Below are 54,356 nucleotides of genomic sequence, written 5' to 3'. Positions count from 1 at the left end.
CGCGCGTCGACCCGTGGTCGGTCATGAAGCTCGCGTTCCTGCTGTCGGTCGCCGTCGCCATCATGACGGTGGTGGCCACCGCGGTGTTCTGGTCGGTCCTGAACAGCCTCGAGGTGTTCGTGACGATCCAGGAGTTCGTGGGTGAGGTGGTCGGGACCCAGAGCAACGTCAACCTGACGCAGTTCGTCGAGTTCGACCGTGTGGTCTCGCTCGCGACGCTCATCGCGATCTGCAACATCGTGCTGATGACCGCGATCGCGACGATCATGGCCTTCCTCTACAACATTGTGGCGGCCCTCGTCGGCGGCGTGCACATGACCCTGACCGACGACTGACATATCCTCGACGTGCGCCCGGTCCGCCGGGCGCACGTCACACCGCTGCACGATCATTTCGGTTTGGGGGAGACCCCCGACCTGCGGTAAGGTCTCGTGCGGCGCAAGCACAACATGCTGGCGTGACGGGGCTATAGCTCAGACGGTTAGAGCGCTTCCCTGATAAGGAAGAGGTCGGAGGTTCAAGTCCTCCTAGCCCCACTCCCCGGACCCGATCGGGTACACCAGGAGGAACTCGTGAAGAAGCTGTTCATCTTGCTCCTGGCGGCTGGCGCCGGGTATGTCTTGTGGCGCAAGCTCAACGAGGACGCCCAAGGGCGGGACCTGTGGTCCGAGGTCACTGACACCCTGGACTGAACCTGAGACATCCCGCAGGGGGCCATGGCGCAATTGGTAGCGCACCTGCTTTGCAAGCAGGGGGTTAGGGGTTCGAGTCCCCTTGGCTCCACCACCTCCCACCAGGACCGATGCATTCGGCTCTCGGTGGGATTCGTCGTTCAGCGGGTCCCTGGCACCGCAGTCGCAGCGTGACACGAGAGCCCCCGGCCGGAAGGCCGGGGGCTCTCGTGGTCAGCGACCAGCTCCACAGGTTGTCAGGCCTTGTCCTTGGGCGCCGCGTCCTGGTCCTTCTCCGCGGCGCGGGCCGCGGCCTCCGCGATCTCGCGAGCCTTCGCGGCTGCGGAGTCGGGCGCCTTGGTTGCGGGTGCGGCTTCTGCCGCAGCCTTCCCCGACTCCTCGGGGGCAGGCGAGGTCGAGGCACTGGACGTGGTCGTGGCCGTCGTGGTGCCCGTCGACCCCGAGGTGGTGGTCCCCGCGGCCTGCGCGGTTGCGGGGATCGTCGGCGTGCCGACCTCGTCGGTGCTCTTGCGGGTTGTGGTCCGCGCCTTCGACGCCGCCTTGGTAGCGGCGGCCTTGGCGGCCTCCGACGCCTTGCCGGCCGCCTCGGTCGCGCGCGTCCGTGCCGCCTCGGCCGCCTGTGCCGCCTTGGCGCTCAGGTCCTCCGCGGCGTGCGCGGCCTTGTCTGCCGCCTCGCGGCCCCTCGCGACGGCGGTGCCTGCCGCCTCGCCGACGGTCTCGGCGGCCTGCGCCACCACGTGCTTGGCGTCGCGCGCCGCACCGGAGTAGTCCGGCTTGGTGGCCTGCTCCCACGGCTCCGCCCACGGGTCGTTCTGCGGCTGGGCCCGTCGCCAGAACACGTATCCCACGGCCGCCGCCCCCAGGCCGAGCAGCGCCCACAGCCAGCCGCGCTTCTTGCCTGAGGCGTTCTCGGCCGACGCTGCCACCTTGTCGGCGACGGACTTCGCGGAGACCGCGGCCGCCGTCGCACCTCCCGCTGCGCGGACCTGGGCAGACTCGGCCGCCTGGGCCGCCGCGGCGTTGAACGCCGCGACCATCTTGGGCAGGATCTCGTCGACGAGCTTGTCGTGGGCGGTGTCGATGACCGGAGCGGCCTTCTCGGCGACCTTCTCGACCCGCGGTGCCGCTGCCTGCACGCCGTCCTGCCAGGCCTTCTCGGCGCGCGGCGTGAGCCAGGCGACGAACTCGGACACCTTGGGCTCGGCCCAGCCCTTGGCCTGCGTGGCCCTCTCCTTGGCCTGGCCGGCGAGCACGCCGGCCTGCACTGCTGCGCGTGAACCTGCGTCAGCCAGGACCGCGGCTGCGGTTGCCGCGGACTCCTTGAGCTTCTCCGCATCGATCTGCTCGAACTTGCTGGTGTCGACGTGGTCGGTCAGCTTCTTGCGCGACATGGAAATACCTCCGGGACGCCGGTCCTGGGTCGGATGAACAGTACGTTTCCCTCGTGTCCCCACTCTGCCACCGGTGTGCGGACGAAGCGAGGGAAGTCCGTGCGGAGTCCTGCCCCGATCCCGGCGGACTGCCAGCGAACGGGTGCCTCGTCGTGGGAGGATTGAGCCATGTTCGCAACCCTGCACACCACCTCCGGTGACATCCGCATCGAGCTTCTGCCGAACCACGCGCCCAAGACCGTGGCGAACTTCGTCGGGCTCGCGACCGGCACCAAGGTCTGGACGGACCCGCGCACCGGTGAGGAGCGCAAGGACCCGTTCTACGACGGGCTGATCTTCCACCGCGTGATCCAGGACTTCATGATCCAGGGCGGCTGCCCGCTGGGCACGGGCACGGGCGGGCCCGGCTACACGTTCGAGGACGAGATCCACCCGGAGCTCTCCTTCGACCAGAAGTACCTCCTCGCCATGGCGAACGCGGGTAAGCGCCGCAACCCGGTCACCGGTGAGACCGAGGGCACCAACGGGTCCCAGTTCTTCATCACCACCACCCTGACGCCGTGGCTGAACGGCAAGCACACGATCTTCGGCCGGGTGGCCGACGACGAGTCGCGGGCCGTCGTCGACGCGATCGACCAGGCGCGCACCCGTCCTGGTGACCGCCCCGTCGAGGACATCGCCATCACGTCGGTCACCATCGAGGACTGACCATCAGCGCTGAGCACGGCGGCGGGCCGGCCGGCCCGGGCCCCGCCGACCCCGGCGCGGCCGGACCGCCGGTCTGTCCGCGGCACCCGGACCGCCTGTCGTACGTGCGGTGCCAGCGCTGCGGCCGTCCCACCTGTCCCGAGTGCCAGCGCCCCGCTGCGGTGGGTATCCAGTGCGTCGACTGTGTGCGAGACGCTGCCCGGGCCGCACCACGGGTCCGGACAGCGCTCGGTGGAGCGGTCACGACGGGCCGACCGGTGGTGACGATCTCGATCGTCGCGGTGTGCGTGGTGAGCTGGCTCCTACAGCTGGTGACCGGCGGACAATGGACGGACCTGTGGCAGTTCTGGCCGGGGGCCGGCGTCGACGGGGAGCCCTGGCGGTTCCTCACGGCGGCGTTCCTCCACGCGACGAGCCCGCTGCACATCCTGTTCAACATGTACGCGCTGTGGATCACGGGCTCGTTCCTCGAGCCGATCCTGGGCCGCGCGCGGTTCGTCGTGCTCTGCGTGCTCGCCGCTGTGGGCGGTTCGGTGGGGGTGCTCGTGCTCTCTCCCGGTCCGGTGCTCACGTCCGCGGGGTACCTGTGGGGTCCCGCGGTGGTGGGGGCCTCCGGCATGGTGTTCGGGCTCTTCGGCGCGATGCTGCCCGTGCTGAACCGGCTCGGCCGGAGCGGTGGGCAGGTGCTGGTGCTGCTCGCCGTGAACTTCGCGATCGGCTTCATGGTGCAGGGGATCGCCTGGCAGGCGCACCTCGGCGGACTCATCACCGGTGCCGCCGTCGCCGCCGCCTTCGCCTACGCGCCGCGCTCCGCGCGTACTGCCATGGCGTGGCTGGTGCCGGTGGTGGGCATGGTGGTGCTGATCGCGGCGTCGGCCTGGAAGTACACCTCGGTCGGGGTCCTGTAGGTGCCGGCTACGGCGCCGACCTCAGGACCCCGACCGGGCGAAGGTCTCTTTTCCCCAGCTTTACCCACAGCTGTGGGTATCTTCGACCTCCCGCACAGCGGCTGTGGAAAATCAGCGCCAGCGGGTCGTCAGGGCGAAGCCGGCCACGATCAGGCCGAAGCCGACAGCGAGGTTCCACCGGCCGATCTGCGGGATCGGGAGGCCGAGGCCGGAGCTCGTGAGGTAGAACGTCACGACCCAGGCCAGGCCCAGGATCATGAGACCCAGCATGACCGGAGCGAGCCAGCGAGGGCTCACCTGCGGCTGCGCTGCGGCCGCGGGCTTGTCCACGTCCGGCGCGGTCTTCTTCTTGCGGGACTTCGACTCGGGCACGAGGCGGGCTCCTGTCCTGGAGGTGACGGCCGGCCCCAGGTGGTCGGCCGACGACGGCTTTCGTGGACTAGCGTAGTGGTCACCATGACGCATGAGTGACACAGGACGTGTCGTGAGGCCCTCGGGTTTTGCCGGCAGGCGACCAGGGCAGCAGGAAACCACCCAGGATGCGTGACGAAGGGGGCCTGGTGATGGCCGGACCGAGCACGGGACCGCAGGGTCCCTCGCTGCGCGTGCAGCTGCGTTCGTCGATGACCGTGGGCGCGGTCCTCGCCGCGGCAGGCCTTCTCTTCGCCTCCAGCGCCCAGCTCGCCGACACGGCTGACGGCCGCCATGCTCAGGACCTCGCCACGCTGGCCGACGCCGAGGCCCGCCGGGTCTCGGAGCTGGCCTCGCGTGCTGACGCCCTCGACGCGGAGGTCCGCGCACTGGACCAGCAGGTGGCGGCCGACGTGCCCCGGACGGACCCGGCCCTTGCCGCACGTCAGGGCGTGGCGGCCGGGACGCTCCCCGTCACCGGGCCGGGGCTCACGGTGTCGCTCGACGACGCACCGCCGTCGTCGTGGTCCGTCTCGGGGGTCACGGCCGACGACCTCGTGGTCCACCAGCAGGACCTGCAGGACGTCATCAACGCGCTCTGGGCCGGTGGTGCGGAGGCGATGACCCTGCAGGGCGAGCGCGTCACTGCGACCTCCGCGTTCCGGTGCTCGGGTAACATCCTCCTGCTGCACGGCAAGGTGTTCTCGCCGCCGTACATCGTGACGGTGGTGGGTGACCCGGTCCAGCTCGAGGCGGCGCTCGACCGGTCGGAGGGCGTGCAGACCTACCTCGACTGGGTGAGCGCGGTGAACCTCGGCTGGGCGGTCCAGCGCCACGAGGCTGTCGAGCTCCCGGCCTACTCCGCAGGCAGCGGCCTGCGCCATGCCCAGGTTCCCGAAGGAACGGACGTCTTCTCGTGACCTACGCGCCGGACACGCGCCCGCGTGTCACCCGGTGGTGGGAGCCCTCCCCCGTGGCCAGGCACTACGCCCCCCCGCCTCAGGACCGACGTCGGTCGAGCGACGCGGGCGGCGTCGTCGCCTCTGCGGTCGGCGTGGTGGGCGAGCTCCTCGTCACAGCGGGCGTGATCCTCGGACTGTTCGTGGTGTGGCAGCTCTGGTGGACGGACGTCGAGGGCGACCGGGCGCAGGCGGAGATCATCGAGGGCCTCGACTGGACTCCCCCGCCGGCACAGGCTGCTGGTCCGGCCGTGGCCACGCAGCACCGGGCGCCGGAGACGCCGCCCGTGGCCACGCCGCCCGTGGCCGGCGAGGTCTTCGGGCAGCTGTACGTGCCGCGCTGGGGCGCCGACTACGTGAAGCCGATCGCCGAGGGGGTGGAGAAGGCGACAGTCCTCGACACGATCGGGATCGGCCACTACCCGGACACCGCCATGCCCGGCGACCTCGGCAACTTCTCCACCGCCGCGCACAGGACCACCTACGGCAAGCCCTTCCACCTGATCGCCGACCTGCAGGCCGGTGATCCCGTGGTGGTGCGCACGGAGGACACCTGGTACGTCTACCGGGTCACGGAGTCGAAGATCGTGACGCCCTGGCAGACGGAGGTGGTGGCACCCGTTCCCGGCCTCAAGGCGGGCGACCCGCTGCCCGAGCTGACCCAGCGGTTCATCACGCTGACGTCGTGCCACCCGATGTACTCCGCGAGGGAACGTTTCATCGTGCACGGCGAGCTGGACTACTGGGCACCGGTGAGCGAGGGCACACCGCAGGAGCTCCTCGACGCCGGGATCTCGTTCGATGCCGACGGAGGACTGTGATGTACGGCCTGATCTGGCGCCTGCTGCCGGGCCCCGTGTGGTTGCGGGTGATCCTGGCGCTGCTGCTCGCGGCACTGGTCGTGGCGGCGTGCTTCGAGTGGCTCTTCCCCTGGCTCGCGGAGTACATGCCGTTCAACGAGACGACCGTCGGCGCCTCCGGGCCCTGAGCAGGTTGCCTGCGTCGGCGGTGCACCGAGTATTCTCGGCGGGACACTGCTGACGGAAGGTGAGGACGATGACCCGCATCCTCGTCGTGGACAACTACGACTCGTTCGTCTACACGATCGTCGGCTACCTCGACCAGCTCGGCGCGAGCACCGTCGTGGTGCGCAACGACGCGGTCCCTGAGCCGGACGCCGAGGGACGGTTCCACGACACCGACGGAACGGTGTTCGACGGCGTCCTGGTCTCACCCGGTCCCGGCACGCCGCACGAGGCGGGGAGCAGCGAGGACGTGATCCGGTCGTGCGCCCGGTCGCGCACCCCGATGCTCGGCGTCTGCCTCGGGCACCAAGCCCTCGCGGAGGTGTACGGCGCGAAGGTGACGCATGCTCCTGAGCTGATGCACGGCAAGACGAGCCTCGTGGAGCACCACGGGACCGGGGTGCTGGCCGGGCTGGGCTCGCCGTTCACCGCCACGCGGTACCACTCGCTCGCCGCGACCCCGGACTCGATCCCGGACGACCTCACGGTCACCTGCACCACCGAGAGCGGCGTGGTCATGGGGCTGCAGCACCGTGAGCTGCCGCTGCACGGCGTCCAGTTCCACCCCGAGTCTGTGCTGACGGAGGGCGGGCACCGCCTCCTCGCGAACTGGCTCGAGATGTGCGGCCTCGCCGGGGCGGTCGAGCGGTCGGCAGGCATGGCTCCGCTCGTCCACACCGACTGAGGTTCCCGGCCCTGCCCGACCCCGAGAACGACGAAGCGGGCGTCCCCCCGAGGGGACGCCCGCTTCGTCGTCGTCAGGCCGGCTCTACGGCAGGATCCCGCCGCCGTTACCGCCTCCGTTGCCACTACCGGACGGCGTCGGGGAAGGCGAAGGCTCGTCGCCGTCCGGGCCGAGCGAGACGACCAGGTCGACCGTCGAGCCCTCGTCGACCTCAGTACCCGGCGCCGGGTTCTGGCGCAGGACCGTGTTGACCGGCTTGGTGCTCTCCTCGTAGGTGATCGCGCCCGGGTTCAGCGCGTTCTGGTTCAAGGTCTCCTGGGCCCTGTCCACCTTCATGTCGACCAGGTTGGGCACGCTGGTGGTCTCGACCTCGCGCTCCTTCGCCACGACGATCGTGACGGAGGACCGCTGAGCCACGTCACCGGACTCCGGCTCCTGCCGGATCACCGTGCCGGGCTCCTCGTCGCTCTCCTCGGTCTCGACGCGGAAGTTGAGGCCCAGGCCCGTGAGGGTCTGCTCCGCCTCCGCCTGTGACTTGCCGACCAGGTCGGGCAGGGTGACCCGGCCGGACGACACCACGAGCTGCACGGGCGTGTCCGTCGAGACCGTGGCCCCCTTCTCGGGGTCGGTCCGGACCACGAGGTCCTTGGCGATCGCCGCGTGGTTCTCGGCGGTGACGGTGGAGGCGACCGTGAACCCGAGCTCCTGCAGCGCGGCTCGCGCCTGCTCCTGGGTCTGGCCCTCGAGGTTCGGGATGGTCTGCTGACCGGCCTGGCCCACCGTGTAGACGGTGACGATGCTGCTGGGCAGGGCGGCGGTACCGGCGGGCGGATCGGTCTCGCCGGTCGTCTGACCCACCTCCCCGGTAGCCTCCGGATCGACCTCGGACGCGAACTCGAAGCCCGCATCCTCGACGATCTTCTGCGCCTCCTCGACGCTGAGCCCGGCGGCCACCGCGGGGACCTGCACCCTGTCGCCGCCGTCCCGGTTGAGCAGCCAGAAGATCAGGATCGCGACGAGCGCAGTAGCCGCCACCGCCACCAGCGTCCACAGGAGCGTCTTCTTGTTGTCGGTCTCCGGGCGCTGAGGCTCCCGGCGCCCCGGGCCGCCGGGGCCCGGGAAGCCGCTCCCAGGCGTCGTCGGACCGACCGGGGCTCCCCACGCCGCCGGGGCGGCGCCCTGCTGTCCCATGGGGGCCATGACCTGCGTGGCGGCCGCGCCGCCGTAAGGCGGGAACTGGCCCGCCGGGCCACCCATCATGACGGTGGTGGCCGCACCGGCGGCACCCGCTCCGAGCATCGGCGCGACGACGTGCCCACCACGCATCGCAGCCTCCAGGTCGCTGCGGAACTCCGCCGCGGAGGAGTAGCGGTGGTCGCGGTCCTTGGTGAGCGCCTGGAGCGTGATCCGGTCGAGCACGTCGGGGACGTCGGTAGCGATCTCCGACGGGCGCTGCGGCGCCTGGCCCACGTGCTGGTACGCCACCGCGACCGGCGAGTCGCCCTGGAAGGGCGGGCGGCCGGTGAGCAGCTCGAAGAGCAGGCAGCCGGTCGAGTACAGGTCGGAGCGGGCGTCGACCTGCTCCCCGCGGGCCTGCTCGGGCGACAGGTACTGCGCCGTCCCGATCACCGCGTGCGTCTGGGTCATGGTGGCCGCGGAGTCGGCGACGGCCCGGGCGATGCCGAAGTCCATCACCTTGACGGCGCCCGTGGGCGTGATCATCACGTTCGCAGGCTTGATGTCGCGGTGGACGATGCCGGCGTGGTGCGAGTACTCGAGGGCCGTGAGCACGCCCACGGTGATCTCGACCGCCTCCTCGATGGGCACGGCCGCGCCGTCATGGAGGATGTCGCGGACCGTGTGGCCCTCGACGTACTCCATGACGATGAACGGGACGTGGACCTCCCCGCCCTGCGAGTCCGTGTGGATGTCCTCGCCCGTGTCGTAGACCGCGACGATCGCCGGGTGGTTGAGCGAGGCGGCCGCCTGCGCCTCCCGCCGGAACCGCGCGAGGAAGGACGGATCGCGAGCGAGGTCCGATCGCAGGACCTTGATCGCGACCGTACGGCCGAGCCGTGTGTCATGGCCGATGTGTACCTCGGCCATTCCGCCACGACCGATGAGCTCGCCGACCTCGTATCGGCCGGCGAGTACCCGGGGCGTGTTGTCCACCACTCAGACGTCCTTCGGTGTCGTGGCCGCAAGATCGACGTCTCGCGGCTCGTTAGGGAGCATCATCCCAGAGACGGCGACGTCAGAGGCCGTTCTGGACGCCAGGAAATCAGCCGGTGTTCGAGAGTGAACCATGAGAGCACCCAGACCTCGGTCGTCCGACGTGTCGTCCCTGGTGCCGTTGGCCACCAGGGTCGCCACGAGGACCACCACGAGGAGTCCCACGAGGGCGACGAGCGGCCACGAGAGGCCGAGCGCGCCGAGCCGCCGGCCGATCTCGGACGAGGCCGGCCGCCGACCACCCGACGAGGAGCGGTTCCGGCTGCCGCCGCCGGCCCCGGCCGGCTCGACCCGCCGGATGTCGGACCGGGTCGTCGCGCGCACGTCGCGGCGCGAGGGGTAGGCCCGCGGCGGGCTGGTCGCCGCCAGGGCGCTCGGGACGTAGCCGGTGCCGGTGTCCGTGAGGTCGAAGTCGGCGGGCGGGGCCGCGGGGTGGGCTCCGCCGTCGTGCACCGGGGGCCGGCGTGGGGCGAAGGTGGGCGCGTGGTGACTGGCGCGGGACGCGTGGGCCGGTGCTGCGTGCGGCGGACGCTCCTGCGGGGCGCTGGCCGGGGGAGCCGTGGGCCCGGGAAGGGCCGGCTGCGGCGAGGCGACGGCGACCGGTGCCGCCTCGCGGCGAGCCCGCCGCGAGGTGAAGCGTGCGGTCCCGAACGGGTCGGCGGCGATCTCCGCGGCCAGCGCGTCCAGGATGCGCGCGAGCTCCTCGGCGGACGGGAAGCGGTGCGCGGGGTCCTTCTCCAGCATGCGGAGAATGAGCTCCGACAGGCCCGGGTGCACGGACGACGGGAGTGGCGGCACGGGGGAGTTCACGTGCGCGATCGCGATGTCGACCGGCGTGCGGCCGGTGAAGGGTCGCCGTCCGGCTGTCGCCTCGTAGGCGACCACGCCGAGGGCGTAGATGTCGGAGGCGCCGGTGGCCTGCTGGCCGACCGCCTGCTCGGGTGAGAGGTACTGGGCCGTGCCCATGACCATGCCCGTCGCGGTCATCGGCACCTGGTTCTTGGCCACGGAGACGCCGAAGTCGGTGATCTTCACGGTGCCGGAGTGCTCCAGCAGGATGTTGCCCGGCTTCACGTCCCGGTGCACCACCTGGGCCAGGTGCGCGGCGTGCAGCCCGCGGGCCGTCTGGGACAGGATCGGCAGCAGGCGGGCCGGGGCGAGGACGGGCTCGCGCTCGAGCAGGTCGGCCAGCGGCTCGCCCAGGACCAGCTCCATGACGAGGTAGCCGGCACCCCGCTCCTCGCCGTAGTCGTACATCTGGGCGATGTTGCGGTGCACGAGCGCGGAGCTGTTGCGGGCCTCGGTCCGGAGACGACGCAGGAAGTCCTCGTTGCCCGTGTACTCCTCGCGGAGAACCTTGACGGCGACCTCACGGCGGAGCGTGTCGTCGACCGCCACCCAGACCTCGCCCATGCCGCCGATGGCCAGTCGCCGCACGAGACGGTAGCGCTCGCCGAGCCGCAGACCCTCGACCGGCCTCATGGCGCGAGCACCGCCTCGATGACCTGCCGGGCGATCGGCGCGGCCATCTGGCCCCCGGTCGTCTCGTCGGTGGACTGGCCCTCGCTCTCGAGGACCACGGCCACGGCGACCTGCGGGGCCTCCGCAGGCGCAAAAGCGGTGAACCAGAGCGTGGGCTGGCGCGGGTAGTCCTCAGCGGTGCCGGTCTTGCCCGCGACCTGGACGCCCGAGATGCGGGCCGCCTTGCCGGAGCCGTCGTTGACGACCGCGAGCATCATGTCGGTCAGGGCCTGTGCCGTGCCGGGCGAGACCGACGTCTTGAGCCTCCGCGGCGTCGCCTCCTCGATGACGGCCGTGTCGCTGTCGCGCACCCGGTCGACCAGGTACGGCTCCATGAGCTCGCCCTTGTTCGCGATCGCGGCGGACACCATGGCGATCTGGAGCGGTGTGGCACGAACGCTCTGCTGGCCGATCGCTGACTTCGCCAGGTCGGCGTCGGAGAGGTCCTGCGGGAAGTCGCTCTCCGCGGTGGCCAGCGGCACCTCGAGGTCGGTGTTGAAGCCGAAGGCCTCCGCCTGCTCGCGGATGGCATCCTGCCCCAGTGCGACGCCCAGCTCGGCGAACGCGGTGTTGCAGCTGATCCGCATGGCGTCGAGGAGCGTCATCTCCTGGCTGCGCGAGCAGCTCGTGCCACCGAAGTTCTCCATGGTCGCTGTGCTGCCCGGGTAGGCGTAGGAGTCCTTGGCCGGGATCATCGTGCCGGCCTGGTAGCCGCCGTTCTCGATCGCGGCCGCGGCGGTGATGAGCTTGAACGTGGACCCGGGCGGGTAGACGGCCTCGGTGGCGCGGTTGGTCAGGACGCCGTACGCGCTGTTCCGCGCCTCGCCGTCGAGGGTGCCCACCGGGACCGGCTGGTTGAGGAGCGCGGTGTAGGCGGTGCTCACCTCGGCCGACGAGTGCACAGCCAGCGGGTTCGGGTCGAACGACGGCTTCGAGACCATCGCGAGGATCCGGCCGGTGGACGGTTCGATCGCCACGACAGCGCCACGCCGGTCGCCCAGAGCATCCCACGCGGCCTGCTGAGCGGCGCGGTTGATGGTCAGCTCGACCGTCGACCCCTGCACCTCGGTCCCGGTGATGAGGTTCTGCAGCCGGTCCAGCCAGAGCGAGTCCGCCTGGCCCGACAGGAACGAGTCCTCCGTGCGCTCCAGCCCGGCCATCTGACCGTTGATCGCGTAGAAGCCGGTCAGCGGCGCATACATCGCCGCGACGTTCGGGTCCCCGCCGGCGTAGACGCGCTGGTAGCCGCAGGCCGCGTCGACCGGGGACGACGCGACGACCGGCTCGCCCTCCACCACGATCGGGCCCCGTGCGTTGCAGTACTGGTCGTAGATCTTGCGGACGTTCCGGCCGTCGGTGTTGAGGTTCTCGGCCTGGACGAACTGGATCCACGTGGTGGACACCATCAGGGCGAGGAACATGGCCATGACCACTGTGGACATGCGGCGCAGCGTCGTGTTCACCGGGCACCTGCCTCTCGCGCCGGACCGTCGTTCGTGGGGGTCGCCCCGCTGTGGGCGCTGCCGGAGGCGCCGGGCGCCGGGATCACGGTCGTCACCTCGCTGGAGCCGACGGCGGGGGTCGGGTCGGACGACGGCCCCGGTACGGGCACGACGCCGCCGGAGACGGGCAGCGCGCTGGTCGTGGGGTTGGCTCCGGTCGCGGCCTCCTGGGGGCCGACGGTCACGGGCGCAGGTCCGGCGAGCTGGCCGCGCATCGGCAGGGCCGAGGGCCGCCGGGCGGCGTCGGACATCCGGAGCAGGAGCGCCACGACGATCCAGTTCGCGAGGAAGGACGAACCGCCCTGCGCCAGGAACGGCATGGTGAGACCGGTCAGCGGGATGATACGCGTGATACCGCCCACCACGACGAACAGCTGGAGCGCCATGACGAACGCGAGACCACCGGCCAGGAGCTTGCCGAAGCCGTCGCGGACGCCGAGCGCCGCGCGGAGGCCCCGCTCCACGATCAGCAGGTACACGAGCAGGATGCCGAGCAGGCCCGTGAGGCCGATCTGCTCGCCGAGCGACGCGTAGATGTAGTCGGAGAAGGCGTACGGGATGAGGCGCGGCATGCCCTCGCCCCAGCCCGCGCCGAAGAGCCCGCCGTTGGCCAGGCCGAAGAGGCCCTGGACCACCTGGAAGGAGCCGCCCGGGTCGCGGTCGTAGATCTCCTTCTCGAACGGCGTGAGCCAGATGTCCACGCGCGCCTGGACGTGGCCGAAGGTGGACCACGCCAGCACCGCCCCGGCGGCGAACATGCCCAGACCGAGGATCACCCACGCCCCGCGCTCGGTGGCGAGGTACAGCATGCCGACGAACAGGCCGAAGAACAGCAGCGAGGTACCGAGGTCGCGCTGGAAGACGAGCACGGCGAGCGACACGGCCCAGACGATGAGGATGGGCCCCAGGTCGCGGGCACGGGGCAGCTGGAGACCGAGCACCTTGCGGCCGGCGAGCGCGAGCGTGTCGCGGTTCGTCACCAGGTAGCCGGCGAAGAACACGGCGAACGCGATCTTGGCGAACTCGGCGGGCTGCAGCGAGAAGCCGAACAGGTTGATCCAGATGCGGGCGCCGTTGATCTCGATGCCGATGGGGTCGGGCATCAGCGGCAGGAGGACGAGCACGATGCCCACGATCATGGCCGTGTACGTGTACCGCCGCAGGTTCCGGTGGTCGTTGACGACCCACAGGACGGCGAGCGCGACGACCATGCTCAGGCACATCCACATGAAGTGGCGTCCCGGGTCGGCATCCCTCATGGCGCGGGAGCCGGTGAGGTTCAGGGACAGGATCGTCGCGAGGCCGATCCCGTTGAGCAGCACGACGGCGGGCAGGATCACCTGGTCCGCGTAGGGCGCACGGAACCGCAGCACGAGGTGCGCGCCGACCGACAGCCCGGCGAGGCCGAGGCTGTACCCCCAGAACCCGGGAGGCAGCTCGTCCACCATGGTGATCCCCACCATGGCCAGCGCTCCGGCCGACAGCGCGATCGCGACGACCAGCAGCATCGCCTCCGCGGCACGGCCGGGCCGGCGCTCGTCCGTCTGCAGCAGGCCCGGGGCGGTACCCATGGTCACGGCGCTCATCCGGTCGGCCCCGGAGCACTCGGGGAGACCTCGGGCGCGGGCGACGCGGCAGGGCTCGCGGCGTCGGACGGGGTCGGGCTGCTGGACGGTTCCGTCACCGGTTCCTCCTGGCTCGCGACGAGCTGCTCGACCCGGCTGCGTGCGTCCTCGTGGGACGACGCACGGATGGTGTTGTCGACGCTGTTGGCGATGAACGCGGGGAGGTCGGAGACCTGGGTGCCCGTCAGCTCGATCGGCGTGGAGAGCGAGACCGGTCCCACCGTTGCCGGGATGCCCCGGAAGATGGCGACCTGCCCGTCGTGCTCGCCGATGTAGTACTGGCCCTGCGTCCACCGGTAGCCCGCCCAGCCGGCCACGCCCAGGCCCCCGACCAGCAGGAGCACGCCGAGCACGGTCAGCCACGGGCGCTTCTTGGGTGCGGGCCGCGCGTCGTCGTCGTCCGCCTCCGGCTCGGCTGCGGACTCCCCCTCCACGTCGGCCTGGAGGTCGTTCGCGTCCTCGCGCTCGGCGACGGCGACGGCCACGCCGCCGCCCAGGGCTTCGGCCTCGGTGCCCTCCGCGGCAGCGGGGGCTCCCGCGGGGGTCACGCCGCCACCGTTGGGGTCGATGCTTGTGCCGTGTCCCACGCCGGCGAGAGCCGCGGAGCCCACCACGAGGGGCGTGCGGCCGGCCTCGGCGGCGACGGCTCCCTCGGGGTCGTCGACGACGTCGGCGACGACCACGGTGATGTTGTCGGTGCTGCCGGAGCGCATGGCGAGCGACACGAGCCGCTCCACGGCGTCGGACGGCTCGGGAGTGGTCGTGAGGATCTCGGTGATCTGCTCCAGCGGGACGAAGCCCGAGAGGCCGTCCGAGCAGAGCATCCACCGGTCGCCCGGGCGAGCCTCCCGGACGGACATGTCCGGCGTGAGATCCAGGTCGAAGTCGCCGAGGACCCGCATCACGACGTTGCGCTGGGGGTGGTGCTCGGCCTCGTCGGGTGAGATGCGCCCGGTGTCGACCAGGTGCTGCACGAACGTGTGGTCGACGGTGACCTGGGTCAGGAGGCCGTCGCGCATCAGGTACGCCCGGGAGTCACCCAGGTGGGCCATCGCGAGCGTGTTGCCGGTGCGGAGGAGGGCCGTGACCGTGGTGCCCATCCCGGCGAGGTCCGGGCTGGCCACGGTGGCGCGGACGAGGTCCTGCCGCGCCCGGTCGACCGTCTGTTCCAGGTCGGTCAGCGCCTGCTCGGGCCCGTGGTCGGGCCGGTCGAGCGGCGCGAGCGCGGCCACGGTCAGCGCGGAGGCGACGTCGCCTCCCGCGTGACCACCCATACCGTCCGCGACGACGAGGAGGTTGGGTCCGGCGTACGCCGAGTCCTGGTTGTTGGAGCGGACGAGTCCGACGTCGGAGCGCGCGGCGAAGCGCAGGGTCACGGTCACGAGATGGTCATCCCTGGAGCTCGACGACGGACTGGCCGATCTGCACGCCGACCCCAGGTGCGAGGGGAACGACACCGTGGATCGGCTGCTCTCCGATGAATGTCCCGTTCGTGGACCCGAGGTCCTCGACGTACCACTGGCCGCCCTGCGGGAAGATGCGGGCGTGGCGCGACGACGAGTAGTCGTCGTCGAGCACCAGCGTGCAGCTGGGAGCGCGACCGATGAGGATCGCCGACGAGGTCAGCGGGATCGTGGTGCCGGTCAGCGGGCCCGCGACCACGACGAGGCGGCTGGGGCCGCTGCGCTGTGCGGGACGCGCCGGCGCGGCGGCCGGGGCGGGCATGCCGACCGGCGCCGGACCCGGCACGTCGGCACGCTGCCGTCGGCGGGGGGTGGCCGGCGCCCGGGGACCGGAGAGGTCACGCCGGAGGACGGCCACCGCCGAGAGCACGAACACCCACAGCAGCACCAGGTAACCCAGCCGCAGCAGGGTGAGCGTGAGCTCGTTCATGGGGGTGGATCACCACTCCTCGTTCTCGGCGCCTGCCGACTGGCCAGTCCAGAACATGATCCTGGTGCGTCCGATGGTGAGCGTGTTGCCGTCGAGCAGCGTCGCGGCGGGGACCTGGTGCCCCTCCACGTACAAGCCGTTGGTGGAGCCGAGGTCCGTGGCGATCACGCCGTCCGGGGTGACCCGGATCTCGAGGTGACGACGGGAGACCCCCGGGTCGTCCACGACGATGTCGGCCTCCGCGTCCCGGCCGATCACCGTCACGGGACCCGTGAGGAGATAGCGCTGGCCGTCGATGTCGATCAGCGGGTGGCGGACGCTCGGACTCGCCGACGTGGCCGGCGCGACATTCCCTTGCACGCTGCGGGAGCGTACCTGGAATCGGCCGGGCACCAGCTCGTACTTCTCGTCGAACGTCACGCTCACGGGGCCCACGAAGGCGTAGTGCTGCGTGGCCGCGTACGCGGTGAGGTTCTGCGCGAGCTCGTCCGCCAGGGTCTGTGCACCCCAGGCCTCGATCTGCGCGAAGTCGTCCGGGGACAGCTCGATCGTGTACTCGTTGGGCGCGACCGTGCGGTCCCTCCCCACGACGGCGGCACGGTCGTCCAGCTCCTTGCGGAGCCGGCTCGCCAGCTCGACGGGCTTCACCTCGCCACGGCCTACCTTGGCGAACGCGTTGTTCATCATGCGCTCCACGCTCTTCTCGAAGCGATCCAGGGCGCCCATGCCACCTCCTTTCTGTGGTCTGCAGTCGCATGGCAGACTACCTAGATCGTATAGATCGGCGGGGCTCGACAGGCCTTGATCCTGTGGATGTCCTGCAGATCTTCTCGAATCCTCCGGGTGGCGACAGTGGGCGGACTCGCACGGTACCGTGCCACGCCACGCCGCAGAACCACCTGCCCGCGGGAGAACTCCCCACCGGGGGTGAACCTACCGAGCCGGTGTGTGCTCCGCGTCTCGGGATACCGATTCGGGATCGGGCCCGTGACCGTGCTAGTCTCCTTCAGCAGCGCGCGAGTGGCGGAATAGGCAGACGCGCACGGTTCAGGTCCGTGTGCCCGAAAGGGCGTGGGGGTTCAACTCCCCCCTCGCGCACCAGCAGGTAGTTCCCCGCCAGGGCTACCAGCAGACAAGACCCCCGACCGGGTGATCCGGCCGGGGGTCTTGTCGTTCCCGGGTCGGGCGGGCCTGACAGGGATGGGCCCAACAGGCCTGTCATCGGTTGGTCCCGGTATACGTCACAATCTCCTGCATGCTCGACGTCTCGCTCGCCCCACCTCCGGCGCCGGACGCGCCGTTCGAGGATCACATCGCCTGGGCCCGCACCGCACCGGTGACCCCCGCGACCCCTGCCACGCTCTTCCCCGACGGGCTGGAGGCGACCCCCGTCGCCGGCCGGCTGACCGAGGACCCGTCGCCGTGGGACTACGCGTCCCTGGCCCGTGACCTCGTCACCGGTGCGGGCGGTCCTGTGCTCGACGTCGGCACGGGCGACGGCGAGCTGTTCGCCGGGCTGGCGCCGCTGCCGGCCGGCTCCGCCGCGACGGAGAGCGGCCACACCTTCCTGGCGGCCCGCCGCCGGCTCGAGCCGCTCGGCGTGGACGTGCGACAGGTCCAGGCCTCCGCCGGCGAGGTGCTGCTGCCCTTCTTCGACGCCCGCTACTCCGTGGTGCTCAGCCGGTTCGGTGCGTTCGACCCCGTCGAGGTGGCTCGCGTCCTCGCACCGGGCGGCACCTTCTGCACCGAGCAGATCGACAGCAGGGACGGCATCGGCGTGGCCAAGGCGCTGGGCCTCCCGCTGCCGTGGGACCCGGACGACGTGACGGTGGACGTGATCGCGGACAGCCTCGTCGACTCCGGCCTCGAGATCGTCGAGGCGAAGGAGCACGCCGGAGCCCGGACCTTCAAGGACCTCGCGACGGTGCTCTGGTACCTGCGGGTCGCCCCGTGGCTGGTCCCGGGCCTGGCGCACCTCACCCCGGCCGCCGTCGCCCGGTACGAGGCCGGTCTGCGGGCACTGCATCTCCGGTTTGCGGCGGGGCACGAGCTGGCCGACGAGGCGCCGCGCATCCTGGTGACGGCCCGCAAGCCGGCCTAGCGGCCGGCAAACGGCTCGCAAGCCGGCCTAGCCGGCCACCACGCCAGCCACGAACGCGGCCAGGACGGGCCCGAGGACGGCGGGGTCGGCGTCGCGCCCCTGGCCTGGCAGGGTGACCCGGTGCGCCCGGGGGAGGACCGCGGCGAGCGACGCCGCGGCCGCGCCCAGCACGGCGGGGCTCGCGCCGCCGTCCGCCACGAGGACGGGCTGGGTGATCTCCGACCAGCGGGCGGCGAGCGGGCGCGGGCCCGCGGTGATCGCGGCCAGGACCCGGCCGTCGTAGCCGATGGTGGGGGCGATGGCCTCGAGCCGTCCCCAGCTCGGTGACCGGCGCATGCCCGCGACGTACCGGCGCGGCATTCCCAGGAGGTCGAGGAAGACCTCGACGGCGCCCCCGGGGTCGCCGGCGGCGACGCGTTCCTCCACGTCGCAGACGTGCCGCAGCTCCGCCGGAGCCAGGTCGGCCACGTCGTGGGGCGGTGCGTACGCGACGACGGCCCGGACGAGGCGCGGTCCCAGGTCCGCGGCCGCACGCAGGGCGAGGAACGCGCCTGACGAGAGGCCGAGCAGCACCGCTCCCCCCGGGGCGGTGGCTGCCAGGACCGCGTGGACGTCCTCGACCTCGCGCTCGACGGCGTACGGCGGGGTGTCGGAGCTGGCGCCCCGGCCCCGCCGGTCGTAGCGGACCACCTGCAACCCGTCGGCGAGCCCCGCGAGCGCGAGCATGCCCGGGAGCCGGTGGCACAGCTCGCCGTCGACCACCACGACTCCCGTTCCCGTGCCGGTGACGTCGTACGCGATGGTGGTGCCGTCGGCCGAGCGGGTGGTCGCGTCGGTGGTCGTGGGCATGGGCTCTCCTCGGATCGGGTCCGCTCGTCTACCGGGTGGACCCGAGGAGCGCCGCGGAGTCATCGGTTCGCCCTCGGAAAAAGACCTTGGCGGCCCGCGTCGACGCGCGTAGGTTCGGTGGCACATGAGAAGGGAGGTGATCGAAGACATGAAGGTTCTTCGGACCCATGAGGTGGTCGCGCGCTGACCATCGCGCGACGCGTAGGCGTTGAACGCCCTGCACAGGGCGGACGGGACGGGTAGCGAGTACCTCGCGACCACCGGAGCCCGCGGGTGCCGTGCCTTGTCCAGCACGGCGGGAGGTGCACCTCCGCCCCGCGGGCTCTTCCGCGCCCGCCGGGCCGCCCGACGTCGCCGGGCCTAGCGTGGGGTCATGGAGGCAAGCTCGGCGGACCGCCTGGTCGTCGTCACCGGAGCCGGTGGCCGGCTCGGCACGCGCCTTGCCTTCCGTCTGGCCGCCGAGGGCGCGCAGCAGCGGCTGATCCTGCACGACGTGCGCCGTACGCCGCACCTGACCGACGGCAGCCCGCTGCCCCGGACGTCCGTGGTGGTCCGCCCCGAGGGCGCTCCCCCTGAGGTTCTGACGGCGGCGTTCGCCGGCGCGGACACCCTGTTCCTGGTCCCGGCACGGACGGACCCCGTTCGCCCGCTCCAGGCGGCGATCGCCGCGGGCGTGCGGCGCGTGGTCCTCGTCTCCGAGGTGGGCGCGTCACCGGACGCGGTCTCGCGCACGGCCCGCGACGCGTGGCGCGCCGAGGAGCGGCTCCGCTCCTCGGGTCTGACGTGGACCGTCCTGCGCGCGTCCGTCCCGCACCGTCGCCTCACGGAAGCGGTGCACGACGGCGTGCTGCGTACGCCCACCGGCAGCGGCCGGGTGGCGGCGGTCTCCCACGACGACCTCGCGGACGCAGCCACCGCGGTGCTCCTCGACGAGCGGGTCCACGCGCACGACCGGGCCGTCTACGAGCTCACCGGCCCGGAGGCGCTCTCGGGGGACGACGTCGCCCGCGTGCTCACCGAGGCGGTGGGCCGTCCCGTCTCCTACGACCCGGAGCCCGCCCCGGCGGACGAGACCGGCGATGCCTGGGCGTCCTGCTGCGCTGCGGTGGCCTCGGGCGTGTTCGAGAGGGTCAGCCCCACCGTGGAGTGGCTCGCCGCGCGCCCGGCGCGGTCCCTCGCCACCTGGCTCGACGACTACCCCGCAGAGTGGGCACGCCTCCGTGGATGACCCACCGGCAGCCTCGGCAGGGGATAGTTTCGGCCCCATGCGCAGTCGTCCCGCCCCAGTCCCGCCGGGAGCGGAGCCCCTCGTCGCCACGAGCGACGCGAACGGTGACGCACCTGGCCACGCGCCCGCCGGCCCACCCGTACCCGGTCCCGTCCTGGAGCCCGGCGCACCCGAGCAGGCCCCCGAGCCGGAGGAGGGCTGGGTCCCGGACTTCCTCCCCGGCTACGAGCAGCTCGCCCTGCGGCTCGAGCCGGACGCGGAGGGCGAGGTGGTCGCCACCCTGGTCCGTCCCGTCCGCAAGCCCCCGCCCGACGACGCCGCGGAGGACCCGGGTGCGCCGTCACCCTCGGCTCCGGCCCGGTTCTGGCGAGCGCTCCGCGAGTCCCTGGGCCTCGCGGAGGCAGCCCCGCCGCCGTCGGACACCGAGGAGGTGCCCGACGCAGGAGTGGACCTGCTCTACGTCCACGGCTGGCAGGACTACTTCTTCCAGACGCACACCGCCGACTTCTGGGAGGGGCTGGGCGTGCGGTTCCACGCGCTGGACCTCCGCAAGTACGGGCGGAGCCTCCGCGAGCACCAGACGCCGGGTTATGTCACCGACCTCGGCACGTACGACGAGGACATCGAGGCGGCGCTCGCGGCCATCGGGCACGGTGAGGGGGAGCGGACCGACCGCAGGCTGCTCCTGATGGGGCACTCGACCGGCGGGCTGACCCTCAGCCTGTGGACGGCGCGGAACCAGGACCGGGTGGCCGGGCTCGTGCTCAACTCGCCCTGGCTGGAGTTCCAGACGCGGGAGGTGGGGCGGCGGGTGCTCGAGCCCGGCATCGGCGCGCAGGCGGCGCTGGCGCCCCGCAGCGGCGTGCTGTTCCTCGACCGCGGGTTCTACGTCCGCACCATCTCGGACAAGCTGGACGGGGAGTGGAACCTGGACGTGCGGTGGCGCTCCGACACGGCGAGCTGGCGGCCCACCTCCGGCTGGGTGGCCGCGATCTTCCGCGGGCACCAGCAGGTCGCGCGCGGTCTCGGGATCGAGGTGCCGGTGCTGGTGCTGCTGTCAGCGCGCAGCACGCCGCCGATCCGGTGGAGCGAGGAGATGCGGCGCAGCGACACGGTGCTCGACGTGGCGGGCATCGCCCGTCGCGTCCCGAACCTCGGGTCGGTCACCACGCTCGTGCGGGTCGACGGCGCGCTGCACGACGTCACGCTGTCCGCCGCCCCCGTGCGCGAGGTCGTCTGGCGGGAGCTCGAGCGCTGGTACCGGGGCTACCTGGGCTGACCTGGTCACCAGACCTTCCACCAGGGCTTCTTCGCGTCCGTGCCCGACGACGCCCGGGGTGCCTTCCGCACGGGAGCCGCGCCGCGGGCGTCGGGCCGGGTCCGGGCGGCCTCCTGGCGGGCAGTGCGTCGCTCCCGCCAGCGGACGACCTCCTGCTCCACGTCGCGCGTCGGGGTGACCACCGGCGGGCCGCCCATGAGCTGACGGCGTGCGTCGACGACGCGGGCGTTGAACTCGCGGACCAGCTCGCGGACCCGGTCCTCCGTGACCTCGCGGTCGAGGGTGTCGTCGAGCTCGGCGTCGTCCTTGCGGAGCTGGCCCGTGGGCAGGATGCCGGTGATCTGCTCGCGCTCCACGAGGTTCTTGAGCCACCAGTCGGGGTCGTGCGCGCCGCTCTTGAGGCTGGGGATCGGCTTGCCCTGCAGCGGCAGGTTGTCGAACTCCCCGCGGCGGATCGCCTGGTCGATCACGGTGTCGACGAAGCGCGCCCGGTCGTCCATCCGCGGGCGGGGCGGCGGTTCCTCCTCGGCGCCTGGCGCGTCACCGTCGGCGCGGTCGTCGGCTGCCTCGCGGTCCACGCGGTACTGCGCGGCGCGGCGGGCGGGGTCGTCGTCGGGTCCGGGACGTCGGTCCATGTGGTGACGCTACCGCGAGCCGCGGCGGGCATGATGGGCGCATGAAGGTCTCGCGCCGGTCCCACGTCCCGCCGTTCGCCGCCATGGAGGTGCTCGCGGCCGCCAACGCCCGTCGTGCGGCGGGCGAGGACGTCCTCAACCTCTGCGTGGGGGAGCCCTCGACGGGCGCCTCGGACGTGGTGCGCGAGCGGGCCGCTGAGCTGCTGCGCACCGCTGACCTGGGCTACACGGAGGCGCTCGGCGTGCCCGCCCTCCGCGCGGAGATCGCGGCCCACTACACACGCTGGTACGGGATCGAGGTGGACCCCGCGCGGATCGCCGTGACCACCGGTTCGAGCGGCGGCTTCCTGCTCGCCTTCCTCGCCGCCTTCGACGTGGGTGACCGCGTGGCTCTCGCTCGGCCCGGCTACCCCGCCTACAAGAACATCCTCGCCGCGCTCGGTTGCGAGGTCGTGGAGCTCGACTGCGGGCCTGAGACCCGCTACCAGCCCACGGTGTCCCAGCTGCAGGAGGCGTACTACGGCGGCGGGCTCGACGGCCTCGTGGTCGCGAGCCCCGCCAACCCGACGGGCACCATGATCACGCCCGCCGAGCTCGCCGCGGTCGCGGCCTGGTGCGCCGACCACGACGTGCGGCTGATCAGCGACGAGATCTACCACGGCATCGCCTACTCGGACGAGGTGGCTCAGGCCACGGCCGTCGCCTACTCGGACGAGGGCGCCGTGGTGGTCAACTCGTTCTCCAAGTACTGGGCGATGACCGGCTGGCGGCTCGGCTGGCTGGTGCTGCCCGCCGAGCTGGTGGGCCCGGTGGGCGCGCTCGCGGGCAACGTGGCTCTCTCGCCTCCGGCGCTCGCCCAGCACGCGGGGATCGCCGCGTTCACCGTGGAGGGCTACGCCGCCGCGGCGGCGAACGTGCAGCGGTACGCGGCGTCGCGCACAGCCCTCCTGGACCGGCTTCCCGACCTGGGCTGGTCGCCGGTGGCGCCCGCCGACGGCGCGTTCTACCTCTACGGCAACGTCAGCCGGACGGGCCTGGACTCGGTGACCTACTGCGAGCGGCTGCTCGCGGAGGCGAACGTGGCCATCACCCCGGGCACCGACTTCGACAGCGTGGGCGGCCGGGACTGGGTGCGGCTCTCGTTCGCCGCCGCGTCCGACGTGGTCGCACGCGCCACCGAGCGCATCATCGCCTGGCACAAGACCCTCTGAGGTCCGTTGCCGCCGCCGGATCAGGCGCGGCGGCGGATCACCTCCGGGAGCGCCACCCACAGCACCAGGAGGGCGACGAGGACGCAGCCGCCGACGACCAGGCCCTCGGTGCGGCCCACCACCACGTCGAAGATCAGCACCGCCGTGCCCGTCACGGCCAGCGCCAGGACGAACAGCGCGAACCGCGTGATCCGGTCGGCCGCGTCGACGATGCTCTTCTTGAGCTGCTTGCGGAAGAGCGCGCGGTGCACGCTGACAGGGCCGACGATCAGCGCGGTGGCGGCCACCGACGTCAGGACGAGGGCGAGGTACACCCCGCGCTGGTAGTCGTCCAGCTCGGCGAACCGTGGCTGGAAGGGCAGGGTGAGCAGAAAGCCGGTAAGGATCTGCACACCGGTCTGCATGACCCGCAGCTCCTGGAGGAGCTCGTTCCAGTTGCGGTCGGCCCGCTGGGCCGGTGACTCCTCCCGGCCGTCGTGCTGCAGGGCCCGCCCCGTCGTGTTCTCGTCAGCCATCGCCACCTCCGTGATGTCCGCCACCGCGCTGATCGTCGACCCGGAGAAACCCGCCTAGAAGACGGGCTTGCCGCCCGTGACGCCCAGCACGGTACCGGACACGTACGACGCGGTGACCTGCGACGCGAGGAAGACGAACGCCGGGGCGAGCTCCGCCGGCTGGCCCGCACGCCCCAGCGGGGTGTCGGATCCGAACGACGCCACCTTCTCCTCCACCTGGGTGGCGGGCTGCAGCGGCGTCCAGATGGGCCCGGGCGCCACGGCGTTCACGCGGATGCCGCGCTGGCCCACCTCTGCCGCGAGGTTCACCGTGAAGTTGTTGATCGCGGCCTTCGTCGCCGCGTAGTCGAGGAGCGTCGTCGACGGCTCGAACGCCTGGATCGACGAGTTGTTGATGATGGCGCCGCCCTCGCCGAGGTGCTCCAGCGCGGTCTGGGTGACCCAGAACAGCGCGTAGAGGTTCGTCTTGAACGTCCGGTCGAGGTCCTCGGACGTGACGTCCGCGAACGACTCCCGGCGGGCCATCTGGTAGCCGGCGTTGTTGACGAGGACGTCGAGACCGCCGAGGTCCTCGACGGCGGTCCGCACCGTCTGCCGGGCGGTCTGCTCGTCGCGCAGGTCACCGGGGAGGAGCGCGCACCGGCGGCCCGCCTTGCGCACCCACTCGGCGGTCTCCTGGGCGTCGGACTCCTCCTCGGGCAGGTACGAGATCGCCACGTCGGCGCCCTCGCGGGCGAACGCGATGGCGACGGCCCGCCCGATCCCCGAGTCGCCGCCCGTGACGAGCGCCTTCTTGTCGGTGAGCTTGTGGCTGCCCTCGTAGCTGGTCTCGCCATGGTCGGGCCGCGGGTTCATCTTCTCCGTCGAGCCCGGCGGTTCCTGCTGCTGCGGGGGGAAGTTCTGGTCCTGGCTCATGCCGTCCTCCTCCGTCTCGGTGACGTGGTGATTCGACCTGTCGGCCTGTCCTCGACCTGCTCCCACGGTAGGCCGGTTCCGGCCGCGGGTCTTGGTGAAGGGGCTTCACGACCTGCTTTTCCTCACCCGGTCAAGTAGGGTCGAGGAGCACCGGTCCTTGGCCCAACCGCTGCGTGGGCCGTTGATACGAAGGGGTCCAGAAACCGGCCCCTCCTGTGCACAGACGAGGGAGACCAATGTGACCTCCAGCGCCCGCCTCAGTGCGGTCCCCCCTCCGGACGAGAACCTCGAGGCCGCACTCGCCGCCGGTGATCGTCCTCCGGTCGGTCGGTATCGCCTCGATCTGGCGACCGGGAACTGGTCCTGGTCCGACGAGGTCTACGCCATGCACGGCTTCCAGCCGGGCGAGATCGTTCCCACGACCGAGCTGATGCTGTCCCACAAGCACCCCGCCGACCGAGCCCGGGTCGATGGGGTGCTCCGCCATGCGGCGGCGACAGGCGAGCCCTTCAGCTCGGTCCACCGCATCTACGACGCCCGCGGGAAGATCCGCACGCTCGCCGTGACGGGTCAGGGCCGGCGTGATCCCGCCACGGGCGAGGTGGTCGAGCTCATCGGCTACTTCATCGACGTGACCGAGGCGCAGCGCGAGGCGGCGCAGCGCGAGGCCACGGCCTCGATCCAGGCGTCCGCCAAGCGGCGAGCGGTCATCGAGCAGGCGAAGGGGGTGCTCATGGTCGTGTACGGGATCGACGCCGACGAGGCCTTCGACCGGCTCCGCCTCGCGTCCAACGCGGCCAACGTCCCCGTGCGGGACCTCGCCGACTGGCTCGTGCAATGGTTCTCGCGGCCGGGGATCACGGTGTTCCCCGCCGGCCAGGAGATCACCGACTTCCTGTCCGCGCCCATGGCGCCCGAGGAGAACGCGACGGCCCCGCCCGCCGCACCCCCGGTCGCTGCCGCAGGCTGAGCCGGGGCCGTCGCCGGCTGAATCCCAGCTCATCCGGCACCGGCCCCCTCACCAGGCTCGCCCCCGGCCCGGAACCGCAGACCGTAGTGGTCCACGGTGACGGGCAGCTTCTCCCGGGCGAGATAGACGGAACGGTCGAACGACAGGTCGCCCGCCACCAGGCGGGTGACCCAACGCGACGCGACCAGCAGGACCAGGTCACGCCCGGCGCACACTGCCGGCCCACCGCTGAACGGCACGATCCCCCAGTCGTCGGCGGCACGGCCGTCCAGCCATGCGCCGGGCGTGAACGCGTCCGCGAAGTCCAGGCGCTCGCGGTCCCGGTGGAAGAACGTGCTCGCCACCGCAAAGCCGGTCCCGGCAGGCAGCTCGCGCTCGCCCCAGGTGGTGGGCTCCGTGGACTCCCGCAGCACCACGAGGGTGGTGGGCCAGAGCCGCACGGCCTCCAGCACGCACGCGCGCGCGAAGGGCAGCGTGGTGTCGGACGCCGGGTCGGCCCCCTCCGCGAGAACCCGCGCCCGGTCCTCGGGCCGGGACAGCAGCACGGCGAGCGCACGGAACACCGTGATGCCCGCCGCGTCGAACGCGAAGAGCCAGTGCCCCACCTGGCCGGCGGGGTCGGCCACCGGCGTCGTCCCGTCCGCCTCCGCCCGGGCGACCGCCCGGCCCAGCAGGGTCCGCGGAGGGGCGCCCCGGGCGTAGAGGTGCAGCCGGTTCTCGAAGGCCTGCCGCAGCCGACGACGTCGCGGGTGCAGGTACGACCAGTTGGCGGCGCGGCGCAGCGCAGCCAGGTCGTCCGTCAGCCCCACGTCGTCCCGGGCGGCCGGGCCGAGCGTGATCTCCCGGACGGACCGCTGGAACCCCTCGGTGAACGTGCGCCAGTCGAGTGCCCCGCGCTCGCGGGCGGCGGCGAGGACGCGGTCTGCCTCACGGTCCACCACCGTGCCGATGACCTCCCCGTCCCCGTGCACCGGCCGGCCCGTGTCGAGGGCGGCCTCGTTGACCGGTCGCCGCAGCTCCCTGTCCGAGGCCGAGGACACCAGCACCCCGTGCGGCACGAACTGGCTCAGCGCTCCCCTCTTCTCGCGCGTGGCCGCCGAGAACGGGGCGGGCGTGCCCTGGAGGAGCCGCGCGACGTCGTCGGGCCGCGTGACCAGGACGATGCGCCGCGGGCCCAGGCGGACCACGAGGGGCGCGCCGTCGTGGCGCCGCCGCAGGTCGGCGAGGGTGCGGATCAGGCTGCGGTCCGACTGGCGGCGCTCGGCCCAGGCCGTCACCGCCGGCCGCCGCACGATGGCGCCCTGCGCCACCAGCGGCCCGAGCACGTCCCTCAGGACGCGAAGACGCTCGGCGGCCGACAGGTCGACGGGGGTCATGGCGCTCCCTGGGTCGGGTGTTGTCCGGTCCGAACCACCGTGGGTGACGGGTCGACCACTCGCACGCCAGGACGACGAGAGGCGGACGACGGCCGCGCGAGCGCTTCCGATTCGTCCTACGTTGGGGGTGGTCGTCTCAAGCCACGGGGCGCCCACGGCTGCTGCTGAGGAGGCGTCATGAGCGAAGCACAGGCTGACGAGATCGAGTCCCGCCCCCCGTTCCACCGGGCATATTCCTTCGGGCTCGTGACGGGCGCGTTCTTCCTGTTCTCCTGGGTGGGCCAGTTCGTCTTCCAGGCCATCCGGTTCGGGAACGAAGCCTCCGACCACGGTGAGTCCTTCTCGTGGGCCGAGTACTGGCCCGACTTCCTGGCCTCCACGTTCGAGAACTGGCAGTCCGAGTTCCTGCAGCTCGTGTGGCAGGCCGCCGGGCTCGCGCTGCTCTACTTCTGGGGCTCGTCGCAGTCGCGCGAGGGCGAGACGCGGGTCGAGGCCAAGCTGGACGCGCTGCTCGAGAAGAACGGCCTGGACCCCACAAAGTTCGACCGTGAGGCCCGCGAGGTCGCCGCCGGGACGAGGTGACGCATGTCCGTCACCTCCAGCTGGTACGCGAACGCCGTCATCTATCAGGCTGACCCGCGCCTCTTCTACGACTCCGACGGCGACGGGTGCGGCGACCTCCGCGGCCTCACCGACCGTCTCGACTACCTCCGCGGTCTGGGCGCCACGGCGCTCTGGATCCTCCCGTTCTACGAGTCCCCGTTCCGGGACGGTGGCTACGACGTGTCCGACCACCTCGCCGTCGACCCACGGCTGGGCGACCTCGCCGACATGGCCCGGCTCATGGAGACCGCCGACGACCTCGGGATCCATGTGATCACGGAGCTGATCGCCCAGCACACGTCGGACCAGCACGTCTGGTTCCAGGAGGCACGGTCGAGCCGGAAGAGCACGTACCGCGACTACTACGTCTGGTCCGACGAGCCGGTCAAGACGGGCGTGGAGCAGGTCTTCCCCGACGCGGAGGACGACGTCTGGACGTGGGACGAGGAGGCGCAGCAGTTCTACCGGCACACCTTCTACTCCTTCGAGCCGGACCTGGCGCTCGACAACCCGCGCGTCCGCGACGAGCTGGAGCGGATCATGACGTTCTGGCTCCGGCTGGGTGTCTCCGGGTTCCGCGTGGACGCCGTGCCGTTCATGGTCGAGCGCGCCCGCGCGGCCGACCCGACGGACGACGGCCTGTGGCTCGTGCGCGACATGCGCGACCTCATCACCTCGCAGCACCCCGGCGCGGTCCTGCTGGGCGAGGCGGACGTGGAGCCCAAGGCGTACGCCGACTACTTCGGCGGCGGTGACGGCCTGACGATGCTGCTCGACTTCTGGGCCAACAACCACATCTTCCTGTCCCTGGCGAGGCAGGACGCCCGTCCGATCCGGTACGCGCTGGCCGAGCAGCCCGACCCGCCGGTGCACGCCCAGTACGCGCAGTGGCTCCGCAACAACGACGAGCTCTCGCTCAGCCGGCTCACCGCCGACGAGCGCCAGGAGGTCTTCGACGCGTTCGCGCCTCAGAAGCACATGCAGGCGTACCGGCGGGGCATCCGGCGTCGGCTCGCGCCCATGCTCGACGGCGACGTCCGCCGTATCGCCCTGGCCCACGCCGTGCTGCTGTCGCTGCCGGGACCGCCGATCCTGCGGTACGGCGACGAGATCGGGATGGGCGACGACCTGGACCGCCCCGAGCGGGAGGCCGCCCGGACGCCCATGCAGTGGACGTCGGGCCCCAACGCGGGGTTCTCCACAGCGCAGCCCGACGACCTCGTGGCGCCCATGGTGTCCGGCTCGTACGGTCCCGAGAACGTCAACGTGTACGACCAGCAGGTGCACCCCGGCTCGCTGCTGAGCAAGGTGAGCAGCATGGTGCGCGCCCGTCTCGCGCTCCGCGAGACCGGTCTGGTGATCCCGGAGCGCCTCGAGGCCTGCACCCAGGACGGCCCGGCGCACCAGGTCCTCGCGGTGCGCTACACGCTGGGGGAGTCCACCGTGACCATGCTGGCCAACCTGGGGCCCGACGACCTCGAGGTCACCCTCAGGCCGGAGGGATCGGCCAACGTGTCGGGGACGCGGTCGGGAGGCCGGCGCCCGGGAGACGGCCCGGACGCCGTCGGCCCGAACGGCGCGCAGACCGGACGCCTGGACGCGATCGAGGACCCGCCGCCCGTCAACGGCGAGGGTCTCGTGGACGTGCTCGCGGACGAACCGTACGACCCGCCCACGGGCGAGCGCCCCACCATCGCGCTGCGCGGCTACGGCTATCGGTGGCTACGCCCGCGCGACCGCGCGGTGCACCGGCCCGAGTGAGAGGAGCGTCATGACCGTCGTCGGCTTTCACGCGTCGCACGAGCAGATCCACCCCGGTGAGCTGCTCGACGCCGTCCGTCTCGCCGAGGAGTGCGGGTTCGAGGCCGCCATGTGCTCGGACCACTTCGCCCCGTGGGGCCGGGACCAGGGACACTCCGGGTATGCCTGGGCGTGGCTCGGGGCCGCACTGGCGTCGACCGGCCTCAGCTTCGGCACGGTGTGCGCTCCCGGCCAGCGCTACCACCCCGCCGTCGTGGCCCAGAAGATCGCGACGCTTGCCGCCATGTTCCCCGGCCGGGTATGGACGGCGCTGGGGTCGGGCGAGAACGTCAACGAGCACATCACCGGCGACCCGTGGCTGCCCAAGCCGCAGCGGGACGCCCGCCTGCGGGAGTGCGTCGACGTGATCCGCGCGCTCCTCGCCGGCGAGGAGGTGACCCACCACGGGCTCGTGACCGTGGACCGGGCACGCGTCTGGACGCTGCCGGACGTGGCGCCGCAGCTGATCCTGCCGGTGATCGGACCGGAGGCCGCGGCGGAGCACGCCGACTGGGCGGACGGCCTCATCACCACCAACCAGCCCCGCGAGCAGCTCCGGCGCGTCGTCGGCGCGTACCGCGAGGCGGGCGGCCGCGGCGAGGTCTCGCTCCAGGTGCACCTCTCCTGGGCGAGCACGGTCGAGGAGGCGGAACGGCTCGCCGTCGAGCAGTGGCGCACCAACGCCGCCGGGCCGCCGGCCACCTGGGACCTGGCGCTGCCGGCGGACTTCGACGCGCTCGCCGAGGGCGTGGGCGTGGAGCAGGTGCGGCGCGGCGTCTTCGCCTGCGCGGACGTGGACGCGGCGGTGGACTACCTCGCCGGTCTCGTGGACCTCGGGGACGGCCTCCGCGCCGACCGCCTCTACCTGCACCACGTGGGACAGCGGCAGGACGAGTTCGTCAAGACATTCGGCGAGCAGGTGCTGCCTCGACTGAAGGAGTCCGCATGACCACGACACCGCCTCGACCGTTCCCGGACCCCGTCGAGGAACCGCCCCCGCTCGGGGACGGGCGCGAGGAGCCCGCGGCGCTCCGGGGTGCCCGCGCGCTCGAGCACGAGGAGATGCTGGACCGGCTCTCCGCCTACCTCGCGAAGCTGGCCCAGAAGGCCGTGCCGGAGGGCGAGGTGCGCGAGCTGCTCCTCGGCAGGTCCCTGGGGCACGCGCTGCACCCGCTCCTGACCGACCTCCCGCTGGGGTGCTGGACGGCGTCCGCCGTGCTGGACCTCACCGGGCCGCGGCAGTTCGCCGGAGCCTCGCGCCGCCTCGTGGGCGCCGGGCTGCTGTTCGGGCTCCCCACCGCGCTGACCGGTCTGGCCGAGTGGACGCGCACCTCCGGCGGCTCCCGGCGGGTCGCCACCGCCCACGCGGCGCTCAACAGCCTCGTCACCGTGTCGTACCTGTCCTCGTGGATGCTCCGGCGGCGTGACCACCACCTGCTCGGGAAGTGGGCCGCCCTCACCGGCGGCACGCTGGCGGTCGTCAGCGGCTACCTGGGCGGACACCTCACGCTCGTCCTCAAGGAACCGGTGGTGCCCACGCCGGGGGTGCCGGAGCGAGCCTGACGTCCACCACGAGAGCGCGGTGGTCGGAGACCCCCGTGTCGACGGACACCGCCTCGCCCGCGGCGACCACGTCGCCGTCGGCGAGCACGTGGTCGATCTGGAACCGCGGCCGCGCGTTCGGGTACGTCGAGGCGGTCGCGAGCGGTCGCCAGCCCGTGACCTGCTGCGGGATCTCGCCGCGCAGGTTGAGGTCGCCCAGCAGCACGAGCGGCCGGGGGGCTACCCGCAGGGCGTCCTGCAGGTAGCGGAGCTGGACCACGTTGTGTCCCGTGCGGCCGGACGAGAGGTGCGTGCACACCACGGTGAGCGGGCCCTCCGGCGTGTCCAGCTCGGCGGCGAGGGCGGCGCGCGGCTCGTCGCGGGCCACCTGCCCGCGGCCGAGCAGCCACGGGACCGCCAGCGGCAGGCGCAGGCGGTGCCACGCGCGGACCGGGTACCGGGTCAGCAGGGCGATCCCGTAGCCCGGCACGCGGGCCGGTTCGTCGCCGCGCGCCCGGCGCCGGACACCCCACCTGCCCACCGGGCCGGCCACCGCGGGCACGAAGCGATGGTCCGCAGCCTCCGACGCCTCTGCGGCGAGGAGGGTGAGGTCGGCCCAGCCGGAGCGCGACTGGGCCTGGTCCACCTCCTGCAGGGCCACCACGTCGGCGTCGAGCGCGGCGACCGCGCGCGCCAGACGGCGGGGGTCCGCGACGCCGTCGGCGCCACGGCCGTGCTGCACGTTGAAGGTGGCGAGGCGGATCATGCCCCGAGTCTCCCGGCAGGACCGGGTCCTCGCCAGGGGCAGAACTGCCTATGCCACCTCGGCGGCGGACGGCGAGTGCGCCGGGGCCTGCGCGCGACGCCGGGACCGGATCATGGCCGCCACGGCGGCACCGCCGATGAGCACCCACGCCAGGTTCGCCACGGCTGACGGCCAGACGCCGTTCACGGCGGCGACGAGCATCATCGTGCCCGCGGCCGAGAGGTTGGTGAGCTGGAAGGCGAGCGAGTCAGGGCGCCAGCGCCCCCTGCTCACCATGGCGTACGCCAGGACGCCGGCGACGGCGCCGACCCAGCCGAGCGCGGTGACCACGAGGGTGAGCGAGGACATGACAAGGGCTCCAGGGGCGACGTGCGGTAGGGAGAGTGTGGGCGCCGGCCCTGAGGAGGAGTGAAACCGGTCCGGCGCCACCACTATGGTGACTCAACCATGCGTTCAGCACAATCGAATGATCCTGCACGGACCATGTAGCATCGCTACATGGCAACCGACCCCCGGCGCCTCGCCTTCCTGCTCGCCGTCCACCGCGCGGGCGGCGTCCTCGCGGCGGCCGACGTGCTCCGGCTGACGCCCTCCGCGGTGTCGCAGCAGATCGCCCGGCTCGAGGCCGAGGAGGGCATCGACGTGCTGGAGCGCGGGCCGCGCGGCGTCACGCTGACCCCGGCCGGCCGGGTGCTCGCCGAGGCGGCCGAGCGCATCGAGGCGGAGCTCGTGGAGGCCCGGCAGGCCATCGCCGCCCTGGGCGAGGACGTCACGGGCCGGGTCGCCATCGGGTCCTTCCAGACCGGGATCCGCGCCGTGGTCGCCCCTATGCTGGGCCCGCTCGCCGAGCGGCACCCGGGCATCGTGGTGGACGTCCGTGAGCACGACCCCAGCGACTCCCTCCGCATGCTGCGCGCGGGCGACCTGGACGCCGTCGTGCTGGAGCGCGACGTCGACGTGGACGCGCCCGCGCCCCGTGGTGCTCACGACGTGCCGCTGCTCGAGGAGCCGTGGCGCGTCGTGGTCCCGGCCGCGGGGCCTACGCCCGAGCGGATCGACGACCTGACCGACGTCGCCTGGGTGGCGCCCCAGTCCGGCACCGCCGCGGAGCGTGCGTTGCGCCGGCTCGCGCGGACGCTCGGCACGTCGTTCACGACCCGGCACGCCTACTACGACTTCGACACCGCACTGGCCCTCGTGGCCGCCGGGCAGGGCGTCGCGATGCTGCCGGCGCTCGCGCTCCAGGGCGAGGTGGCACCCGGCGTGACCGTCGTGGGTCTGCCGGGGCTGGGCTCACGCCGGCTCGTGGTGCGGCACCGGTCGTCGCGGCACGAGCCGGGTCCGGCGGTGCAGGCGGTGGTGGACGAGATGGTGGCGGTGGCGAGGAGTCTGGAGCTGGCCTGAGCGCGGGGCGCGGCGCGGCGGGGGCCTGGCGCACCCGGCCTCAGACGACGTCGCGTGGGTCGACCGGTGCCTCGTCCGGCGTCGGGACCTCGAAGCCGTCGATGTACCGGTCGAGCGTCGCGGCGTCCACGTGCACGGAGTCGGCGCCCGTCCCGGTGTTCCGTCGCGCGATCCGGCGGTGTAGCTCCTCGCGCGCGACCTGGAAGTACACGAGCTCGCAGGCGCCGCCGTACCGGGTGACGAGCTCCCGGTAGTGGTCACGGTCGGCGCGCCGCCAGAACGACGAGTCGACGACGACGTCGCGACCAGCCTCGACCAGCTCGGCGAGCCGGTCCTCGAGGAAGCGCTGGGCGGCGTCGCGCTCGTCGTCGGGCACCGCGCCGCGCACGCCCCGCCGCCACAGCTCGGCGTCGATCGAGAGGCGGACGAAGCCCCGGCCCTCGAGCGCCTTGGCGAACGTGCTCTTGCCGGCGCCCGCCGGCCCGCACATGAGGATGACCCGGGACCGGTCGCCCGTCGTCGGAGTCGACATGAGCGCGAACCTATCGCGGGGAGTGACCGTCGCCTGATCGGCAATTCGGTGCGTGATCGGCAGTTCGAACTGCCGATCACGCACCAAACTGCCGATCACACGGGCAGGCGCCTGCTCGGGGCGCGGCTCCGGCGGCCGGCCGGGCCGCACAGCCCCGACGTACGCTCAGGTCATGGACGTCGCGGTGCTCGGAGCAACAGGGGACGTGGGCCGGCAGGTCTGCACGCAGCTCATCGCCCACGGGGTGCTGTCCCCGACGTCGCGGCTGCAGCTGGTCGGCCGGCGCGACGGGGCGAGCGGGAGCGCGGTCCACGGCCTGCGCACCGACCTGGTCGACGCCTTCGACGAGCGTGCCCCGCTCCTCGACGTAGCGCTCTCGCCGGAGGACGTGGTGGCCGACGTCGTGGTGGTCGCCGCCGGCGCGACCGCCCCCGCGCGGGTGGGCGCCAGCATGGACCGGGCGCGGCTCGCGGCCGACAATCTCGCAGGGTTCACCGCGTACGCCGACGCGCTCGCGCGGCACGGCTCGGGGCACGAGGTCGTGATCGTCGTGTCGAACCCGGTGGAGCTGGGAGTGGCGGTGTTCGCCGACGCCCTGGGCAGGCACCGGGTGATCGGCATGGGCGCCTGGCTCGACACGCTGCGCTTCCGGCGGGAGATCGCCCTCTCGCTCGGCGTCCGGCGTCACCGGGTGTCGGGCTTCGCGGGCGGCATGCACGGCCTGAGCGCTGTGCCGCTGTGGTCGACGGTACGGATCGCGGGCCTGGACGAGGCGGAGCGGCGGACGGCGGTGGCTGCCCTACGTCGTGGACGCAGCCTGGACACGTTCGCGGACGAGGTGTCGACGGCGGTCGATGGGCTCAACGCCCTCGCCGCGCGCGACATCGGCGCCGCGTTCGCTGAGGTGGACGTGCTGCCGCCCGACGTCCGCATGGTCGCCCGGCCCACCATGACCCACCAGAGCGGCGCGAAGACGCCCACCGGGACGGCGGGCGCCACCGTCGACCTGGTGCGCACGCTCCTGGACGGGCGGGAGATCGTCGTGGCCGGCCAGGTCGCGCTGGAGGGGGAGGTCCTGCTGTCCGACGGCGAGCCGCTACCCGGCCGGGTGCAGGGCGTTCCTGTGGTCCTGGGCCCGGAGGGCTGGACGCAGGTGCTGCTCGACCCGTTGGAGCCGGACGAGGAACGGCTGCTCGCCGCGTCCGGGCACGGGATCGACGCGATGCTCACGTCGCTGCTCCCGGTGCGGCCCGAGGTCTCCGGGTCCGCCCGGACGTCGGGCACGGCGTCGGCGCCGGCGGCCGGGACCGCCGAGGTCCCGCCGCACGGGACGCAGACCTGGGAGGTGGACGTCGAGGTGGTGGGGGCCGACCAGGTCGGCATCGTCGCCACCCTGACGGCGGTGTTCGCCACCCGCGGCGTCGCCGTCGACTCCGTCGCGACGCAGGAGCACGCCGGCCGGCTGGGCACCGTCGCCCTCGCCTTCCGGGCGGGGGAGCGACGCGCGAACGCGCTCATCCGCACCGTGGAGCGGCTGGCGATGGTGAGCAAGGTCGTGGTGCACCGGACGAGGTGACTGTCTCGACGGGAGCGGATCGCGGCGGCCGCTAGGATGTGCCCACAACTTCATGCCGCCAGAACCGCGACGGGAGAGTCCGGCCGAGCCCACCAGGGCCCGGGCCGGCGCCGAAGGAGCAAGACCTCCCCGGGAATCTCTCAGGCCCACGTACCGTCATGGCGAGGCAACTCTGGAAAGCGGCTCCCGTACGCGCAGCGTGCCGGAGCCCACCGACGGTGCAAGCCGGCGCGTCCCGTCCTCCTCACGGAGCACACGACGGACCGGCAAAACTCTCAGGTCGACGCGGTGTCCGCAGACGGGCACAGTGTCCGATGACAGAGCGGGGAGGGCTTCGTACCCGACCCCGCCGTCTCGGACCTCGTTCCGGAGAGCCAGGAGCCCGTCGTGACCCAGTACAACCCCGACGTCTTCGCCGACCGACACCTCGGGCCCCGCGGCCGCGAGGTCCGCACCATGCTGGACCAGCTGGGCTACGACTCGCTCGACGCCCTGGTCGACACGGCGGTGCCGAAGACGATCCGGACCGACCGGCCGCTGAATCTCCCGGCCGCCCGCAGCGAGGCCGAGGTCCTGGCTCACCTGCGCGAGGTCGCGGGCAAGAACGTCGTGAAGCGCCAGATGATCGGCCTCGGCTACTACGGCACGCACACCCCGCCTGTCATCCGGCGCAACGTCCTCGAGTCCCCCGCCTGGTACACCGCGTACACGCCGTACCAGCCCGAGATCTCGCAGGGTCGCCTGGAGGCCCTCCTCAACTTCCAGACCGCCGTCGAGGACCTCACGGGGCTCGAGATCGCGAACGCGTCCCTCCTCGACGAGGCGACCGCCGTCGCCGAGGCCGTCGCCCTCATGTGGCGCGTCTCCCGCGCTGCCGAGGGGTACGTCGTCCTCGACGCCGACCTCTTCCCGCAGTCCCTGGCCGTGGCGCGCGGCCGCGCGGAGGCCATCGGCCTCCCCGTGGTGGTCGCGGACCTCTCCCAGGGTCTGGAGCAGGCGCTGGCCACCGTGTCCGACGCCGGTGCGTTGCCTCCCGGCACCATGGTCGGCCTGGTCGTGCAGCAGGTGGGCGCGTCGGGGCGGGTCCTGGACGCGCGCGGCGTCGTTGCCGAGGCCAAGGCCGCCGGGGCGCTGGTGACGGTCGCGACCGACCTGCTCGCCCTCACGCTGCTCACCTCGCCGGGCGAGCTCGGCGCCGACGTCTCGGTGGGCTCCGCCCAGCGGTTCGGCGTGCCGCTGTTCTACGGCGGCCCGCACGCGGCCTACATGGCCGTGAAGAAGGGTCTGGAGCGCCAGCTCCCCGGCCGCCTGGTCGGGGTCTCCGTCGACGTCGACGGCGCCGCCGGCTACCGCCTGGCCCTGGCCACCCGTGAGCAGCACATCCGCCGCGAGAAGGCCACGTCCAACATCTGCACCGCGCAGGCGCTGCTCGCGATCGTGGCCAGCATGTACGCCGTCTACCACGGCCCCGAGGGCCTGAAGGCGATCGCAACCCGGGTCCACACCCACGCGAAAACGCTGGCAGACGGCCTGCGCGAAGCAGGAATCGCCATCGAGCACGAGATCTTCTTCGACACGATCCGCATCGAGGCCCCCGGCAAGGCAGCGGACCTGGTGAGGGCAGCAGCGGACGCGGGCTACAACCTCTACCTGGCGGACGAGAACCACGTCCAGATCGCCTGCGACGAGACCACCACCGCCCACGACGTGAACACAGTCCTCACCACCCTCACCACCACCCTGCAAGGTGCGACGCAGCAGGAAGCGGGGAGGTCGGGTGATGTCGGCTCGACGCCGTCAAGCCGTAGCGGAGCGCCTGCGCGAGGAACGAGCCAGGCGCGTGAGCGAGGCGGCGAGCCGACATCGCCCGACCTCCCCGCGGAGGTGACCCGGACAACGGAATACCTCACGCACCCCATCTTCCACAAGCACCGCTCCGAGACCAGCATGCTCCGCTACCTGCGAACCCTCAGCGACAAGGACCTCGCCCTCGACCGCACGATGATCCCCCTCGGCTCGTGCACCATGAAGCTCAACGCCACCGCCGAGATGGAAGCCATCTCCTGGCCCGAGTTCGCGAACATCCACCCGTTCGCACCCGCGGACCAGACCCGCGGCTACGCCGAGCTCATCAGCGACCTCGAGGCCCAGCTCACCGAGATCACCGGCTACGCGGCGGTCTCGGTGCAGCCCAACGCCGGGTCTCAGGGCGAGTTCGCGGGCCTGCTCGCCATCAAGGCGTACCACGCGTCGCGCGGCGAGGCGGGTCGCGACATCGTGCTCATCCCTGCGTCGGCCCACGGCACCAACGCGGCGTCGGCGGCGCTCGCGGGCCTGCGCGTCGTCGTGGTCGCCACGGCCGACGACGGCGAGGTGCTCCTGGACGACCTGCGCGCCAAGCTGGAGCAGCACGGTCCGCAGGTGGCGGGCATCATGATCACCTACCCGTCCACGCACGGCGTCTACGAGGAGCACGTGCGGGAGGTCTGTGACCTGGTCCACGCGGCGGGCGGCCAGGTCTACATCGACGGCGCCAACCTCAACGCGCTCGTCGGGCTGGCTCGTCCGGGCGAGTTCGGCGGCGACGTGTCGCACCTCAACCTGCACAAGACGTTCTGCATCCCGCACGGTGGCGGCGGTCCCGGCGTCGGCCCGGTGGCTGTGGCCGAGCACCTGGTGCCGTTCCTGCCCGGAGACCCGACGCCGGGCGCCACGCACGGTGAGACTGTGGCCCCGGTGTCGGCGACCCGCTTCGGGAGCGCCGGGATCCTGCCGATCTCGTACGCGTACGTGGCCCTGATGGGGGCCGACGGGCTCACCGAGGCGACCAAGACCGCGGTGCTCACCGCGAACTACGTGGCCTCCCGTCTCGCCGACCACTTCCCCACGCTCTACACCGGTCCGAGTGGGCTCGTGGCGCACGAGTGCATCCTCGACCTTCGGCAGATCACCGCGCAGACCGGTGTGACGGCCGAGGACGTGGCCAAGCGGCTCATCGACTACGGCTTCCACGCGCCGACGCTGTCGTTCCCGGTGGCCGGGACGCTCATGGTGGAGCCCACGGAGTCGGAGGACCTGGCCGAGCTGGACCGGTTCGTCGACGCCATGATCGCGATCCGCGGCGAGATCGACGCGGTCGCTGCCGGGACGTGGACCGTGGAGGGCTCGCCCCTGCGCAACGCCCCGCACACCGCGACCGCCGTCACGTCGGACGCGTGGGACAAGCCGTACTCGCGCGACGTGGCTGCGTTCCCCGTGCCCGGCTTGCGGGCCGCCAAGTACTGGCCGCCCGTCCGCCGGATCGATGGCGCCAAGGGCGACCGCAACCTCGTGTGCTCGTGCCCGCCCGTCGAGGCGTTCGCCGAGTGACCTCCGCAGCCGAGAGAGAGCCGATCATGGACAAGAAGACCCCGCTGCACGACGAGCACGAGGCGCTCGGTGCGTCGCTGACCGGGTTCGGCGGCTGGCTGATGCCCTTGCGGTACACCAGCGACCTGGCCGAGCACCGTGCGGTTCGCGAGGCGGCCGGGCTGTTCGACCTGTCCCACATGGGCGAGATCTGGGTCCGTGGCGCCGGCGCCGCGGCCGCGCTCGACCACGCTCTGGTGGGGTCGGCCGCCGCGATCGCGGTGGGCCGGGCCAAGTACTCGATGATCTGCGCGGAGGATGGCGCGGTGCTCGACGACCTCATCGTCTACCGGACCGGTGACGAGGAGTTCCTCGTGGTGGCGAACGCGGGCAACGCTCCGCTCGTCGCCCGCGAGCTCCTGGAGCGGTCCGCGGCGTTCGACGCGGTCGTCGAGGACCGGTCGGACGAGACGGCTCTGATCGCCGTGCAGGGACCCCGGGCGGAGGACATCGTGGCCGGGCTCGTCACGGGTGACGACGTCGCGACGGTGCACTCGATGAAGTACTACGCGGCGGCGCCCGTCACCCTGACGGTGGGCGACGGCGGCTCGGTCGTCGCCCTCGCGGCCCGCACCGGCTACACCGGCGAGGACGGCTTCGAGCTGTTCGTCCCGTCGTCGTCGGCCGCCGTGCTCTGGCGCACCCTGCTCGCCGCGGGCGAGCCCCTCGGGCTGGTGCCCGCGGGCCTGTCCGCGCGCGACTCCCTGCGCCTCGAGGCGGGCATGCCGCTCTACGGCCACGAGCTCGACACCACCACCACGCCGTACGAGGCGGGTCTCGGCCGCGTCGTCCGCCTCGACAAGGAGGCCGACTTCGTGGGCCGGGCCGCGCTCGAGGCGCGTCGGCACTCGGCGCCGTCACGGGTGCTCGTGGGTCTGCGCGGGCTCGGCAAGCGGCCCGCGCGCGCCGGGTACCCCGTCCTGGCTCCCGGGTCCGGCACGCCGGTGGGTACCGTCACGTCCGGCGCGCCGTCGCCCACCCTCGGCTACCCCGTCGCCATGGCGTACGTGACGCCCGAGCTGTCCGCGGAGGGCACCGAGCTCGCCGTCGACGTGCGCGGGCGGACCGAACCGTTCGTCGTCGTGCCGCTGCCGTTCTACCGTCGTCCCCAGAACTGAACCCCTGAACCGAGGAGCCATCATGGCCGAGTTCCCCGCCGCCCTGCGCTACACCGTCGAGCACGAGTGGGTCGACACGTCGACTCCCGCCGTCGTGGGCGTCACGTCCGTCGCTGCCGAGGCGCTCGGCGACGTCGTCTACCTGGAGCTGCCCGCCGTGGGTGCCTCCGTCGAGGCGGGCACCGTCATCGGCGAGATCGAGTCCACGAAGTCGGTCTCGGAGCTGTACTCGCCGGTGTCGGGCACCGTCGTCGAGGTCAACCAGGCGGCGATCGACGACCCGGCAGTGGTCAATGCCGACCCGTTCGGTGCCGGCTGGCTCTTCAAGGTGGAGGTCAGCTCGGAGGGGCAGCTGCTCACCGCCGAGGAGTACGCGCAGCACACCGGTCACTGACGCGGGCCCAGGGAGCGCGGGCCCAGTTTCTGACTCAGGCAGAGAATTCTCCGCGGATCGCGTCATGAACGCGATCCACGTCACTCCTACCTCATAGCAGCAACCGTTCGGCCGGACCCCAGTCCCGGCCGCTGCAGAGGAGGAGCCCCATGAGTGCCATCGAGCTGAACCCGGTCTTCCCCACGCTGACGCGTCGGGAGCAGGTCGTGCTGTCGAACCTGACCGAGGACGTGACCCTCGAGCAGATCGCCAACCGCCTGTTCGTCACGCGCAACACGGTGAAGTCCCAGGTCCGCAGCGTCTACAAGAAGCTCGGCGTGTCCACCCGGGCCGAGGCCGTGGCGATGGCGCGTCGGATGGGACTCTACTGAGCAAACCGGGGCGCAGCATCTCGGACGGCACCCGCGACATCCTGTCGCCGGGTGCCGTCGTCGCGTCCGGGGAGGCGCGGTGGCAGACTCACGGGATGCCTGCCCGACGTCTCGTGGTCGCCGCCGCGATCGTCGACGACCTGTCCCGGCCCACCCGGCTCCTGGCCGCGCGGCGCGCGCGCCCTGCGGAGATCGCCGGCCGGTGGGAGTTCCCGGGCGGCAAGGTGGACGGCGGCGAGTCGCCGGTCCAGGCCCTGCACCGCGAGCTCCGCGAGGAGCTGGGCGTCGGTGTCGAGCTCGGAGACGAGGTTCCCGGCCCGGACGACGGCGCGTGGCACATCACCGCCCGGCACGTCATGCGGCTCTGGTTCGCCCGGGTGGCCGACGGCGACCCGGCGCCGCTCGTGGAGCACGACGAGCTGCGGTGGCTCGCCCGCGATGAGCTCGGCGCTGTCGACTGGCTGGACGGTGACCTGCCGATCGTGACGGCGATCGAGGGCCACCTGGCCCCGTAGGTCGCGCCCCGGCCGGGCCTGTCAGGCCGGGACGACCTGGCGGGCCGCGCGGGCTGCCGCGATGCGGTGGCCCAGGGGCACGAACGCGCCGTCCACGAGCACCGGCACCACGTCGGTGGCGTCGAGCTGGGACGCGATCGTCACGTCGTCCACGAAGCCGGTCTCGATGAGCTCGCGACCGCTGCCCGTGCCGCCGATGGTGTCGGCGGCGTCGCTGGTGCCGCGCCACAGCGTGACGGTGGCGGCGGTCTCGGGGGAGAGGCGCGTGACGTCGTCGTCCATCATGTCGGTGAGGCGGGCGGCGATGGCGCCGGCCGCGAGGTTGTCCTCGAGGGCGGGGCGCAGGGTGTCGTCCGGCCAGCGCTCGCCCACGGGGACGAGCACCACGTCGTGGGCGTCGTTCGCGGCGAGGTGCGCCGCGGCGAGCCCGGCGACCGCCGTGGCGTTGCGCAGCGAGCCCACGATGATCAGGGCGCCCCGGCTCGCGATCGTGTGGCAGATTGCCGACGGGTTGGGTGCGGGGAGCACCAGTCGCTCGGCGTCGAGGTCCAGGAGCGACGCGGGTGAGATGCTGAGGCCCTGCTCCCAGCGGGGCCCGGCGAGGGCGGCGCGCATGGTGCGGGCGAGCCGGGCCGCGCCCGCGGGGTCGTGGTACGGGAACGGGTAGACGCCGGACCCCTGTTCACAGGCCACCGTCACCGACGTGGAGAACGAGAGCACGTCGATCACGACCACCAGCGACGACCGGGCGCCGGTTGCGGTGAGGGCGAGGGCGCCGGAGAGCCCCCAGTCCGTGCGGACGCGGGCGGGACGCTGGTCGAAGGCTGAGGTGGCAGTGCTCACGAACGGATGGTAGTGACTTCTCGGGGCAACGATGTTCGCTGAGGGCGAACACCCCTGCAATCCCGGGTGAAGATTTGATAACGGCTCCCGGAAATGCCCAAGATCACCCGGATGTCCGTCCCGGCTAGACGCCAGCCGGTACGCGCTCCGACCGGCCCGCGAGGGCGTCCGCCTCGGCCTGGGCGAGCGGGGCGTCGGGTGAGGCGGCGACGGGAGCAGGTGCCGCGTCGTCGGGCCGCGGAGCCTGGGCCGGTGAGGCGCCCGGCTGGTCGCCGCCCGCGCCCGCACCGGTGTCGGCGCCCGACGGCGCGACGGGGCGGACCTGGCCGGCGACCGCGAGGCTCAGCACCATGGCCGCGCAGATCACGAGCAGAGCGTGACGGGCGCCCATCGCGTCCGCGAGGAGGCCCAGGAGCGGCGGTGCGGAGATCTGCGCGATCGAGGAGAACGACGTCGCGACGGACACGCGCGCGGCGGCGTGGATCGGCTCGTCCGACGCCGCGGCGATGGCGACCGGGCTCGCGAGAGCCGAGCCCACGCCCCAGAGGAGGATGCCGGCCCAGGCCCACCAGAGATCCGGCGAGAGGCCGAACAGGCCGAGCCCGACCAGGGCGGAGACTCCCGACGCGCGGAGCACCGCCACGCGTCCGAACCGGTCGAGCAGGCGGGTGCCGCCCAGCCGCACCACCGTCATGGCGCCCACGAAGGTGCCGTACGCGACGGCGCCCACGGCCTCGTGGACCGCGAAGCCGTCCACCACGGCGATGGCGAGCCAGTTGCCCGCCGAACCCTCGGAGAGCGCTCCGGCGAGGAGCACCAGGCCGATGAGGAGGGTGCGGGGCTCACGCCACGCGCCCAGGGCCGCGCGCAGTCCGGCACCACGGCGCGGGCTGGGCTCGGGGACGCCCGTCTGGCGGCCGGGCCGGGCCGAGAGGGCGGTCGCGGGGCCGATCAGGAAGCCACGTGCGACGGTGACGGCCACGGCGACGATCGCCACCTGCACGGAGACGTGGACCTGCGCGGCGGCGAACGCGGCGGCGACCAGGGCGCCCACGGCGGCGCCGATCGAGAAGCCGGCGTGGAAGTGGGGCAGGACGGTGCGGCCGAGGCGCTGCTCCACGAGCGCGGCGCCGAGGTTGATCGGCGTGTTCATGAGGGCGCCGCAGATGCCGTTGAGCAGCACGCCGCCGAGGAACACGGGGACGCTGCCGAGGGCGACGCCCACGGCGAGCAGGGAGTAGCCGACCGCGTTGCCCGAGGCGGCGAAGACGAGCGTGGCGCGGTTGCCGAAGCGGGTGATGACGGCGCCGGAGGTGGTGACCGCGGCGAGGGCGCCGACGGCTCCGACGATGAGGAACGCGCCCAGCTCCGCGGACGAGACGCCGAGACCCTCGCGGATGGAGGGCAGCCGGCTCATCCAGCTGGTCTGGGTCACGCCGAACAGGACGAAGAGCGCCATGAGGGACCAGCGGGCGCGGGAGACTCGAGGGTCCACGGGCAGGGCGGTGCCGGAGAACGGCGGGGTGGAAGGCATCGAATCGATTCTATGAAGGCCGCGCCGTGGGTTCCAGGGGGGTGGCGGGTGATGCGTGCCACGGCCCGCGCTACGGTTGTGCCATGAGCAACTTCGAGGTGGCCCGCCGCGAGAAGCAGGAGCCGACGCCGGTCCTGCTCGTCCGCGTGGTCCTGTGTTTCGTCCTGTTCCTCGCCGGTCTCGCGCTGATCGGCATCGGCGCCTCCCGCGACGTGGCTGTGGGGCCGTACCTGTTCGTGGGCGGGATCGTCGCGGTGGCGCTCGCCTTCGGCCTGCCCATGGTGGGCGCGCGCGAGCGCTGAGGACTCGCGGTCTCTGTCGCCGAGGCCGAGTGATTCGAGCGTCGTCCCCGAGGTCTGCGGACCCCAGGGACGGCGCTTTCCCTTTTTTGGTGAGGTCTTGACCGGAGTGTCGGCGTGCGCCAGCATCGTGCCCTCGATAGGAAAGTACGGATCGGGCGCAAATTCGTCAGGACCGGCGACAAGGGGCACACGTGCGGCACACCAGGCGAGCCGGCGCGATCATCGCGATCACGCTGGTCACCACGACAGGACTCACCGCTTGCGGTTTCGGCGGCGGCACCGACGACGGGGGCGGTGACGGAGGGGCCACCCTCGACCTGCTCGTCCCCAGCTACTCCGACGCGACGCAGGGCCTCTGGGAAGACGTGATCGCCGGGTTCGAGGCCGAGAACCCGGACATCACTGTCAACCTCCAGGTGGAGTCGTGGGACAACCTCGAGAGCGTCATCGCCACCAAGATCCAGGGCGGTCAGGCTCCCGACATCTACAACGGCGGACCGTTCGCCGGCTTCGCGGCCGACGAGCTGCTGTACCCGGTCGAGGACGTCACCTCGGACGAGACCTACGCCGACTTCCAGGACAGCTTCCTGGCCAACGCGCAGGTGGACGGCGTGACCTACGGGCTGCCGTTCATCGCGTCGGCCCGGGCGCTCTTCGTCAACGACGCCCTCCTGGCGCAGGCCGGCGCACAGGTGCCGACCACCTGGGAGGAGCTGCTCGAGTCCGCGAAGAAGGTCTCCGCCCTCGGCGGCGGCGTGGCCGGGTACGGCATGCCGCTCGGGTCGGAGGAGGCCCAGGCGGAGGCGGCGGTGTGGCTGTGGGGCGGCGGCGGCACCTTCGGCGACGCCGACGAGATCACCATCGACACCCCGGAGAACCTCGCGGCCGCCGAGTTCGTCCAGCGGATGGTCGCGGAGGGCGCCACGCAGGCCGACGCCGGCTCCACCGACCGCACGCCGCTGCTCGACATCTTCGTCCAGGGCAAGATCGGCATGCAGGTGGGCCTCCCGCCGACCGTGGGGCAGATCGCCGAGAACAACCCCGCGCTCGAGTACTCGGTCCACCCGATCCCCACGAAGGACGGCAGCCCGTTCACGCTGGGCGTGGCCGACCACCTCATGGCGTTCCAGAACGACGGGGACAAGCAGGAGGCCGTCACCGCGTTCTTCGACTACTTCTACGCGGCCGACGTGTACGTGCCGTGGGTCCAGGCCGAAGGCTTCCTGCCCACCACGAAGACGGGTGCTGATGCGCTCGCCGACGAGGAGGCGCTCGCCCCGTTCCTGGCGGTGCTGCCCGACGCCCAGTTCTACCCGAACGCCAACCCGAAGTGGTCCGCCGCGGACTCCGCGTTCAAGGCGCTCTTCGGCCAGCTCGCCACCGGCAAGCCCGCCGCCGACGTGCTGGCGGAGATCCAGGCCCAGGTCGACGCGGGCTGACGGCCATGAGGGCGTTCCTCCGGGCTCTGCCCTGGATCGGACCCGCCCTGGCCCTGATCGTCCTCGTGGTGCTGTTCCCGATCGGTCTCATGATCGGGAACAGCACCCGGGACATCAGCCAGAGCGGCGTCGACCGGGGCGGGGTCGGCCTCGCGAACTACGCGGAGGTCTTCGCATTCCCCTACTTCTGGCCCATCGTCGGGCGCACGCTGGTGTGGGTCGTGGTGGTGGTGGGGCTGACGGTCGTGATCTCGCTCGCTCTCGCGCAGCTTCTCGACAAGGCGTTCCCCGGCAGGCGGCTCGTCCGCATGGCGGTGGTGGTGCCGTGGGCGGCCAGCGTCGTGATGACCACCCTCGTGGTGCACTACGGCCTCGAGCCCTACTTCGGCATCATCAACGCGTTCCTCGTCGACATCGGGCTGATCGACCGGCCGGAGGGCTTCGGCTGGACGCGCAACCCCGGCACGGCGTTCGCATGGGCCATCGCGGTGGCGGTCTTCGTCTCGCTGCCCTTCACCACCTACACGATCCTCGCCGGGCTGCAGACGGTGCCCGGGGAGACGGTCGAGGCCGCGCGCATCGACGGCGCCGGGCCCGTGCGGGCCTACTTCGGCGTGATCCTGCCCCAGCTCCGCAGCGCGCTGGCGGTCGCCGTGCTCATCAACATCATCAACGTCTTCAACTCGCTGCCGATCCTCCGGGTCATGACCGGGTCCATCCCGGGCTACGACGCCGACACCGTGATGACGATGATCTTCAAGTACATGCAGAACCAGCACCGGATCGACCTCGCCAGCGCGCTGTCCGTGGTGGCCTTCGTGCTGGTGGTAGCCATCGTCGCGGTCTATCTGCGGGTCGTCCGCCCGCTCGAGGAGGTCTAGGTGGCCGTCATGACCGAGGCGGCCAGGCCGCCGTCGGGCACCGCTCCCGTGCGGACCGTGCGCCGGCGGCGCTACACCACGGACCAGGTGCCGCTGGCCTCCGTCGTGCTGCGCACGACGGCCGGGCTCGCGGTGCTCGTGGTGTTCCTGCTGCCGTACCTGATCATGTTCTTCGGCTCGGTGAAGACGAAGGCGCAGATCCGGTCCGTGGACCCCACCTACTTCCCGGTGGAGTGGCACTGGGAGAACTACGTGACCATGTGGTCCACGCCCGAGACGCCGCTGGTGCAGAACCTGGTCTCCACCCTGGTGATCTCGGTGTGCGCCACGCTGCTGGTGCTGGCGGTGGCGCTTCCGGCCGCGTACTACACGGCGCGGTTCCGCTTCCCGGGCCGGTACGTCTTCCTGTTCCTCGTCATCGTCACGCAGATGATGCAGCCGGCGGTGCTCACGTCGGGCCTGTTCCGGGAGTTCCTCGCCGTGGGGCTGCTCGACACCTGGGCGGCGATGATCCTGGTGAACGCCGCGTTCAACCTGTCGTTCGCCGTGTGGATCATGCACAGCTTCTTCGCGGGCATCCCCAAGGAGGTCGACGAGGCGGCCCAGCTCGACGGCGCCGGGACGTTCACCGTGCTGGCGCGGATCAACCTGCCGCTCGTGTGGCCGGGCGTCGTGACGGCGATCGTGTTCACGTTCGTGGCGTCGTGGAACGAGTTCGCGGCGTCGCTCGTGGTGCTGTCCACGGCGGGGAACCAGCCGCTGTCGGTGGCGCTCACCAAGTTCGTGGGCCAGTACGAGACGTCGTGGCACTACGTGTTCGGGGTGTCGGTGGTGGCGATCGTGCCCGTGGTGCTGCTGTTCCTCGCCATCGAGAAACGCCTGGTGGGCGGGCTCACGGCGGGCTCGCTGAAGTAGCGCCCCCCCCCCCCCCCCCCCCCCCGCCCCGCCGTTTTGGCCCCACCCCCCCCGGCACATACGCCGGAGAGCTTCTGACAACTCGGGGCGGGGGACCCGGGAGGTGCGTTCAGACCCGGGTGATGCGGACGGCGTCGGCGATCACGTAGTCGGTGCCCGACGTCCAGCGGCTGACCGACACCACCTGCCGGGTTCCCGCCGTCATGGCGTAGGTGCCCAGCGAGAGCCAGGCGCCGCCGCCCGTGGACTGGTCGACGCGGACGGTGGTGGTCTCGCTGCCCGTGCTGATCACGAACGGCGTCGAGGCGTTGTAGCCCGCGATGCCGGGGAACCAGGCCTCCACGCGGTAGCGCCCCGCGGCCGGGATCGTGGCGGTGTAGGTGGCGAGGTCGCTCACCTCGGCGGGCGTCGCGTACCGGTAGCTGGCGCCGTACCGCTCGCCGGAGTACGTGGACGTGAGCCAGCTCGCCCCGGCGGCGAACCCGGCCGAGGTGTTGTCCACGATCACGGACCAGGCAGTCCCGGCGAGGGCGGCGGCCACCTCGGTGCGGAGCTGCGGGAGCAGGGCGTAGAACGCCTCGCCCGGGCACTCCGTCGCGGTGAAGTCGCGGTGGCCGTAGATCCGCGACGGCGCGATGCTGTACTGCTGGCAGATGTAGGCGCAGAGCTGGACCAGACGGTTCCAGAGCGCGGCGGGCGGCGTCGCGTTCGTGTACGTGCCCTGGTTCTCGATGCCGATGGCCTTGTCGTTCTGGCCCGGGGCGTGCGCGCCGACGACCATCCCGTTGCTGGTCTGGAGCCGGGACAGCGACCCCCGGCGCCCCTCCATGACGTAGCCGCCGCGGCTCACCGTGAGGTGCTGGCCGCTGTCGACCCAGCCGTTGGCGAAGTGCCACTGCTGGATGTCGCGGGCGATCTGGTAGCCCGCGGCCTGCGAGTAGTCGGTGACGTTCCCGGACGCCGTGTGGTGGATCAGGATCTTGTCGGGGTCCGTGCTGACCGTCGAGATGGTGCCGCGCGGGGCGGCGGCGCCCCAGGTGGCACAGCTCGCGATGGTCGGGGCGGCGACCAGGACGCCCGGAGCGGCAGCGGTCGCGTCGAGAGCGGCCTGGGTGGACGGGTCGGGAGCGGGCCAGACGGACGGGCCGGCGGCCTGGGTGGCAGCCGCGCCGACTGCCTCGTCGGCGGCGGCCGCACCAGCGCCGACAGCGGCGGAGATCAAGCCGGTGGACGAGCCGATGCCGAGCACGACGGCACCGCGCAGCAGATCCCGGCGGTTCAGGGCGTGGTCGTGCTCGTGGTCGTGGTCGTGGTCGTGCGTGGGGCGGGTGGACACACAGGCCTCCGGTGGTCGTGTGGACGGGAGATGGTGCTCCGAAGAGGTACCACTTTCACCCACGTTCTGACCATGCCTGCGAAAAGAATTTCTCAAGATGTCACAAGGAGGACATCCCGGGACGCGGAACGGCCGGCCCGCCGCTCGGGCGGGCCGGCCGTTCCGTGGACCCGAGGTGCTCGGGTCCTGACCCGGGGCTCCGACGGGTCAGGCCTCGATGGTCTGCTGTCCGCTGCTCTGCTCGATCGGGGTCGCCATGCCCGAGTGGGAGACCTCCACCTTGCGGGGCTTGGCCTCCTCGCTCACGGGGATCGTCAGCGACAGCACACCGTCGGCGTAGGACGCCGAGATCTTGTCGAGAGCCAGACCACGGCCCACCGTCAGCTGGCGGGCGTAGGTGCCGGCCGGGCGCTCCCGCACCAGCCACTGCACGTCGTCGCCCGAGCGGGCGGTCCGCTCGGCGCGCACCGTCAGGGTGCGGTCCTCGACGGACACGTCGATGGTGCCCGGGTCCACCCCCGGAAGATCGAGGGCGAGAACGTAGTGGTCGCCGGTGCGGAACAGGTCCATCGGCATCGCTGCCGAGTCACGTGTGGTCGTGGCCAAGGAGTTGAACAACCGGTCCATCTCCTGGAACGGGTCCCACCGCGTAGCCATCGCACATCACCTCCTACGACGACTCGGTCCCGGCCCGTCCGGGACCGTCGCGAATCGGCGGCGGGGCTGCGTCCCCGCCGCCCGGCTACGGAACCAGAATTAGCACTCCCACCCGGTGAGTGCCAAGAGGTGTCGTGTTCGCTCTGAGCGAACAGCGGAGCGGCGGAGAAACCGCTGGCTAGAGGATGGTCCGGCCCCGGAGTCAGGCAGCCGCGCGGGCCAGCAGCCCCACCCCGGCGAGCAGGTCGAGCGCCGGCCGGTGCTTGTTGAACGTGTACACGTGGAGCCCCGGCGCGCCCGCCTCGAGCACCTGCTGAGCAAGCCGCACCGACCGCTCGATGCCGTACGCGTGCTGTGCCTCCGGATCGTCCAGGGCGTCCAGCTCGCGCAGGAGAGCCGCCGGAGCCGCCACGCCGGTGAGCTCGGCGACCCGGCGCAGCCGCCGCGGCTCGGTAGTGGGCAGGATGCCCGCCAGGATGGGCAGCGTGACGCCGGCCGCCCGGGCGTCCGCGACGAACTCCGCGTACGACGCCGCCTCGTAGAACAGCTGGGTGATGGCGAAGCTCGCCCCCGCCTCCTGCTTCTCGAGGAGCCGTTCCACCTCTTGCGCCCGGGTGGTGCCCGCTCCGGCGTTCCCGTCGGTGAACGTCGCGACCGCCACGGTCAGCGGCCGGGCGGCGCCGCGGAGGGCCGTGCCCGGGTCGGCCGCGCAGCGCGCCGCCTCCACCTCACGCAGCAGGCGCACCAGCTCGATGCTGGAGTGCACGCCGTCGGCCGGGGGGCGCCAGTCGGGCTGGTCGCGCGGCGGGTCGCCCCGCAGCGCCAGGAAGGACCGCACGCCCGCCTCGAGGAAGTCGTCGATCACCTCGGAGACGTCCTCGCGGGACGCCCCCACGCAGGTGAGGTGGGCGACCGGCAGCACCGGGGTTCCTGCCAGGAGCGTCGACACCACCTGCCGCGCCGTCTGCCGGTCACCCCCGGCCGCACCGTAGGTGACGGACACGAAGTCGGGGCGGGCGGCGACGAGCTGCCGGGCGGTCTCCCAGAAGTTCGGGGCGGCCTCGGGCCGGCGCGGCGGCATGAGCTCGAACGACACCGTGGGGCGCCGGCCGGGTGACGGGTGTGCGAATGCCTCTGTGACCATGAGTCTCTCCATCGGACCTGGCGTTAGCACCTTTGTCCTCGGGAGGCTTCCGTCGGCGGGTTGCTGCGGTGTCGACGAGCCAGGACTCTCGACCGCTCTGGATGGTTGTCCCCAGAATACCGGCGACCGTTCTGTGAGCCAGGGGTGGTCCACGTGGCGGACACGTCGCCGTCAGGGTTCCGTCAGGTCCGCTGCCCGCCTCGGCGGCCTGGCCTGCTGGCACTGTGGACGTATGAGCGCAGAGGTCCGGGCCGTCGTGGTGTGGATCGTTGCCGTCCCGGTGCTCGCAGGGTGGGCGGTGCTGCTCCGCGTGCGCGGGGACGCTGTGCTGCTCACGGGAGCCGAGCCGTTCGTGGGGCACTGGTCGTTCGGCGTGGGGCTGGGCACCGCCGTGGCCGTCGGGATGCTCGCCGCGGTGGTCCGGTTCGGTCCGCGGGTGGCGGCCCGCCTCTCCTGGCGTGGGCTCCTCCTCGGGGCCTGGGCCGCCACCACCGCCTGGGCCACGGCTCTCGGCGCCTCGGTGCGTTGGTCCGACCTTGTGGCGCCCACGGCCGGCCGGCACGAGTACCTGCCGGCCGTCCCCCTCGCCGCCGCCGACCCTCTGGCCTTCTGGTCCGGGTTCACCGACCAGCTCCTCGCCTATCCGATCCACGTCAAGGGCCATCCCCCGGGCCTCGTCCTGCTGCTCGCGGGCCTCGACCGGGCCGGGCTCGGCGGCCCCGGCTGGGCCACTGCCTTGTTCGTCCTCGCGGGGGCGTCGGTGGTTCCGGCCGTGCTGATCACCGTCCGCCGGCTGTGCGGCACGGAGGACGTCGCCCGCCGCGCCGCGCCCGCCCTGGTGCTCGCGCCCGCGGCGCTGTGGGTGGCCACCTCCGCCGACGCCTTCTTCGCCGGCGTCCTGGCCTGGGGCGTCGCGCTCCTGGCGGTGGCGTCGACATCGCCGGCCTCGACCCCGCTGCCCGACGGCGGCGCACCGCCCCCTGGTCCTGCGGCACCGCCTCGTGCGGGGGTTCGGCTCGCCGCCGCCGTCGGAGCGGGGCTGCTGCTCGGCGCCTGCCCGTTCCTCTCCTACGGCCTGCTGCACATGGGGGCGCTCGCCCTCGTGGTGCCGATCGTCACCCGTCGCGTGTGGCCCACCGTCGTGGCCGGGCTCCTGGTCGTCGGCGGGCTGGTGGCGAGCGGCCTCGCCGGGTTCTGGCTGTGGGACGGCATCGCCGCCACCCAGGTGGCCTGGGCGGCGGGCGCGGGCACGGGCCGCCCGTACCTGTACTTCCTGCTGGTCGACCTCGTCGTGCTCGGCGCGCTCGTCGGGCCGGCCGGGGTCGCCGGGCTCACTCGCCTGCGCAGCCTCCCCGTCCCGGCCCGGTGGATCGTCCTGGTCGCCGCCGGGGCCGCCGTCGCCGGAGCCCTCATCGGGTTCGAGCGGGGCGAGGTCGAGCGGATCTGGTTGCCGGTCGCCTACTGGGTCGCGGTCGCGGCGGCCGCCGTCGTCACCGGGTCCGCGGCCGGCGACCGCCGCACCCGCGCCTGGCTCTGCGCCCAGGGCGGCACGGCGATCCTGCTCGAGACGTTCCTGAGGACCCCGTGGTGACCACCGTCCGCCGTGCCCTGGCCCGGCTGCCTCGGCCCGAGAACTTCCGGTCGGCGGTCCACGACGAGCGCGTCGTCGCACGGGTCGGCGTCGGGTTCGGCGCTGCGATCGTGATCCTGTTCGTCACCGGCCTGCTCTCGCACCTGCACCAGCACCCGGTGGCGTGGCTGGCCTTCGGCCCCGAGCCCGCCTGGGCGTACCGGGTCACCCAAGTGCTGCACGTGGCCGCCGGGTTCGCGTGCGTGCCGCTGCTCCTCGCGAAGCTCTACGCGGTCTACCCGCGGCTGTTCGTGCGGCCGGTGGTGTCCGGGTGGCGGCACGGCCTGGAGCGGGCGTCGGTGGGGCTGCTGGTCGCCGCGACGGCATTCCAGGTGGTCACAGGCGTGCTGAACGTGTTCCAGCTCTACGTCTTCGGCTTCGGGTTCACGCGAGTCCACTACGCCACGTCCTGGCTCGTGCTCGGGGCGGTGCTCGTTCACGTGGGCGTCCAGCTGCCGGTCGTGGTGCGGGCGCTGGGTGCCCCCGCAGGCGACGGTGCCCCCGCAGGCGACGCGGTGCCGGAAGGCGGCGCGGACGCCGTCGGGCAGCGGGAGGCCACCGAGGCCGCGACCACCCGGCGCGGGTTCCTCGGCGCCGTCGCCGTGGCGACGCTCACGCTCACCGCGCTCACGCTCGGGCAGACCTGGCGGCCGCTGCGGCCCCTCGCGGTGCTGGCCCCGCGCGACCCGGAGGCCGGGCCGCAAGGACTGGCCGTCAACAAGACCGCCCAGGGAGCGGGCGTCGTCGAGGCGGCGACCGACCCGGGCTGGACGCTCGAGCTCACCGGGCCGGGCGGCACGCTCCGGCTGTCCCGCGACGACCTGCTCGCGCTCGACCAGCACGAGGCCGTGCTGCCCATCGCCTGCGTCGAGGGCTGGAGCGCGACGGCGCGCTGGGGCGGCGTCCGCGTGCGCGACCTCGCCGCGCTCGCGGGCGGCCGCCCCGACGACCCGGTGCACGTCGAGAGCCTTCAGGCCGGCGGGTCGTACCGGGAGTCCGACCTGCCGGGCGCGTACGTCGCCCACGAGGACACGCTGCTCGCCCTCCGGCTCGACGGCGAGGACCTCGCGCTCGACCACGGGTACCCCGCCCGGATCATCGCGCCCAACCGGCCCGGCGTGCTCCAGACCAAGTGGGTGGCGCGGCTCGTGGTGGGGGGTGCGGCGTGAGCGGGGGTGCTCCCGGCAAGGGCCGCGCTCCGGGCGGACCTGGCGCAGGCCCCGCCACCCTGGGCTGGGTCCGCGTCACGGCGGTGACGGCCGGCCTGCTCGTGCTCGCCTACGGCGCCTGGTCGGCGCTGACCTGGGTCCCGGTCCGGTGGTGGGCGCCGTGGGCGCTCTGGCTCGCGGGCGGCGTCGCGCTGCACGACGGCGTCCTCGCCCCCCTGGTCCTCGCCCTCGGCTGGGTGGTGCTCGGCCGGGTACGCGGGCCGCGCCTCCGGGCCGTGCTCCGCGGGGCGGTGCTGGTACTGGGGACTCTCCTGCTCGTCGCGCTCGTAGCGGTGTGGGCGGCGGCCCGCTGACTCGGGTCAGACGGGGACCCGCAGGCACAGGAGCGTCCGCCCCGCCAGGGTCCACTCCTCCGTCACCGCGAGACCCTGGTGCGCGGCCAGCCTCCGCAGCAGCCGCGAGCCCGCCCGCGCCCACGGCATGGGGTGGGAGCGCCGACCGTCGGCGGCGTGGAGCACGAGCGGTCCCGACTCGTCGGCGTCCGGGTCGGGGTCGGCCTCGACGACGAGCAGACCGCCGGGCCGGGCGAGGTCGCGGGACCGGGCGAGGAGGTCCGGGGGCGAGCCGCCGATCCCGATGTTGCCGTCGGCGAGCAGCACCGTGCCCCACCGGCCCTCGCCGGGGAGGGGGCCTTCGACGGGCCGCCGCAGCGCCACCGCCCCGCGGGCCCGCGCCTGTCGCACGGCCGCCCGGGACACGTCGATCCCGAGCGCCGGTACTCCCCGGGCCGACAGAGCGGCGGCGAACCGGCCGGGCCCGCAGCCGACGTCGAGCACCGGCGGTTCGCAGCGGGCCAGGACCGCCTCGTCCACAGGGTCCCGCTCAGCGGTCCAGGCGGCGACGTCGACCGGATGGGCGCGGGACGAGTGGACCGCGAGCACCGGCAGCCCCGCCAGCGCCGCCTCGAACAGCACCAGCGGGTTCACGAGCCCGGGTTCCCGGGCGGGCAGGGCGGTCACGCGTGGCCGCGGCGTCGACGGGGGCTCGGCTCGGCGTGAACGCGCGAGACTGCTTCCAGGTCCGCCTCCGAGCCCTGAGGCGTGCCTGGAAGCAGTCTGGCGCGTTCACGTCCCGCGACCTCGGTAGTGACCGCGTCCCAGGCAGCCGCGAAGCGGGAGCCGGGGACGAGCGTCGCGACGTCGGCCGCGTCCTCCAGGGTGTCGACGTCGCGTAGCGGCGGGAGGAGCCGGACCCGCAGCCCGGCGTCGCGCAGGCGGGCGAGCTGGGCGTCGCCCGTCCCCGGCGTGGACATGGGCACCCCGTGGAACAGCGCCGGGTCGGGGGCGCGGAGGCCGACGCACCAGTAGCCGCCGTCGGGCGTACGACCCAGGACGGCGTCGTGACCGGCGAAGTCGATCGCGCCCAGCGCCGGCCCGAGCTGCGGCGTGTCCATGCCGACCAGCACCGCCGGACCGGGGAAGCCGCCCGGCCCGAGCACGTCGTCGAACGCGGCGGCGATCCTGCGGTCCAGCCCACCCGGTGCCTGGGGCAGCACCGTGAACCCCTCCGGCAGCCACGGCCCGGCGGAACCCTCGAGCACCAGGACCCGGCTCTCGGGGGCGGCCTGCGTGACGGCCTCCAGCGTGTCGGTGAGCGCGGCCCGGGCAAGGTCGCCCGCCTCCTCGGCGGTGAGGACGCCCACCAGCCGCGTCTTGACCCGCCCGGGCACCGGCTCCTTGGCCAGGACGACGACGGTCCGGGGCGGCTCGGCAACGCCGCCCGGGTGATCGGTGGTTCGGTGGGGGGGGGGGGGGGGGGGCGAGCCCCCACACCACCACACAAACCA

At 72.7% G+C, this 54,356-nt stretch carries 55 protein-coding genes, 3 tRNA genes and 2 riboswitches (1 of these 60 cut by a window edge); of the genes, 34 read left to right on the top strand and 24 right to left on the bottom strand.

All coding sequences use genetic code 11. The features are described from left to right. From AC060K_RS06375 to AC060K_RS06360, 4 genes are all read left to right on the top strand, one after another. Positions 1-335, top strand: partial view of a DUF3566 domain-containing protein gene (locus AC060K_RS06375; RefSeq protein ID WP_483764584.1) — the 3' portion only. It extends 271 nt beyond the left edge of the window; only the last 335 of its 606 coding nucleotides appear in the window; the start codon falls outside the window, past its left edge; the stop codon is at positions 333-335. A gap of 127 nt (positions 336-462) precedes the next feature. Then, positions 463-536 (top strand) — tRNA-Ile (locus AC060K_RS06370). A 36-nt stretch (positions 537-572) separates the two neighbouring features. Further along, entirely contained in the window at positions 573-692 is a 120-nt protein-coding gene (locus AC060K_RS06365) for a DLW-39 family protein (RefSeq protein ID WP_240643976.1), read from the top strand. Between the two features lie 18 nt (positions 693-710). Then, positions 711-786 (top strand) — tRNA-Ala (locus tag AC060K_RS06360). Between the two features lie 142 nt (positions 787-928). On the opposite strand, the gene AC060K_RS06355 is transcribed toward AC060K_RS06360, so the two are convergent. After that, positions 929-2,083 (bottom strand): hypothetical protein, encoded by a 1,155-nt coding sequence (locus tag AC060K_RS06355; protein ID WP_483764583.1) that lies wholly within the window; start codon positions 2,081-2,083, stop codon positions 929-931. A 168-nt stretch (positions 2,084-2,251) separates the two neighbouring features. Here AC060K_RS06355 and AC060K_RS06350 point away from each other — a divergent pair, with 168 nt between their 5' ends. After that, positions 2,252-2,791 (top strand): peptidylprolyl isomerase, encoded by a 540-nt coding sequence (locus tag AC060K_RS06350; protein WP_483764582.1) that lies wholly within the window; start codon positions 2,252-2,254, stop codon positions 2,789-2,791. Positions 2,792-3,048: 257 nt separating this feature from the next. Continuing rightward, on the top strand, positions 3,049-3,699 hold the full coding sequence (locus AC060K_RS06345) for a rhomboid family intramembrane serine protease (RefSeq protein ID WP_483764581.1): 651 nt from the start codon (positions 3,049-3,051) through the stop codon (positions 3,697-3,699). A 111-nt stretch (positions 3,700-3,810) separates the two neighbouring features. Here the strand turns inward: AC060K_RS06345 and AC060K_RS06340 are convergent, their stop codons facing one another. Then, complete coding sequence (locus AC060K_RS06340) at positions 3,811-4,071, bottom strand: cell division protein CrgA (protein WP_483764580.1); 261 nt, start codon at positions 4,069-4,071, stop codon at positions 3,811-3,813. 191 nt (positions 4,072-4,262) lie between these two features. Between AC060K_RS06340 and AC060K_RS06335 the strand changes: the two genes are divergently transcribed. The 4 genes from AC060K_RS06335 to AC060K_RS06320 all read left to right on the top strand — a co-directional run bounded on the left by AC060K_RS06335 (position 4,263) and on the right by AC060K_RS06320 (position 6,779). Beyond that, on the top strand, positions 4,263-5,030 hold the full coding sequence (locus tag AC060K_RS06335) for a DUF881 domain-containing protein (protein WP_483764579.1): 768 nt from the start codon (positions 4,263-4,265) through the stop codon (positions 5,028-5,030). Positions 5,031-5,083: 53 nt separating this feature from the next. Next, positions 5,084-5,890, top strand: a complete 807-nt coding sequence (locus AC060K_RS06330; protein ID WP_483764578.1) for a class E sortase — start codon at positions 5,084-5,086, stop codon at positions 5,888-5,890. Further along, a complete protein-coding gene (locus AC060K_RS06325; RefSeq protein WP_483764577.1) occupies positions 5,890-6,057 on the top strand; it encodes a hypothetical protein in 168 nt (55 codons plus the stop codon). Before AC060K_RS06330 ends, AC060K_RS06325 begins: the two co-directional genes overlap by 1 nt. 68 nt (positions 6,058-6,125) lie before the next feature. Continuing rightward, positions 6,126-6,779: an aminodeoxychorismate/anthranilate synthase component II gene (locus AC060K_RS06320; protein ID WP_483764576.1), complete on the top strand. Its 654-nt coding sequence runs from the start codon at positions 6,126-6,128 to the stop codon at positions 6,777-6,779. Positions 6,780-6,863: 84 nt separating this feature from the next. Here AC060K_RS06320 and pknB read toward each other — a convergent pair whose 3' ends face one another. From pknB to AC060K_RS06285, 7 genes are read right to left on the bottom strand one after another with little or no spacing between them, the layout of a single operon-like run. Next, on the bottom strand, positions 6,864-8,954 hold the full coding sequence (pknB, locus tag AC060K_RS06315; protein WP_483764575.1) for a Stk1 family PASTA domain-containing Ser/Thr kinase: 2,091 nt from the start codon (positions 8,952-8,954) through the stop codon (positions 6,864-6,866). Next, the gene (locus AC060K_RS06310; RefSeq protein ID WP_483764574.1) at positions 8,955-10,493 is read right to left on the bottom strand and encodes a serine/threonine-protein kinase; all 1,539 of its coding nucleotides are present in this window, start codon (positions 10,491-10,493) and stop codon (positions 8,955-8,957) included. Then, positions 10,490-11,974, bottom strand: coding sequence for a peptidoglycan D,D-transpeptidase FtsI family protein (locus AC060K_RS06305; protein ID WP_483764573.1), 1,485 nt, complete (start codon positions 11,972-11,974; stop codon positions 10,490-10,492). Before AC060K_RS06305 ends, AC060K_RS06310 begins: the two co-directional genes overlap by 4 nt. A 17-nt stretch (positions 11,975-11,991) precedes the next feature. Then, entirely contained in the window at positions 11,992-13,620 is a 1,629-nt protein-coding gene (locus AC060K_RS06300; protein ID WP_483764572.1) for an FtsW/RodA/SpoVE family cell cycle protein, read from the bottom strand. After that, positions 13,617-15,041 carry a PP2C family protein-serine/threonine phosphatase gene (locus AC060K_RS06295; protein WP_483764571.1) on the bottom strand — a complete coding sequence of 475 codons (1,425 nt, stop codon included), beginning with the start codon at positions 15,039-15,041 and terminating at the stop codon, positions 13,617-13,619. Before AC060K_RS06295 ends, AC060K_RS06300 begins: the two co-directional genes overlap by 4 nt. A 7-nt stretch (positions 15,042-15,048) precedes the next feature. After that, positions 15,049-15,552 (bottom strand): FHA domain-containing protein FhaB/FipA, encoded by a 504-nt coding sequence (locus tag AC060K_RS06290; protein WP_483764570.1) that lies wholly within the window; start codon positions 15,550-15,552, stop codon positions 15,049-15,051. Between the two features lie 9 nt (positions 15,553-15,561). Next, on the bottom strand, positions 15,562-16,278 hold the full coding sequence (locus tag AC060K_RS06285) for an FHA domain-containing protein (RefSeq protein ID WP_125775704.1): 717 nt from the start codon (positions 16,276-16,278) through the stop codon (positions 15,562-15,564). Between the two features lie 288 nt (positions 16,279-16,566). On the opposite strand from AC060K_RS06285, the gene AC060K_RS06280 reads away from it, so the two are divergent. Then, positions 16,567-16,653 (top strand) — tRNA-Leu (locus tag AC060K_RS06280). Between the two features lie 154 nt (positions 16,654-16,807). After that, on the top strand, positions 16,808-17,653 hold the full coding sequence (locus tag AC060K_RS06275) for a class I SAM-dependent methyltransferase (RefSeq protein WP_483764569.1): 846 nt from the start codon (positions 16,808-16,810) through the stop codon (positions 17,651-17,653). Positions 17,654-17,680: 27 nt separating this feature from the next. Here AC060K_RS06275 and AC060K_RS06270 read toward each other — a convergent pair whose 3' ends face one another. After that, positions 17,681-18,502 carry an alpha/beta fold hydrolase gene (locus AC060K_RS06270; RefSeq protein ID WP_483764568.1) on the bottom strand — a complete coding sequence of 274 codons (822 nt, stop codon included), beginning with the start codon at positions 18,500-18,502 and terminating at the stop codon, positions 17,681-17,683. A gap of 373 nt (positions 18,503-18,875) precedes the next feature. On the opposite strand from AC060K_RS06270, the gene AC060K_RS06265 reads away from it, so the two are divergent. Together AC060K_RS06265 and AC060K_RS06260 are read left to right on the top strand one after the other, a co-directional pair. Next, on the top strand, positions 18,876-19,730 hold the full coding sequence (locus AC060K_RS06265; RefSeq protein WP_483764567.1) for an NAD(P)H-binding protein: 855 nt from the start codon (positions 18,876-18,878) through the stop codon (positions 19,728-19,730). Between the two features lie 37 nt (positions 19,731-19,767). Then, positions 19,768-21,009, top strand: coding sequence for an alpha/beta hydrolase (locus tag AC060K_RS06260; RefSeq protein ID WP_483764566.1), 1,242 nt, complete (start codon positions 19,768-19,770; stop codon positions 21,007-21,009). Between the two features lie 5 nt (positions 21,010-21,014). Here the strand turns inward: AC060K_RS06260 and AC060K_RS06255 are convergent, their stop codons facing one another. Continuing rightward, positions 21,015-21,644, bottom strand: a complete 630-nt coding sequence (locus tag AC060K_RS06255) for a DnaJ family domain-containing protein (RefSeq protein WP_483764565.1) — start codon at positions 21,642-21,644, stop codon at positions 21,015-21,017. Positions 21,645-21,685: 41 nt separating this feature from the next. Between AC060K_RS06255 and AC060K_RS06250 the strand changes: the two genes are divergently transcribed. After that, positions 21,686-22,855, top strand: a complete 1,170-nt coding sequence (locus AC060K_RS06250; protein WP_483764564.1) for a pyridoxal phosphate-dependent aminotransferase — start codon at positions 21,686-21,688, stop codon at positions 22,853-22,855. A gap of 20 nt (positions 22,856-22,875) precedes the next feature. Here the strand turns inward: AC060K_RS06250 and AC060K_RS06245 are convergent, their stop codons facing one another. Both AC060K_RS06245 and AC060K_RS06240 read right to left on the bottom strand, forming a co-directional pair. Then, complete coding sequence (locus tag AC060K_RS06245; protein ID WP_483764563.1) at positions 22,876-23,394, bottom strand: DUF6328 family protein; 519 nt, start codon at positions 23,392-23,394, stop codon at positions 22,876-22,878. A 30-nt stretch (positions 23,395-23,424) separates the two neighbouring features. Then, entirely contained in the window at positions 23,425-24,285 is an 861-nt protein-coding gene (locus AC060K_RS06240; protein WP_483764562.1) for an SDR family oxidoreductase, read from the bottom strand. Positions 24,286-24,523: 238 nt separating this feature from the next. Between AC060K_RS06240 and AC060K_RS06235 the strand changes: the two genes are divergently transcribed. Then, entirely contained in the window at positions 24,524-25,255 is a 732-nt protein-coding gene (locus AC060K_RS06235; RefSeq protein ID WP_483764561.1) for a PAS and ANTAR domain-containing protein, read from the top strand. A 29-nt stretch (positions 25,256-25,284) separates the two neighbouring features. Here AC060K_RS06235 and AC060K_RS06230 read toward each other — a convergent pair whose 3' ends face one another. Then, positions 25,285-26,631, bottom strand: a complete 1,347-nt coding sequence (locus AC060K_RS06230; RefSeq protein WP_483764560.1) for a cytochrome P450 — start codon at positions 26,629-26,631, stop codon at positions 25,285-25,287. A 177-nt stretch (positions 26,632-26,808) separates the two neighbouring features. On the opposite strand from AC060K_RS06230, the gene AC060K_RS06225 reads away from it, so the two are divergent. From AC060K_RS06225 to AC060K_RS06210, 4 genes are read left to right on the top strand one after another with little or no spacing between them, the layout of a single operon-like run. After that, a complete protein-coding gene (locus AC060K_RS06225) occupies positions 26,809-27,213 on the top strand; it encodes a DUF6766 family protein (protein WP_483764559.1) in 405 nt (134 codons plus the stop codon). A 3-nt stretch (positions 27,214-27,216) separates the two neighbouring features. After that, positions 27,217-28,995, top strand: a complete 1,779-nt coding sequence (locus AC060K_RS06220) for an alpha-amylase family protein (RefSeq protein WP_483764558.1) — start codon at positions 27,217-27,219, stop codon at positions 28,993-28,995. A 10-nt stretch (positions 28,996-29,005) separates the two neighbouring features. Beyond that, complete coding sequence (locus AC060K_RS06215; RefSeq protein WP_483764557.1) at positions 29,006-29,983, top strand: TIGR03885 family FMN-dependent LLM class oxidoreductase; 978 nt, start codon at positions 29,006-29,008, stop codon at positions 29,981-29,983. After that, positions 29,980-30,597: a DUF2231 domain-containing protein gene (locus AC060K_RS06210; protein WP_483764556.1), complete on the top strand. Its 618-nt coding sequence runs from the start codon at positions 29,980-29,982 to the stop codon at positions 30,595-30,597. The genes AC060K_RS06215 and AC060K_RS06210 overlap by 4 nt, the downstream gene beginning before the upstream one ends. Here AC060K_RS06210 and AC060K_RS06205 read toward each other — a convergent pair. Beyond that, positions 30,551-31,342: an endonuclease/exonuclease/phosphatase family protein gene (locus tag AC060K_RS06205; RefSeq protein ID WP_483764555.1), complete on the bottom strand. Its 792-nt coding sequence runs from the start codon at positions 31,340-31,342 to the stop codon at positions 30,551-30,553. The genes AC060K_RS06210 and AC060K_RS06205 overlap by 47 nt on opposite strands. A gap of 48 nt (positions 31,343-31,390) precedes the next feature. Further along, entirely contained in the window at positions 31,391-31,690 is a 300-nt protein-coding gene (locus tag AC060K_RS06200) for a CBU_0592 family membrane protein (RefSeq protein ID WP_483764554.1), read from the bottom strand. A gap of 150 nt (positions 31,691-31,840) precedes the next feature. On the opposite strand from AC060K_RS06200, the gene AC060K_RS06195 reads away from it, so the two are divergent. Beyond that, positions 31,841-32,746 (top strand): LysR family transcriptional regulator, encoded by a 906-nt coding sequence (locus tag AC060K_RS06195; RefSeq protein WP_483764553.1) that lies wholly within the window; start codon positions 31,841-31,843, stop codon positions 32,744-32,746. Positions 32,747-32,786: 40 nt separating this feature from the next. Here the strand turns inward: AC060K_RS06195 and AC060K_RS06190 are convergent, their stop codons facing one another. Then, positions 32,787-33,278 carry a P-loop nucleotide/nucleoside kinase family protein gene (locus AC060K_RS06190; protein ID WP_483764552.1) on the bottom strand — a complete coding sequence of 164 codons (492 nt, stop codon included), beginning with the start codon at positions 33,276-33,278 and terminating at the stop codon, positions 32,787-32,789. A gap of 172 nt (positions 33,279-33,450) precedes the next feature. Between AC060K_RS06190 and AC060K_RS06185 the strand changes: the two genes are divergently transcribed. From AC060K_RS06185 to AC060K_RS06160, 6 genes are all read left to right on the top strand, one after another. After that, complete coding sequence (locus AC060K_RS06185; RefSeq protein ID WP_483764551.1) at positions 33,451-34,854, top strand: lactate/malate family dehydrogenase; 1,404 nt, start codon at positions 33,451-33,453, stop codon at positions 34,852-34,854. A 60-nt stretch (positions 34,855-34,914) separates the two neighbouring features. Continuing rightward, a riboswitch (glycine riboswitch) is annotated at positions 34,915-35,020 on the top strand. Between the two features lie 221 nt (positions 35,021-35,241). Continuing rightward, positions 35,242-38,223 carry an aminomethyl-transferring glycine dehydrogenase gene (gcvP, locus tag AC060K_RS06180; protein WP_483764550.1) on the top strand — a complete coding sequence of 994 codons (2,982 nt, stop codon included), beginning with the start codon at positions 35,242-35,244 and terminating at the stop codon, positions 38,221-38,223. A gap of 26 nt (positions 38,224-38,249) precedes the next feature. Then, positions 38,250-39,380, top strand: a complete 1,131-nt coding sequence (gene gcvT / locus AC060K_RS06175) for a glycine cleavage system aminomethyltransferase GcvT (protein WP_483764549.1) — start codon at positions 38,250-38,252, stop codon at positions 39,378-39,380. A 22-nt stretch (positions 39,381-39,402) separates the two neighbouring features. Then, positions 39,403-39,774 (top strand): glycine cleavage system protein GcvH, encoded by a 372-nt coding sequence (gene gcvH / locus AC060K_RS06170; protein ID WP_483764548.1) that lies wholly within the window; start codon positions 39,403-39,405, stop codon positions 39,772-39,774. 149 nt (positions 39,775-39,923) lie between these two features. After that, entirely contained in the window at positions 39,924-40,145 is a 222-nt protein-coding gene (locus AC060K_RS06165) for a helix-turn-helix domain-containing protein (protein ID WP_125775724.1), read from the top strand. A gap of 95 nt (positions 40,146-40,240) precedes the next feature. Further along, positions 40,241-40,660, top strand: coding sequence for a (deoxy)nucleoside triphosphate pyrophosphohydrolase (locus AC060K_RS06160; RefSeq protein WP_483764547.1), 420 nt, complete (start codon positions 40,241-40,243; stop codon positions 40,658-40,660). A 21-nt stretch (positions 40,661-40,681) separates the two neighbouring features. On the opposite strand, the gene AC060K_RS06155 is transcribed toward AC060K_RS06160, so the two are convergent. Continuing rightward, on the bottom strand, positions 40,682-41,503 hold the full coding sequence (locus AC060K_RS06155) for a 2-phosphosulfolactate phosphatase (protein ID WP_483764546.1): 822 nt from the start codon (positions 41,501-41,503) through the stop codon (positions 40,682-40,684). A 124-nt stretch (positions 41,504-41,627) separates the two neighbouring features. Beyond that, entirely contained in the window at positions 41,628-43,037 is a 1,410-nt protein-coding gene (locus AC060K_RS06150) for an MFS transporter (RefSeq protein ID WP_483764545.1), read from the bottom strand. Positions 43,038-43,120: 83 nt separating this feature from the next. Here AC060K_RS06150 and AC060K_RS06145 point away from each other — a divergent pair, with 83 nt between their 5' ends. The 4 genes from AC060K_RS06145 (at position 43,121) to AC060K_RS06130 (ending at position 46,574) form a co-directional block, all read left to right on the top strand. Then, positions 43,121-43,339, top strand: coding sequence for a hypothetical protein (locus AC060K_RS06145; protein WP_483764544.1), 219 nt, complete (start codon positions 43,121-43,123; stop codon positions 43,337-43,339). A gap of 191 nt (positions 43,340-43,530) precedes the next feature. Further along, on the top strand, positions 43,531-44,778 hold the full coding sequence (locus tag AC060K_RS06140) for an extracellular solute-binding protein (RefSeq protein WP_483764543.1): 1,248 nt from the start codon (positions 43,531-43,533) through the stop codon (positions 44,776-44,778). 5 nt (positions 44,779-44,783) lie between these two features. Beyond that, positions 44,784-45,659, top strand: coding sequence for a carbohydrate ABC transporter permease (locus tag AC060K_RS06135; RefSeq protein WP_483764542.1), 876 nt, complete (start codon positions 44,784-44,786; stop codon positions 45,657-45,659). 9 nt (positions 45,660-45,668) lie between these two features. Beyond that, complete coding sequence (locus tag AC060K_RS06130) at positions 45,669-46,574, top strand: carbohydrate ABC transporter permease (RefSeq protein WP_483764653.1); 906 nt, start codon at positions 45,669-45,671, stop codon at positions 46,572-46,574. 109 nt (positions 46,575-46,683) lie between these two features. Here the strand turns inward: AC060K_RS06130 and AC060K_RS06125 are convergent, their stop codons facing one another. The 3 genes from AC060K_RS06125 to AC060K_RS06115 all read right to left on the bottom strand — a co-directional run bounded on the left by AC060K_RS06125 (position 46,684) and on the right by AC060K_RS06115 (position 49,711). Next, positions 46,684-47,910: a golvesin C-terminal-like domain-containing protein gene (locus AC060K_RS06125; protein WP_483764541.1), complete on the bottom strand. Its 1,227-nt coding sequence runs from the start codon at positions 47,908-47,910 to the stop codon at positions 46,684-46,686. Positions 47,911-48,117: 207 nt separating this feature from the next. Then, positions 48,118-48,567: an Hsp20/alpha crystallin family protein gene (locus AC060K_RS06120; RefSeq protein WP_483764540.1), complete on the bottom strand. Its 450-nt coding sequence runs from the start codon at positions 48,565-48,567 to the stop codon at positions 48,118-48,120. A 202-nt stretch (positions 48,568-48,769) separates the two neighbouring features. Continuing rightward, entirely contained in the window at positions 48,770-49,711 is a 942-nt protein-coding gene (locus tag AC060K_RS06115; protein ID WP_483764539.1) for a methylenetetrahydrofolate reductase, read from the bottom strand. A 5-nt stretch (positions 49,712-49,716) separates the two neighbouring features. Further along, a riboswitch (SAM riboswitch) is annotated at positions 49,717-49,819 on the bottom strand. Between the two features lie 124 nt (positions 49,820-49,943). On the opposite strand from AC060K_RS06115, the gene AC060K_RS06110 reads away from it, so the two are divergent. From AC060K_RS06110 to AC060K_RS06100, 3 genes are read left to right on the top strand one after another with little or no spacing between them, the layout of a single operon-like run. Further along, positions 49,944-51,302: a hypothetical protein gene (locus tag AC060K_RS06110; RefSeq protein ID WP_483764538.1), complete on the top strand. Its 1,359-nt coding sequence runs from the start codon at positions 49,944-49,946 to the stop codon at positions 51,300-51,302. Further along, the gene (locus tag AC060K_RS06105; RefSeq protein ID WP_483764537.1) at positions 51,299-52,510 is read left to right on the top strand and encodes a molybdopterin-dependent oxidoreductase; all 1,212 of its coding nucleotides are present in this window, start codon (positions 51,299-51,301) and stop codon (positions 52,508-52,510) included. The genes AC060K_RS06110 and AC060K_RS06105 overlap by 4 nt, the downstream gene beginning before the upstream one ends. Beyond that, positions 52,507-52,863 (top strand): hypothetical protein, encoded by a 357-nt coding sequence (locus tag AC060K_RS06100; protein ID WP_483764536.1) that lies wholly within the window; start codon positions 52,507-52,509, stop codon positions 52,861-52,863. Before AC060K_RS06105 ends, AC060K_RS06100 begins: the two co-directional genes overlap by 4 nt. A 6-nt stretch (positions 52,864-52,869) precedes the next feature. On the opposite strand, the gene AC060K_RS06095 is transcribed toward AC060K_RS06100, so the two are convergent. Then, positions 52,870-53,529: a methyltransferase domain-containing protein gene (locus AC060K_RS06095; protein ID WP_483764535.1), complete on the bottom strand. Its 660-nt coding sequence runs from the start codon at positions 53,527-53,529 to the stop codon at positions 52,870-52,872. Then, a complete protein-coding gene (locus AC060K_RS06090; RefSeq protein ID WP_483764534.1) occupies positions 53,526-54,239 on the bottom strand; it encodes a TIGR04282 family arsenosugar biosynthesis glycosyltransferase in 714 nt (237 codons plus the stop codon). The genes AC060K_RS06095 and AC060K_RS06090 overlap by 4 nt, the downstream gene beginning before the upstream one ends. Positions 54,240-54,356 lie beyond the last annotated feature (117 nt).

The organism is Antribacter sp. NEAU-D49 (assembly GCF_057158775.1).
The sequence above is the reverse complement of the archived record's forward strand: the minus strand, read 5'-3'. Positions and strand labels throughout refer to the sequence as shown.

What these genes read in the sequence shown, in the direction of transcription:
- gcvT (WP_483764549.1), top strand. Translation starts at nt 38,250, where the DNA reads ATGGACAAGAAGACCCCGCTGCACGACGAGCACGAGGCGCTCGGTGCG.
- AC060K_RS06225 (WP_483764559.1), top strand. Translation starts at nt 26,809, where the DNA reads ATGAGCGAAGCACAGGCTGACGAGATCGAGTCCCGCCCCCCGTTCCAC.
- AC060K_RS06210 (WP_483764556.1), top strand. Translation starts at nt 29,980, where the DNA reads ATGACCACGACACCGCCTCGACCGTTCCCGGACCCCGTCGAGGAACCG.
- AC060K_RS06255 (WP_483764565.1), bottom strand. Translation starts at nt 21,644, where the DNA reads ATGGACCGACGTCCCGGACCCGACGACGACCCCGCCCGCCGCGCCGCG.
- AC060K_RS06160 (WP_483764547.1), top strand. Translation starts at nt 40,241, where the DNA reads ATGCCTGCCCGACGTCTCGTGGTCGCCGCCGCGATCGTCGACGACCTG.
- AC060K_RS06185 (WP_483764551.1), top strand. Translation starts at nt 33,451, where the DNA reads ATGGACGTCGCGGTGCTCGGAGCAACAGGGGACGTGGGCCGGCAGGTC.
- AC060K_RS06215 (WP_483764557.1), top strand. Translation starts at nt 29,006, where the DNA reads ATGACCGTCGTCGGCTTTCACGCGTCGCACGAGCAGATCCACCCCGGT.
- AC060K_RS06260 (WP_483764566.1), top strand. Translation starts at nt 19,768, where the DNA reads ATGCGCAGTCGTCCCGCCCCAGTCCCGCCGGGAGCGGAGCCCCTCGTC.
- AC060K_RS06250 (WP_483764564.1), top strand. Translation starts at nt 21,686, where the DNA reads ATGAAGGTCTCGCGCCGGTCCCACGTCCCGCCGTTCGCCGCCATGGAG.
- AC060K_RS06230 (WP_483764560.1), bottom strand. Translation starts at nt 26,631, where the DNA reads ATGACCCCCGTCGACCTGTCGGCCGCCGAGCGTCTTCGCGTCCTGAGG.
- AC060K_RS06240 (WP_483764562.1), bottom strand. Translation starts at nt 24,285, where the DNA reads ATGAGCCAGGACCAGAACTTCCCCCCGCAGCAGCAGGAACCGCCGGGC.
- AC060K_RS06190 (WP_483764552.1), bottom strand. Translation starts at nt 33,278, where the DNA reads ATGTCGACTCCGACGACGGGCGACCGGTCCCGGGTCATCCTCATGTGC.
- AC060K_RS06310 (WP_483764574.1), bottom strand. Translation starts at nt 10,493, where the DNA reads ATGAGGCCGGTCGAGGGTCTGCGGCTCGGCGAGCGCTACCGTCTCGTG.
- AC060K_RS06300 (WP_483764572.1), bottom strand. Translation starts at nt 13,620, where the DNA reads ATGAGCGCCGTGACCATGGGTACCGCCCCGGGCCTGCTGCAGACGGAC.
- AC060K_RS06195 (WP_483764553.1), top strand. Translation starts at nt 31,841, where the DNA reads ATGGCAACCGACCCCCGGCGCCTCGCCTTCCTGCTCGCCGTCCACCGC.
- AC060K_RS06205 (WP_483764555.1), bottom strand. Translation starts at nt 31,342, where the DNA reads ATGATCCGCCTCGCCACCTTCAACGTGCAGCACGGCCGTGGCGCCGAC.
- AC060K_RS06265 (WP_483764567.1), top strand. Translation starts at nt 18,876, where the DNA reads ATGGAGGCAAGCTCGGCGGACCGCCTGGTCGTCGTCACCGGAGCCGGT.
- AC060K_RS06165 (WP_125775724.1), top strand. Translation starts at nt 39,924, where the DNA reads ATGAGTGCCATCGAGCTGAACCCGGTCTTCCCCACGCTGACGCGTCGG.
- AC060K_RS06145 (WP_483764544.1), top strand. Translation starts at nt 43,121, where the DNA reads ATGAGCAACTTCGAGGTGGCCCGCCGCGAGAAGCAGGAGCCGACGCCG.
- AC060K_RS06120 (WP_483764540.1), bottom strand. Translation starts at nt 48,567, where the DNA reads ATGGCTACGCGGTGGGACCCGTTCCAGGAGATGGACCGGTTGTTCAAC.
- AC060K_RS06150 (WP_483764545.1), bottom strand. Translation starts at nt 43,037, where the DNA reads ATGCCTTCCACCCCGCCGTTCTCCGGCACCGCCCTGCCCGTGGACCCT.
- AC060K_RS06305 (WP_483764573.1), bottom strand. Translation starts at nt 11,974, where the DNA reads ATGTCCACAGTGGTCATGGCCATGTTCCTCGCCCTGATGGTGTCCACC.
- AC060K_RS06275 (WP_483764569.1), top strand. Translation starts at nt 16,808, where the DNA reads ATGCTCGACGTCTCGCTCGCCCCACCTCCGGCGCCGGACGCGCCGTTC.
- AC060K_RS06320 (WP_483764576.1), top strand. Translation starts at nt 6,126, where the DNA reads ATGACCCGCATCCTCGTCGTGGACAACTACGACTCGTTCGTCTACACG.
- AC060K_RS06335 (WP_483764579.1), top strand. Translation starts at nt 4,263, where the DNA reads ATGGCCGGACCGAGCACGGGACCGCAGGGTCCCTCGCTGCGCGTGCAG.
- AC060K_RS06270 (WP_483764568.1), bottom strand. Translation starts at nt 18,502, where the DNA reads ATGCCCACGACCACCGACGCGACCACCCGCTCGGCCGACGGCACCACC.
- AC060K_RS06290 (WP_483764570.1), bottom strand. Translation starts at nt 15,552, where the DNA reads ATGAACGAGCTCACGCTCACCCTGCTGCGGCTGGGTTACCTGGTGCTG.
- AC060K_RS06355 (WP_483764583.1), bottom strand. Translation starts at nt 2,083, where the DNA reads ATGTCGCGCAAGAAGCTGACCGACCACGTCGACACCAGCAAGTTCGAG.
- AC060K_RS06130 (WP_483764653.1), top strand. Translation starts at nt 45,669, where the DNA reads ATGACCGAGGCGGCCAGGCCGCCGTCGGGCACCGCTCCCGTGCGGACC.
- gcvH (WP_483764548.1), top strand. Translation starts at nt 39,403, where the DNA reads ATGGCCGAGTTCCCCGCCGCCCTGCGCTACACCGTCGAGCACGAGTGG.
- AC060K_RS06325 (WP_483764577.1), top strand. Translation starts at nt 5,890, where the DNA reads ATGTACGGCCTGATCTGGCGCCTGCTGCCGGGCCCCGTGTGGTTGCGG.
- AC060K_RS06200 (WP_483764554.1), bottom strand. Translation starts at nt 31,690, where the DNA reads ATGTCCTCGCTCACCCTCGTGGTCACCGCGCTCGGCTGGGTCGGCGCC.
- AC060K_RS06220 (WP_483764558.1), top strand. Translation starts at nt 27,217, where the DNA reads ATGTCCGTCACCTCCAGCTGGTACGCGAACGCCGTCATCTATCAGGCT.
- AC060K_RS06135 (WP_483764542.1), top strand. Translation starts at nt 44,784, where the DNA reads ATGAGGGCGTTCCTCCGGGCTCTGCCCTGGATCGGACCCGCCCTGGCC.
- AC060K_RS06115 (WP_483764539.1), bottom strand. Translation starts at nt 49,711, where the DNA reads ATGGTCACAGAGGCATTCGCACACCCGTCACCCGGCCGGCGCCCCACG.
- AC060K_RS06110 (WP_483764538.1), top strand. Translation starts at nt 49,944, where the DNA reads ATGAGCGCAGAGGTCCGGGCCGTCGTGGTGTGGATCGTTGCCGTCCCG.
- AC060K_RS06350 (WP_483764582.1), top strand. Translation starts at nt 2,252, where the DNA reads ATGTTCGCAACCCTGCACACCACCTCCGGTGACATCCGCATCGAGCTT.
- AC060K_RS06285 (WP_125775704.1), bottom strand. Translation starts at nt 16,278, where the DNA reads ATGGGCGCCCTGGATCGCTTCGAGAAGAGCGTGGAGCGCATGATGAAC.